This window comes from Flavobacterium sp. 28YEA47A (genome assembly GCF_041262125.1).
Classification (GTDB): domain Bacteria; phylum Bacteroidota; class Bacteroidia; order Flavobacteriales; family Flavobacteriaceae; genus Flavobacterium.
Genome location: NZ_JBGCCI010000001.1, coordinates 460633 through 518303, shown reverse-complemented (window position 1 = coordinate 518303; position 57671 = coordinate 460633). Strand labels below are relative to the sequence as shown.

Annotated in this window: 54 protein-coding genes and 2 tRNA genes (2 of these 56 only partly in view); 15 read left to right on the top strand and 41 right to left on the bottom strand. The window is 36.9% G+C overall.

Features of this window, described 5'->3' with window-relative positions; all coding sequences use genetic code 11:
* Positions 1-394: the 3' end of a M23 family metallopeptidase gene (locus ABH942_RS02500; protein WP_370029418.1), read on the top strand. 545 nt of this gene lie to the left of the window's left edge; the window shows 394 of its 939 coding nt (coding positions 546-939); its start codon lies beyond the left edge, outside the window; the stop codon is at positions 392-394.
* Positions 395-443: 49 nt separating this feature from the next.
* On the opposite strand, the gene ABH942_RS02495 is transcribed toward ABH942_RS02500, so the two are convergent.
* Together ABH942_RS02495 and ABH942_RS02490 are read right to left on the bottom strand one after the other, a co-directional pair.
* The gene (locus tag ABH942_RS02495) at positions 444-1940 is read right to left on the bottom strand and encodes an OmpP1/FadL family transporter (protein WP_370029417.1); all 1497 of its coding nucleotides are present in this window, start codon (positions 1938-1940) and stop codon (positions 444-446) included.
* A gap of 91 nt (positions 1941-2031) precedes the next feature.
* Entirely contained in the window at positions 2032-3024 is a 993-nt protein-coding gene (locus tag ABH942_RS02490; protein ID WP_370029416.1) for a hypothetical protein, read from the bottom strand.
* Positions 3025-3137: 113 nt separating this feature from the next.
* Here ABH942_RS02490 and proS point away from each other — a divergent pair, with 113 nt between their 5' ends.
* The 4 genes from proS to rpsT all read left to right on the top strand — a co-directional run bounded on the left by proS (position 3138) and on the right by rpsT (position 5169).
* Positions 3138-4616 (top strand): proline--tRNA ligase, encoded by a 1479-nt coding sequence (gene proS / locus ABH942_RS02485; protein ID WP_370029415.1) that lies wholly within the window; start codon positions 3138-3140, stop codon positions 4614-4616.
* A gap of 78 nt (positions 4617-4694) precedes the next feature.
* Positions 4695-4766: transfer RNA gene (locus tag ABH942_RS02480), tRNA-Glu, on the top strand.
* 45 nt (positions 4767-4811) lie between these two features.
* Positions 4812-4883: transfer RNA gene (locus tag ABH942_RS02475), tRNA-Glu, on the top strand.
* A gap of 34 nt (positions 4884-4917) precedes the next feature.
* Positions 4918-5169, top strand: a complete 252-nt coding sequence (gene rpsT / locus ABH942_RS02470) for a 30S ribosomal protein S20 (RefSeq protein WP_140001015.1) — start codon at positions 4918-4920, stop codon at positions 5167-5169.
* Positions 5170-5307: 138 nt separating this feature from the next.
* Here the strand turns inward: rpsT and ABH942_RS02465 are convergent, their stop codons facing one another.
* From ABH942_RS02465 to ABH942_RS02450, 4 genes are read right to left on the bottom strand one after another with little or no spacing between them, the layout of a single operon-like run.
* Positions 5308-5706, bottom strand: coding sequence for a response regulator (locus ABH942_RS02465; RefSeq protein WP_370029414.1), 399 nt, complete (start codon positions 5704-5706; stop codon positions 5308-5310).
* Position 5707: 1 nt separating this feature from the next.
* Complete coding sequence (locus tag ABH942_RS02460) at positions 5708-9205, bottom strand: PAS domain S-box protein (protein ID WP_370029413.1); 3498 nt, start codon at positions 9203-9205, stop codon at positions 5708-5710.
* 6 nt (positions 9206-9211) lie between these two features.
* On the bottom strand, positions 9212-9640 hold the full coding sequence (locus ABH942_RS02455) for a response regulator (protein ID WP_370029412.1): 429 nt from the start codon (positions 9638-9640) through the stop codon (positions 9212-9214).
* Positions 9641-9683: 43 nt separating this feature from the next.
* Positions 9684-11027: an ATP-binding protein gene (locus ABH942_RS02450; protein ID WP_370029411.1), complete on the bottom strand. Its 1344-nt coding sequence runs from the start codon at positions 11025-11027 to the stop codon at positions 9684-9686.
* A 189-nt stretch (positions 11028-11216) separates the two neighbouring features.
* On the opposite strand from ABH942_RS02450, the gene typA reads away from it, so the two are divergent.
* Complete coding sequence (gene typA / locus ABH942_RS02445) at positions 11217-13013, top strand: translational GTPase TypA (RefSeq protein WP_370029410.1); 1797 nt, start codon at positions 11217-11219, stop codon at positions 13011-13013.
* Between the two features lie 75 nt (positions 13014-13088).
* Here the strand turns inward: typA and ABH942_RS02440 are convergent, their stop codons facing one another.
* The 10 genes from ABH942_RS02440 to ABH942_RS02395 all read right to left on the bottom strand — a co-directional run bounded on the left by ABH942_RS02440 (position 13089) and on the right by ABH942_RS02395 (position 20486).
* Positions 13089-13634, bottom strand: coding sequence for a dihydrofolate reductase family protein (locus ABH942_RS02440; protein WP_370029409.1), 546 nt, complete (start codon positions 13632-13634; stop codon positions 13089-13091).
* Positions 13635-14003: 369 nt separating this feature from the next.
* Positions 14004-14390, bottom strand: a complete 387-nt coding sequence (locus ABH942_RS02435; RefSeq protein ID WP_370029408.1) for a VOC family protein — start codon at positions 14388-14390, stop codon at positions 14004-14006.
* Positions 14391-14633: 243 nt separating this feature from the next.
* Positions 14634-14996 (bottom strand): rhodanese-like domain-containing protein, encoded by a 363-nt coding sequence (locus ABH942_RS02430; RefSeq protein WP_370029407.1) that lies wholly within the window; start codon positions 14994-14996, stop codon positions 14634-14636.
* On the bottom strand, positions 14993-15295 hold the full coding sequence (locus tag ABH942_RS02425) for a DUF3817 domain-containing protein (protein ID WP_370029406.1): 303 nt from the start codon (positions 15293-15295) through the stop codon (positions 14993-14995). The genes ABH942_RS02430 and ABH942_RS02425 overlap by 4 nt, the downstream gene beginning before the upstream one ends.
* 1 nt (position 15296) lies before the next feature.
* Positions 15297-15755 carry a hypothetical protein gene (locus tag ABH942_RS02420; RefSeq protein WP_370029405.1) on the bottom strand — a complete coding sequence of 153 codons (459 nt, stop codon included), beginning with the start codon at positions 15753-15755 and terminating at the stop codon, positions 15297-15299.
* A gap of 78 nt (positions 15756-15833) precedes the next feature.
* Positions 15834-16424: a TetR/AcrR family transcriptional regulator gene (locus ABH942_RS02415; protein WP_370029404.1), complete on the bottom strand. Its 591-nt coding sequence runs from the start codon at positions 16422-16424 to the stop codon at positions 15834-15836.
* Between the two features lie 210 nt (positions 16425-16634).
* A complete protein-coding gene (locus ABH942_RS02410) occupies positions 16635-17762 on the bottom strand; it encodes an agmatine/peptidylarginine deiminase (RefSeq protein ID WP_370029403.1) in 1128 nt (375 codons plus the stop codon).
* 127 nt (positions 17763-17889) lie between these two features.
* The gene (locus ABH942_RS02405; RefSeq protein WP_370029402.1) at positions 17890-18384 is read right to left on the bottom strand and encodes a hypothetical protein; all 495 of its coding nucleotides are present in this window, start codon (positions 18382-18384) and stop codon (positions 17890-17892) included.
* A 177-nt stretch (positions 18385-18561) separates the two neighbouring features.
* Positions 18562-19086 carry an N-acetyltransferase family protein gene (locus ABH942_RS02400; RefSeq protein WP_370029401.1) on the bottom strand — a complete coding sequence of 175 codons (525 nt, stop codon included), beginning with the start codon at positions 19084-19086 and terminating at the stop codon, positions 18562-18564.
* A gap of 2 nt (positions 19087-19088) precedes the next feature.
* Positions 19089-20486, bottom strand: coding sequence for a hypothetical protein (locus tag ABH942_RS02395; protein ID WP_370029400.1), 1398 nt, complete (start codon positions 20484-20486; stop codon positions 19089-19091).
* A 348-nt stretch (positions 20487-20834) separates the two neighbouring features.
* Here ABH942_RS02395 and ABH942_RS02390 point away from each other — a divergent pair, with 348 nt between their 5' ends.
* Positions 20835-21368: a GNAT family N-acetyltransferase gene (locus tag ABH942_RS02390; RefSeq protein WP_370029435.1), complete on the top strand. Its 534-nt coding sequence runs from the start codon at positions 20835-20837 to the stop codon at positions 21366-21368.
* Between the two features lie 32 nt (positions 21369-21400).
* Here ABH942_RS02390 and ABH942_RS02385 read toward each other — a convergent pair whose 3' ends face one another.
* From ABH942_RS02385 to ABH942_RS02320, 14 genes are all read right to left on the bottom strand, one after another.
* The gene (locus tag ABH942_RS02385; RefSeq protein ID WP_370029399.1) at positions 21401-22279 is read right to left on the bottom strand and encodes a tetratricopeptide repeat protein; all 879 of its coding nucleotides are present in this window, start codon (positions 22277-22279) and stop codon (positions 21401-21403) included.
* A 177-nt stretch (positions 22280-22456) separates the two neighbouring features.
* Positions 22457-24064 carry a S41 family peptidase gene (locus ABH942_RS02380; RefSeq protein ID WP_370029398.1) on the bottom strand — a complete coding sequence of 536 codons (1608 nt, stop codon included), beginning with the start codon at positions 24062-24064 and terminating at the stop codon, positions 22457-22459.
* A 58-nt stretch (positions 24065-24122) separates the two neighbouring features.
* The gene (locus ABH942_RS02375; RefSeq protein ID WP_370029397.1) at positions 24123-24974 is read right to left on the bottom strand and encodes a helix-turn-helix domain-containing protein; all 852 of its coding nucleotides are present in this window, start codon (positions 24972-24974) and stop codon (positions 24123-24125) included.
* A gap of 34 nt (positions 24975-25008) precedes the next feature.
* The gene (locus ABH942_RS02370; RefSeq protein WP_370029396.1) at positions 25009-27420 is read right to left on the bottom strand and encodes a T9SS type B sorting domain-containing protein; all 2412 of its coding nucleotides are present in this window, start codon (positions 27418-27420) and stop codon (positions 25009-25011) included.
* A 47-nt stretch (positions 27421-27467) separates the two neighbouring features.
* Positions 27468-30245, bottom strand: coding sequence for a T9SS type B sorting domain-containing protein (locus tag ABH942_RS02365; protein ID WP_370029395.1), 2778 nt, complete (start codon positions 30243-30245; stop codon positions 27468-27470).
* 31 nt (positions 30246-30276) lie between these two features.
* The gene (locus ABH942_RS02360; RefSeq protein WP_370029394.1) at positions 30277-32583 is read right to left on the bottom strand and encodes a choice-of-anchor L domain-containing protein; all 2307 of its coding nucleotides are present in this window, start codon (positions 32581-32583) and stop codon (positions 30277-30279) included.
* A gap of 16 nt (positions 32584-32599) precedes the next feature.
* The gene (locus tag ABH942_RS02355) at positions 32600-33439 is read right to left on the bottom strand and encodes an ABC transporter permease (RefSeq protein WP_370029393.1); all 840 of its coding nucleotides are present in this window, start codon (positions 33437-33439) and stop codon (positions 32600-32602) included.
* Between the two features lie 61 nt (positions 33440-33500).
* Entirely contained in the window at positions 33501-34397 is an 897-nt protein-coding gene (locus ABH942_RS02350; protein ID WP_370029392.1) for an ABC transporter ATP-binding protein, read from the bottom strand.
* A 90-nt stretch (positions 34398-34487) separates the two neighbouring features.
* A complete protein-coding gene (locus tag ABH942_RS02345) occupies positions 34488-34727 on the bottom strand; it encodes a hypothetical protein (RefSeq protein ID WP_370029391.1) in 240 nt (79 codons plus the stop codon).
* A 202-nt stretch (positions 34728-34929) separates the two neighbouring features.
* Complete coding sequence (locus ABH942_RS02340) at positions 34930-35988, bottom strand: nucleoid-associated protein (protein ID WP_370029390.1); 1059 nt, start codon at positions 35986-35988, stop codon at positions 34930-34932.
* A gap of 44 nt (positions 35989-36032) precedes the next feature.
* A complete protein-coding gene (locus tag ABH942_RS02335) occupies positions 36033-36392 on the bottom strand; it encodes a four helix bundle protein (protein WP_370029389.1) in 360 nt (119 codons plus the stop codon).
* A gap of 85 nt (positions 36393-36477) precedes the next feature.
* Positions 36478-37014 carry a hypothetical protein gene (locus ABH942_RS02330; RefSeq protein ID WP_370029388.1) on the bottom strand — a complete coding sequence of 179 codons (537 nt, stop codon included), beginning with the start codon at positions 37012-37014 and terminating at the stop codon, positions 36478-36480.
* Between the two features lie 105 nt (positions 37015-37119).
* The gene (locus ABH942_RS02325) at positions 37120-37509 is read right to left on the bottom strand and encodes a VOC family protein (RefSeq protein WP_370029387.1); all 390 of its coding nucleotides are present in this window, start codon (positions 37507-37509) and stop codon (positions 37120-37122) included.
* A gap of 5 nt (positions 37510-37514) precedes the next feature.
* Entirely contained in the window at positions 37515-37892 is a 378-nt protein-coding gene (locus ABH942_RS02320) for a VOC family protein (protein WP_370029386.1), read from the bottom strand.
* Between the two features lie 166 nt (positions 37893-38058).
* Between ABH942_RS02320 and ABH942_RS02315 the strand changes: the two genes are divergently transcribed.
* The 6 genes from ABH942_RS02315 to ABH942_RS02290 all read left to right on the top strand — a co-directional run bounded on the left by ABH942_RS02315 (position 38059) and on the right by ABH942_RS02290 (position 44157).
* Positions 38059-40212, top strand: coding sequence for a TonB-dependent receptor domain-containing protein (locus ABH942_RS02315; protein WP_370029385.1), 2154 nt, complete (start codon positions 38059-38061; stop codon positions 40210-40212).
* 485 nt (positions 40213-40697) lie between these two features.
* Complete coding sequence (locus tag ABH942_RS02310) at positions 40698-41327, top strand: tetratricopeptide repeat protein (protein WP_370029384.1); 630 nt, start codon at positions 40698-40700, stop codon at positions 41325-41327.
* An 18-nt stretch (positions 41328-41345) separates the two neighbouring features.
* The gene (locus ABH942_RS02305) at positions 41346-42701 is read left to right on the top strand and encodes a 2TM domain-containing protein (RefSeq protein ID WP_370029383.1); all 1356 of its coding nucleotides are present in this window, start codon (positions 41346-41348) and stop codon (positions 42699-42701) included.
* Positions 42692-43036, top strand: a complete 345-nt coding sequence (locus ABH942_RS02300; RefSeq protein WP_370029382.1) for a 2TM domain-containing protein — start codon at positions 42692-42694, stop codon at positions 43034-43036. Before ABH942_RS02305 ends, ABH942_RS02300 begins: the two co-directional genes overlap by 10 nt.
* Positions 43037-43040: 4 nt before the next feature.
* Positions 43041-43358, top strand: coding sequence for a 2TM domain-containing protein (locus ABH942_RS02295; RefSeq protein ID WP_370029381.1), 318 nt, complete (start codon positions 43041-43043; stop codon positions 43356-43358).
* A gap of 43 nt (positions 43359-43401) precedes the next feature.
* Entirely contained in the window at positions 43402-44157 is a 756-nt protein-coding gene (locus tag ABH942_RS02290) for a LytR/AlgR family response regulator transcription factor (RefSeq protein WP_370029380.1), read from the top strand.
* Positions 44158-44424: 267 nt separating this feature from the next.
* Here ABH942_RS02290 and ABH942_RS02285 read toward each other — a convergent pair whose 3' ends face one another.
* From ABH942_RS02285 to ABH942_RS02245, 9 genes are all read right to left on the bottom strand, one after another.
* Positions 44425-46122: a S41 family peptidase gene (locus tag ABH942_RS02285; RefSeq protein ID WP_370029379.1), complete on the bottom strand. Its 1698-nt coding sequence runs from the start codon at positions 46120-46122 to the stop codon at positions 44425-44427.
* Positions 46123-46127: 5 nt separating this feature from the next.
* Positions 46128-47153: a heme A synthase gene (locus tag ABH942_RS02280; RefSeq protein WP_370029378.1), complete on the bottom strand. Its 1026-nt coding sequence runs from the start codon at positions 47151-47153 to the stop codon at positions 46128-46130.
* Positions 47154-47189: 36 nt separating this feature from the next.
* Positions 47190-48623 (bottom strand): CCA tRNA nucleotidyltransferase, encoded by a 1434-nt coding sequence (locus tag ABH942_RS02275; RefSeq protein WP_370029377.1) that lies wholly within the window; start codon positions 48621-48623, stop codon positions 47190-47192.
* 37 nt (positions 48624-48660) lie between these two features.
* Complete coding sequence (locus tag ABH942_RS02270; protein WP_370029376.1) at positions 48661-49221, bottom strand: L-threonylcarbamoyladenylate synthase; 561 nt, start codon at positions 49219-49221, stop codon at positions 48661-48663.
* A complete protein-coding gene (locus ABH942_RS02265; RefSeq protein WP_370029375.1) occupies positions 49218-49850 on the bottom strand; it encodes an acetyltransferase in 633 nt (210 codons plus the stop codon). The genes ABH942_RS02270 and ABH942_RS02265 overlap by 4 nt, the downstream gene beginning before the upstream one ends.
* The gene (locus ABH942_RS02260; protein WP_370029374.1) at positions 49847-50920 is read right to left on the bottom strand and encodes a DegT/DnrJ/EryC1/StrS family aminotransferase; all 1074 of its coding nucleotides are present in this window, start codon (positions 50918-50920) and stop codon (positions 49847-49849) included. Before ABH942_RS02260 ends, ABH942_RS02265 begins: the two co-directional genes overlap by 4 nt.
* A 5-nt stretch (positions 50921-50925) precedes the next feature.
* The gene (locus ABH942_RS02255) at positions 50926-52062 is read right to left on the bottom strand and encodes a hypothetical protein (protein WP_370029373.1); all 1137 of its coding nucleotides are present in this window, start codon (positions 52060-52062) and stop codon (positions 50926-50928) included.
* A 10-nt stretch (positions 52063-52072) separates the two neighbouring features.
* Positions 52073-53026, bottom strand: coding sequence for a hypothetical protein (locus ABH942_RS02250; RefSeq protein WP_370029372.1), 954 nt, complete (start codon positions 53024-53026; stop codon positions 52073-52075).
* Positions 53027-53423: 397 nt separating this feature from the next.
* Positions 53424-54275, bottom strand: a complete 852-nt coding sequence (locus ABH942_RS02245; RefSeq protein WP_370029371.1) for a glycosyltransferase — start codon at positions 54273-54275, stop codon at positions 53424-53426.
* A gap of 110 nt (positions 54276-54385) precedes the next feature.
* Here ABH942_RS02245 and ABH942_RS02240 point away from each other — a divergent pair, with 110 nt between their 5' ends.
* Both ABH942_RS02240 and ABH942_RS02235 read left to right on the top strand, forming a co-directional pair.
* On the top strand, positions 54386-55144 hold the full coding sequence (locus ABH942_RS02240) for a lipopolysaccharide kinase InaA family protein (protein ID WP_370029370.1): 759 nt from the start codon (positions 54386-54388) through the stop codon (positions 55142-55144).
* Positions 55145-55166: 22 nt separating this feature from the next.
* Positions 55167-55979, top strand: a complete 813-nt coding sequence (locus ABH942_RS02235; RefSeq protein ID WP_370029369.1) for a glycosyltransferase family 2 protein — start codon at positions 55167-55169, stop codon at positions 55977-55979.
* Here the strand turns inward: ABH942_RS02235 and ABH942_RS02230 are convergent.
* Together ABH942_RS02230 and ABH942_RS02225 are read right to left on the bottom strand one after the other, a co-directional pair.
* Positions 55976-57037, bottom strand: a complete 1062-nt coding sequence (locus ABH942_RS02230) for a glycosyltransferase family 9 protein (RefSeq protein WP_370029368.1) — start codon at positions 57035-57037, stop codon at positions 55976-55978. The two genes, ABH942_RS02235 and ABH942_RS02230, sit on opposite strands and share 4 nt — an antisense overlap.
* A 113-nt stretch (positions 57038-57150) precedes the next feature.
* On the bottom strand, positions 57151-57671 hold the 3' portion of the coding sequence (locus tag ABH942_RS02225; protein ID WP_370029367.1) for a 2,3,4,5-tetrahydropyridine-2,6-dicarboxylate N-succinyltransferase. 295 nt of this gene lie beyond the right edge of the window; 521 of the gene's 816 nt are visible here — the last part of the coding sequence; the start codon falls outside the window, past its right edge; the stop codon is at positions 57151-57153.

The following is a 57671-nucleotide window of genomic DNA, read 5'->3' as shown; positions in this document are numbered from 1 at the left end:
TTTTGTAATGCCAATCGGTACGGAGATCATGGCTGTCAGAGAAGGTATTGTTGTTGATGTACAAGACAGTAATACCGAAACATGTATGACTAAAAACTGTGCTGAGTTCAATAATTATATTGTGATTTATCATGAGGATGGAACGCTGGCAGAATATACACATATTGATACTGACGGTTCTTTTGTCAAAAAAGGGGATGTCGTTAAAAAAGGAGATAAGATTGGACTTAGCGGTAATATTGGTTGGTCGTCAGGGCCGCATCTGCATTTTTTTAGTTTTGTTTCGGATATAGAAAAAGGCAGGAGATCGATCCGAACCAAATTCAGAACAGAAGGAAACAGGCTGGAATTCTTGCAGGAAAAGAAATCGTATAAAAAAGATTATGAGTTTTAATAAAAAAGCCTCTGCATTGCAGAGGCTTTTTTTGTATGAAAAGTAGATATTATAAGTCAAGTAATAATGTAAGTGTTACGTTGTTGCTGACAGATTTGACAGTTGTTGCGTCAACAAGTCCTTGCGAGAAAAAAGTCTGCTGCATGTCTCTTTTAGCATAAGAATAAGCTGCATCTAATCTTGTTCCGCCAAAGTTGTAACCAAGACCCGCTGAAAATCCTTGTAGATCTCCAATTGTTTTTCCGTTTTTATAAGGGCTTTGCTCAAAACGGTAACCGCCCCTGAAACTCCATTGTTTTGCTTTCGCTTCAGCACCTATGCGCACCTCAGAAGTTACGTCAAGAAGTGATTCTAGTTGTGCATTCGTTTGACGGTAATCGTTACTTGGTCTGAAACGCATATTGCTGTAATCTTTCATGGCATAATCAATGCTGATTAGTCCGTATTTTCCGAAAACATAGGCTAAGCTCCCTGTATATTTTCCAGGGGTTTGTAATCTATAAGACGGATAAATCATGGTTAGGTTCGGATCAACAACAACAGGATTACGTGTCCCGCAATCTGGGCAGTCTACAATTAAACTCTGGCGCAATTCTTCATTCAGACGGAACCATGTAGGTGATTCGTAAGCAACACCAACACGTAACTCAGGCGTCACTTTTGCAATAGCTCCAACCTGGAAAGAAAATCCGTTTCCGTAAGTATATAATTCATTTCGGAAACGCAGTCCCTGAGGTCCTGAGTTTGGATTGTTCCCCGGAGTATCCATATAATCTTCATAGAAGTTGGAGACACGCGTATAGTCTGTGAAATGTGAATTCAGGTTAAGTCCGAAATAAAATCGGTCTGTGAATTGTACACCTCCGTTAAAGGAAAGTTTCCCATTATATCCTGTGGATTCAATAAAGTTTTCCTGGTAATAATTACCACCCGCAGGTGTGTTTGAGGTGTAAACTATATTGTTGTTGCTGTTTGTGGAAGGGTTAATGAGGTAGCCATTATAACCAAAATAGGCCTGTTGCTCTCTGTATGTCATTGAACCAAAGGGAATATTTGTGATATCGCCTAGAGGAATTCCGTTGGCATAACTTGAAAAATAGTTAGATACGGAATTTGTTGGATTAAATCCGCTGGCGTGGAACTGGTTGTCGAAATTGGAAACGTTCTCATAATTTGCGGCAACTGTAAATTTTTTCCAATTGCTTGAAGCGTCTTGGTTTTCAAAAACCCAGATAGCTCCCAGCTGGTTCAGGTCAAAACTATTGTCGTTTTCTTTTGTAGTTGTGCCAAAATAACGTGATTTATTACTAGTGCTATAGTTGCTAAGTGTTATGGCAATCTGGTTGGTCGTAAAAACTGCACTTCCGGCCGGATTGACACCGATTGCCGAAAAATCGCCTCCAAGAGCGCCAAAGGCACCACTCATCCCTCTAAAGCGGGCCGTGCCTGTCAGGTTGTCCTGAGCATATCTCATGGCATCGGAAACTTCTTGTGCCTGTGCACTTAAAGCAAATCCCGCAATCATAAATAAAAAATACTTTTTCATAGGATTAATTTTTTCATAGGGGTTCAAAAAAATACCTATGCTATAGTTTTTACGCTTAGACATAGGCATTCTGTATCATTAAATTTAAGTATTATCCTCTTCGTCCGCCGCCACCGCCGCCAGATCTTCCGCCGCCGCCATAAGAACCTCCACCAGATGATCTTCCGCCGCCACTTGAGCTTGGGCTGCTGTATGATGGTCTTGAAGGTGCTACGTTTTGGCTTCTTGTAGAATTGCTTCGGCTTGGAGTGCTATAATTGTTGTTGTTGCTGCTGTTTCTTGTGGTGTTATAACTGTTTCTTGTCGTGTTATAATCACTTCTTGTAGCATTGGTATTATAATCTCTTGTGCCAGTACTGCGATTTCCGCTTGTATTGTATCTTGTTGAGTTTCGGTTGGAATAATAAGTTCCTTCACCTCTCCTTGAAGTATTATAGGCATTATCACTTCTGTAGCTTCTTGTTGCAGAGTTGCTTCTGTAATAATTGTTTCTTCCGAAGTTGTTGTTAGCATAGTAGCTTCTTCTTCCATTAGCATAAGCGTAATTATTGTAGTAGTTACCGCCATGCCAGTGGTTCCAGCCGTAGTTTGGATAATACCAATTGTTCCAGCCCCAGCCCCAGCCGAGTCCCCAACTTGGTCCGTACCAGCTATTCCAGCCCCAGCCGCCATACCAGCCGCCCCAGCCAAGACCCAAGCCCCAACCTGGTCCGTACCAGTTGTTCCAGCCCCAACTATTGTCGTAAACATTTACAGTTACATTGTCGGAGTTGCTGCCCCAGGCAGGATACGATGCAGCATTGGCTACATAAGTAGTGTCGTTATAAGCAGGTGAAGCATAACTGTTGGAATCTGTGAAAATTTCGGGGTCGTCTTGAAGCGATCTGAAATATTCTCTATATCCATTACTGTTTTGCTCATTGCTAGCAGTAGTGTTCGATCTTCTTTCGTTATTGTTATAAACTCCGTCGGAGTCATAGTAAGATGAATTCTGGTATGACCCACAGGAAGTCATAAGAATTGCCAACAGCCCAACCAATGAATAGAGGGATGCTGATTTCGGGGAAATGTAATAAGTTTTCATATCTAGAAGCAATTTTATTGTTGGACAATACAAAAGACAATACAAAAATAATTAGTTTTGCTGAATTATCTAGTTAAATAAAGTTAAACAATATTTGTGCCAAACTATTCAATATGAGTAAGAACCTTACAAAAAGATCAGAAGATTATTCCAAATGGTATAATGAACTGGTAGTAAAAGCAGATTTAGCCGAAAATTCTGGAGTTAGAGGCTGTATGGTTATCAAGCCATACGGTTATGCTATCTGGGAAAAGATGCAGGCAGAGTTAGACAGGATGTTCAAAGAGACAGGACATCAGAATGCCTATTTCCCGCTGTTTGTGCCCAAGAGTATGTTTGAAGCTGAGGAAAAAAATGCCGAAGGTTTTGCTAAAGAATGCGCAATCGTTACTCATTATAGATTAAAGAATGATCCGGACAAGCCTGGAAAATTAATGGTAGATCCTAATGCTAAGCTCGAAGAGGAACTTATTGTTCGTCCAACGAGTGAAGCTATTATCTGGTCTACTTATAAAGGATGGGTGCAATCTTATAGAGATTTGCCGCTTTTGATTAACCAATGGGCGAATGTCGTGCGTTGGGAAATGAGAACCCGTTTGTTTTTGAGAACCGCTGAATTTTTATGGCAGGAAGGGCACACGGCGCATGCTACACAAAGTGAAGCAATAGCTGAATCAGTACAAATGATGAATGTATATGCTGATTTTGCACAGAATTTTATGGCTATTCCGGTAATTAAAGGAGTGAAGACAGAAACGGAGCGTTTTGCAGGAGCTGTAGAAACCTATTGTATTGAAGCCTTAATGCAAGACGGAAAAGCACTACAGGCAGGTACGTCTCACTTTTTAGGGCAGAATTTTGCCAAAGCTTTTGATGTTAAGTTTGCCAATGCAGAAGGAAAACAAGAACACGTTTGGGGGACTTCATGGGGCGTTTCAACACGCTTGATGGGAGCTTTGGTTATGACGCATTCTGATGATAACGGATTGGTTTTGCCTCCAAATTTGGCACCTATCCAGGTGGTTATTGTTCCTATCTATAAAACAGATGAAGAATTTGCTGCCATATCTGAAGCAGCGAATACTTTAGTGTCGCAATTGCGAAAACTAAAAATATCTGTGAAATTTGACGATAGGACGACTCAAAAGCCAGGATTTAAATTTGCTGAATGGGAATTAAAAGGTGTTCCGGTTCGTGTTGCAATTGGTCCGAAGGATTTGGAGAACGGAACTTTTGAAGTGGCAAGAAGAGATACATTGTCTAAAGAAGTCGTTTTAAAAGACGCTATTGTGAATCATATTAATGGACTGTTAGAAGAAATTCAAGATAGTTTGTTTAATAAAGCATTGGAATACAGAGATACACATATAACCGAAGTGAATTCTTTTGATGAGTTTAAAGATGTTTTAGAGAACAAAGGAGGCTTTATTGCAGCACACTGGGATGGAACTCCTGAGACAGAAGAAAAAATCAAAGACCTGACTAAAGCAACAATCAGATGTATTGCCTTAGATAGAGTAGAAGAGGTTGGAAGCTGTGTGTTTACTGGAAAACCTTCTGTTGGAAGAGTGCTTTTTGCTAAGGCATATTAAAAAAAATAAAAAAAAATCAAGGTAGCTATTGTGCGAATAAAAAATAGTTGTATTTTTGCATCCGCATTAGAGAAGCAAGGCCCGTTCGTCTATCGGTTAGGACGCCAGGTTTTCATCCTGGTAAGGGGGGTTCGATTCCCCCACGGGCTACAAGTTCAGAGTTTATTGAAAGTAAACTAACTTAGAAGGATTCAAGGTCCGTTCGTCTAGGGGTTAGGACGCCAGGTTTTCATCCTGGTAACAGGGGTTCGATTCCCCTACGGACTACAAAAAAAACATTTAAAGAAAAAAAGGTAAGAAAATGGCAAATCATAAGTCAGCTCTAAAAAGAATCAGAAGTAACGAAAAAAGAAGAGTATTAAACAGATACCAACACAAAACTACTCGTAATGCGATCAAAGCTTTGCGTTTGGCTACTGATAAATCTGATGCTTCTGCAAAATTATCAAATGTTATCTCTATGATTGATAAATTGGCTAAGAAAAATATTATCCACAATAATAAAGCTTCCAATTTAAAATCTAAATTGACTAAACACGTTTCTGCTCTTTAATTTGAGTGTGAACCGCTAAAATATGGAAAGCCCTCACCAGAGGGCTTTTTTATTTTTTGTATTTCGAGTCACTAACGAAATATGATACCAAGTTTTAAAATTACCAAATAAAAAAGCTCTCGATTTCGAGAGCTTTTTTTATAATTTGTCTTTCAGGTCTTCGAGCATTTCTTTGGTGATGGGTTTCGATAAGAAATCAATCACAATAGGATAGGTTTTGGACTTTTCAATGTCTGTTGGGTCAATAGTCGATGAAAGCACGATTACTTTTGTCTTCGTATTGAATTCCTGATATTCCTTTTTTATAAAATTATCCAGAAATTCCCAACCACCCATGACCGGCATGTTGAGGTCTAAAAAGATAAGCTCAGGACAGCGGGTATCATTATCAGCTTTTAGCTTTTCATAATAGTCCATAGCTTCCTGCCCATTTTTTGCAGTAATTATTTCTTCTGTAAAAGATGCTTTGGCAATTACCATTTTGTAAAGCATTAGAGTAATTGGATCATCATCCACACATAAGATCTTATGTAGCATTTTATTCCTTTTTGAATGTTAATGTAAACTTAGTTCCTTTATTTACTTGGCTTTGAACATCAATTGTCCCTCCCATTGTTTCAACTTGTGATTTGACAAGGTATAAACCAAGTCCTTTGCTGTCCGGATAGTTATGGAATCGTTGGTAGAGACCGAAAATCTTGTCTCTATTTCGTTCAATATCGATTCCAATTCCGTTGTCTTCAAAGGTAAGAATTGTCTTATCAACTTTCTCCTTTGTAGCTATAGTTATTTTTAATTTTTTTGCAGGATCTCTATATTTTATGGCGTTTGTAAGCAAATTTAACATGATACTTTCCAGATAAGCCTTATTCATGTTTGAAAGGGAGTCGTTTTCAAGGTTGATTTTTAAAATCGGCTGATGCAGATTTATAAGATAACTCAGCTGGTCAAAAACAGTTTCAAATACTTCACTGAAAAGGACTTCTTCTTTTTGAATGGATGGATTGTCTTTGATGATGACAACTTTTACAAGGTCGTTTATAGTCTCATTTAGGAGATGGGTAGACTTTGTAAAACCATTCAATATCAGTTTGAGGTCGTCATTTTCAATAGGAATGTCTTCAATTAAGTTCAAAAGTCCAGTCAGATTCGATAGCGGAGCCCTGAGGTTATGAGATGTTATATAAGAGAATTGTTTTAAATCTTTGTTGTTTTGCGTTAATTCTCGAATGAGTTGTTCGCGTTCTTTTTCCTGTCTTTTCAGTAGGGTAATGTCTCTCTGTATGGAAATCCAGTGAGAAAGCTGCCCTTCCTTGTTTGTAATCGGAATCATTGAAAAGCTGACCCAATATTCTTCGCCATCTTTTTTGTAGCTGATGGTTTCAATCTGGGTTTCTTCTTCATTTTTAATGGCTGCAACGAGCTTTTTTAATTCGGATTCATCAGAATTTTTACCTCTAAATAGTAATGGTGATTTTCCAATAACTTCGGATGCTTTATAGCCGGACATTTCAGTAAAAGCCTGGTTGGCAAAAATGATTTTTGGGATAGAAGTTTCTGAAGTGTCGTTATCTGTAATTATTACCGCATCTTTGGCTTGCGTAATTACGGTTTCCAGAAGTTTTAGTCGCTGTTCTTCTTCTTTTTGTTTGGTTACATCTTGCATGGAACCGATCATTCGGATTGGTTTTCCATCGCTGTTTTTAATCAGGAAGCCCCGGTCAAAGACGTGCTTGTAGGTGCCGTCAACACATTTAAAACGGTATTCGTCTTGCCATTTTTCAACCTTTTTCTCAAGGAAATTATAGAGTTTTACCGATACTCTAAGGCTGTCTTCCGGATGGATTCTGTCAAACCACCATTTTGACGTATCGCCAACTTCTTCTTTTTTATATCCAAAAACACTTCGAATTCCCTTATTCCATTGGAAATCGTCTTCTTGTATTTTCCAATCCCATATGGTGTCGCTGGTTGCTTTCGCTACAATATCATAGCGATCAATAGCTTCTTTCAGTTCTTCGCCAGCTCTTCTGTTTTCAATCAATACTCCTACGAGGTTTGCAATCCTTTCGAGAAGATAAATCTCGTTTTGGCTTGGTACTCTATTGGTTTTGTAATAAGTGACAAAACTAGCCAGACTTGATCCATCCGTCTTTCTGATTGGAATAGACCAGCAGGATTTTAAGCCGTTAGCTATAGCAGCCGGAGCAAAATTTTTACAAAGCGGTTCTTTTTCGATGTTGGAAATAAAAGCATTTTCATTTTTGAAAATACTTCTTTTTGAATCGAGGTCATTTATGGAATCGATATAGCCCTTTGGAAGCGAATTGCCTACAAAGTGTTTTATCTTATGGTTTTTGATTTCTATGATAGAGCATAGGGCATCCGGCATCAAAATCTCGATGTTTTGGATCACTTTTTCCAAAACTTCTTTTAGCGATTTATTAGGTTCGGCATTGAGCTTATAAGTGTCTTTCTCAAATGCGAGTATAGTTTCCTGGAATTTACGTGTCGTAATGTCCTGTAAGGCGCCTATTTTTTTAACTTGTTTCCCGTCTTCCCAAATCAGGTCAAAACGGTCTAAAACATGTGCATAAGTATCGTCCTGCTTTCGGAAACGATATTCAATTTCGTGATGCGATCCGGAAGAGTTTTCTTGTATGGCTGCAATTTTTTCCCTTACATCATCCCTTTCCTCAGGATGAAGCCGTGATACCCAAAAATCCAAATCCAGATATTGCTGATCCTTAAAATCAAACCCAAATAGCTTTTGGTAATTAGAACCTGCAATGTATATTTTTTTTGTTTCGGCATCAAATTCATAAATCGCATCGCTTGTTGCTTTGGCAATAGCTTCATACCGAAGATCGCTTTCTTTGATTTTTAGCTCATTTTCAATTCTTTCGGTTACGTCGCGGGCATTGAGCACAATTCCGTTAACTGCCGCATTGTCTCTCATGTCGATGACATTGGCTTCAAGCCATCGCCATTCGTTATTTATTTCGATATACCGGAAAGGGCGGGTGGCAAGGCGTTTTTCGCTTTTCAATCGGGAAAATTCCTGCCTAAAGTCTTCCATTTCTTCGGGATGGAGCTGGTCAAAGGCATTAACTCCGATATAATCGTCAGGATTTATTCCGTAATTGGTCTGGACATTTGGACTGATATAAGTGAATACGCCATCGGTGTCGAGAATAGCAATCAATTCTGAACCGTCTTGAACCAAGGCTTTGAAACGCTGTTCCGTCAATTCGTTTTCTTTTTCAGTTTTCAGCCTTTGGGTGACATCGGTCACTAAAACAAGGCGGGCTCTTTTTCCATTGAAATTGATTTCATTCCCTTGAGTGATGACATCAATTATTACTCCGTTTTTTGTGATGTGTTTGAAAGACATTTCCATGAACTTTCCTTCTTCTCTCAGCGATTTGACTAAGGCTAATGCTTTTTCAGAATCGTCTTTGGCAACAACAGAGTAGGCCTCCAGGTTTAGAAACTCTTCTTTGGTATAGCCGTATTTTCTCATCGCTGCATCATTGGCATCCAAAAAACGAAGCGTTTCAATATCATAGACTAATTTTGGCAGCGGACTGTATTGGAAAATATCCTTGTATTTCTTTTCGGAATCGCTGAGCTTTTGCGCTATTTTCTTGCGCTCGATATTGTAGAGTATCGTTTTGAAAAGCAAAGAAGCATTCAGATCTTCTTTCTGCAGATAGTCTGAAACTCCATACGAAAGCGATTTGATGCTAAATTCCTTGTCCGAAAAGCCCGTCAGAATAATAATCGGAATATCTCGGGATATCGGAATGATCTCATTAAAAAGCCTTTCGCCTTCTGCATCGGGAAGAATGAGGTCTAAAAAAATAATATCTATTTTTTCTTCCGTATTCAGAAATTTCTTGGCTTCTTTGAGATTCCGCGCCTCATAAAAAACAGGATTGCGAAATTCCTCTTTTATATAATCTTTAATCAGCACCAGATCGCCCTGATTGTCTTCGATTATTAAAAAGTGAATACCTTCTTTTTGAAACGTCATCGGTTACTATTTTTTAGGCAATTGAACCATAGATAACCAGAATTCTTCAATTGCGGTTATCATTTCCAGAAAATTATGGGCTTCGATAGGTTTTGTTATAAAGCAATTTACGTGGTTTTGATAACTCTTGAGTATGTTGCTTTCAGATGACGATGTCGTTAGCATAATTACAGGTATATGTTGAATTTGGGGATTCGATTTTATTCTGGACGAAACTTCATGACCGTTTAATTTAGGGAGGTTTATATCCAGAAGTATGAGGTCTGGTAGTATTGCATTTTTATAAACTCCCTTTTTTTCTAAAAACTGTATGGCTTCCCATCCGTCTTTTACTACTGAAACTTCTTTTCCTATACTGCCATGGCTGAGCGCTTCTCTTATGAGCAGAATATCGCCTTCATTGTCTTCAATCAATAAAATAACAATTGATTCCATGGGGCACAGATTAGAATTTAACAAATATAATAAAACTATTCACTTATTTACTTACTGTAAAATAAAATGTGCTTCCCTGAGCTTCTTCTGATTCTACCCAGATTTTGCCGCCTTGGGCCTCGATAATTTTTTTACAGATTGCCAACCCAATTCCTGTTCCTGAATACTCGTGTTTGGCATGGAGTCTTTGGAAAATAACAAATATTTTTTCGCTAAACATCGGGTCTATACCAATACCGTTGTCCTTAACTAAAAATAACCAATGGTCTCCCAAATCCTGATGTGCTATTTCAATTTCCGGTGGTTCAGATGGACTGTGATATTTCAGCGCATTGCTGATTAGATTCTGGAAAACCAGCTGGATAGGAGTTTTGCGATTTTGGATGGTTGGCAGATGGCTCCATTTTATGACTGCGTTACTTTCTTTTATAAAAACTTCATGATAGTTGGTCACTTCTTCTATCAGGATATTAAGGTCGATTGTTTCGATGGTCTGGTCAAATTTTCCAACTCTGGAATATTCCAAAAGGTCGAGAATGAGATTGCGCATTCTGTGAGCGCCATCTACAGCATAATGAATGTATTCTTTGCCTTTATCGTCAAGATTGTCGCTGTATTTTCTTTGAATTTCTGACAAAAATCGCGTTATCATTCGCAAGGGTTCCTGAAGATCGTGAGAAGCTATATAGGCAAATTGTTCCAGCTCAGCATTGGAAACAGCGAGTTCTTCCATTCTTTTGTTGATTTGAAGATTGAGTTCTTTGAGCTGTTCTTCATTGATTTTTCTTTCGGAAATGTCTTCCAGAGAACCTATCATGCGGATGGGTTTTCCTTTTTTGTTGAATAAAATATATCCTCTATCGTAAATATGGCGGATACTACCAGATTCTGTAATAATGCGGTATTCGTCTGACCATTTCTCCTTGTTAGAGGTTTCTACGAACTTATTGAACTTTTGTAGAACACGTTCCTTGTCCTCAGGATGGATTTTGTCAGTCCACCAGGTGTTGTGGTTTTCAAGATTTGGATAACCAAAGATTTTGGTAAGAGATTCGCCCCAGCTGACTTTGTCTTTTTTAAAATCCCAATCCCAGATAATATTGTTGGTCGCTTTGGTTACCACGGTATATCTTTTATTGGAAAGAGTAAGTTCTTCTGTAATGTTTTTTAGTCTGCTCAGGTACTTTTGATTTTTGTTTTCGTATTTCCGGAGCATAACCCAGAAGATAATTCCTGAAGCAATAATAAACCCGATACCTTTGAGTGTCTGGAATAGGACGCTATCACCATTAAAGCCAAAATAGGCAAATGAACGGTCGCTGATTAAAATCCATACGATTCCAATCACAAGATAGATTGAGATTATTTTATTAGAAGGTTTATACATGGGGTAGTGTTCTTCTTTGTAAAGATAAAGAAAACTCTTTTTGTTCAGATTATTTATGTTAAAAAATCAAGATATGTTCTAATTCTGGAACTTTAAGTTACTAGCTTATTATGAATAAGTTAAGTCCTTTGAAAAAAACATTTTTTATGTCAAAATAATGTGTAAATTTGCACCTTGAAAAAAAATCAGATGGAATCTATCAGAAACATTGCAATTATTGCCCACGTCGATCACGGTAAGACTACTTTGGTTGATAAAATTATGTACCATTGTCAGCTTTTCCGCGAAAATGAAAATACGGGAGACCTAATTCTTGATAATAACGATTTGGAGCGTGAGAGAGGTATTACTATTACTTCTAAAAACGTTTCTGTTGTTTATAAAGGAACAAAAATCAATATTATCGATACTCCAGGTCACGCGGATTTTGGAGGCGAAGTAGAGCGTGTCTTGAATATGGCCGATGGAGTTTGCCTTTTGGTAGATGCTTTTGAAGGACCTATGCCGCAAACTCGTTTCGTATTGCAAAAAGCAATCGATCTTGGATTGAAGCCTTGCGTGGTAATCAATAAAGTAGACAAGGAAAACTGTACACCTGAAGAGGTTCACGAAAAAGTTTTTGACTTGATGTTTGAACTTGGCGCTACTGAAGAGCAATTGGATTTCCCAACTGTTTATGGTTCTGCGAAAAACAACTGGATGTCTGACGACTGGAAAAACCAGACGGAGAACATCGAGCCACTATTGGATATGGTTATCAAAAACGTACCAGCTCCAAAAGTTTCTGAAGGAACACCACAAATGTTGATTACATCTTTAGATTTCTCTTCTTTTACAGGTCGTATTGCTATTGGTCGTTTGGAAAGAGGTGTATTGAAAGAAGGAATGCCTATTTCTTTGGTAAAAAGAGATGGTAAGATTATAAAATCACGTATCAAGGAACTTCATACATTTGAAGGACTAGGACGTAAAAAAGTAGAAACAGTAATTGCAGGAGATATCTGTGCAATTGTAGGAATCGAAGGATTTGAAATTGGTGATACTGTTGCCGATTTTGAAAACCCGGAAGCATTGCAGACTATTGCAATCGATGAGCCTACAATGAGTATGTTGTTCACAATCAACGATTCTCCTTTCTTTGGAAAAGAAGGAAAATTTGTTACATCTCGACACATCAGAGATCGTCTGACAAAAGAGTTGGAGAAAAACTTAGCCATGAAAGTGGGTGAAACAGATTCTGCTGATAAGTTCATGGTTTTCGGACGTGGTGTACTACACTTGTCTGTTCTTATCGAAACGATGAGAAGAGAAGGTTATGAATTACAAATTGGTCAGCCGCAAGTTATCATCAAAGAAATTGATGGTGTGAAATGTGAGCCGATTGAGGAATTGACAATTGACCTTCCAGAGAATCTTTCAGGAAGAGCAGTTGAATTCGTATCAGTACGTAAAGGTGAAATGCTTTCTATGGAAGGAAAAGGAGAAAGAATGGTAGTGAAATTCAATATTCCTTCTCGTGGAATCATTGGATTGAGAAACCAATTATTGACTGCTACTGCTGGTGAGGCTATCATGGCACACCGTTTCATAGGATATGAGCCATACAAAGGAGAAATTCCTGGAAGAAATAACGGTTCATTAATTTCTATGGAAAATGGTAAAGCAATTCCTTATTCTATCGATAAATTACAAGACCGTGGTAAATTCTTCGTTGATCCAAACGAGGATATCTACGAAGGACAAGTTATTGGTGAAAACACACGTAGCGATGATATGACTGTGAACGTAACCAAGACTAAAAAACTTTCTAACGTACGTTCTTCCGGAGCTGATGACAAGGCAAGAATTATTCCTGCGATCAAGTTTTCATTGGAAGAAGCTCTTGAATACATCCAGAAAGATGAGTATGTTGAGGTAACGCCAAAATCGTTGCGTTTGAGAAAGATTTATTTATCTGAAACAGACAGAAAGCGTTTTAAATTCTAATTCGTATTTCTTTATATACAAAAAAGCCATTCTGAAAAGAATGGCTTTTTTTATTATGAGATTGTGGTTTTTATTTCATTGGGCCGGTTCGTAGATTAGTTGCACGACACCAGAACGAAAAGTGTTGGTTTTGATAAGTTTTAATTGTACTCGTTCTTCAAGGTATTCAAATAAGGGTTTTCCACTGCCTAAGGCTACCGGATGTACGGATATTCTATACGTGTCAATAAGTTTTAATCGGATAAAACTTTTAATGAGCCCCGCACCGCCATACAACCAGATATCTTTACCGCTTTGTTGTTTGATCTCGGCTACTTTTTTGGCTATATCAGAACTTATAAAGGTAGCATTTGGATCTTGTCGCTCCTGACTAGAGAATACAAACTTATTTTTTGAATGAACATCTTCCCATAGTTTTTGCTCTATAGCACTGGCTTTGGTTTCCGGCTGATAATTGCCCCAGGCATCATAGCTAGTCCGGCCGTAGAATATGGTGTCTATATTGGCAAGAAAGCCGTCAAAGTCCATATCGTCATCCATAATACACCAGTCGATTTCTCCATTTGGGCCTTCAATAAACCCATCAAGTGTTACCGCCAGATCTAAAATTACTTTTTTCATTGATTGTTTGTTTTGATTGAAGTTACTGGCAAACAGATAGCTTTCTCAGCTATTATATCTGTACGCCTCATTTTTTCATAGCCAAACAAACATACTAAAACAAAGCAAAAGGAGTGAAGGTTATTTAGGACAAATTGTTTTCGAAGGCGATATTTACATTGATTGAGCAGCCTATCTTAATTGTCGTTGAATGGCTATTGTGAAGTTTGTATCAAATGATAGATAAAGATAGGCTTAGAAAATCTCTCTAAGACTTTTTTGCGCCTCTGCGTCTTTGCGTGAAAATAATTGCTCGCAAAGGCGCAGAGGCGCAAAGAATAAACTTATTGAAATGGATTTTAGTGTAAAGATTCTGGCGTCCAATGATTTTTACATATAAAATACATTGAATTTATGTCCATCAGGATCTGAAAAAACAAAACCATAATATCCTTCACCAAATTCTTCTGCTTGGGAAATAATGGCCCCTCCTGCTTTTTTAACTTCTTCCTGCCACTGATTGACTTCTTCTTTACTTTCTGCAGAAAGCGTGAATATTATTTCATTCCCCGATTTTGGATCGGTTAGCTCTATTTTAGTATTGGATTTAAGAATCTCTTTTAAAAAGAAATGAATTATAAAGTTGTCATCGCCAACCCTAAAGCTGGTAAGTTCTTTAGAAGCTCCATTAGGTTTAAAACCTAATTGGGTATAAAACTTGGTCGTACGTTCTAAATCTTCTACACCCAGATTTGCCCAGATTTTTCTTGTTTTCATAAAACGTTGTGTTTAATTTACAGATAGTGTATAACAAATTTACAGTAATGGATTGAATTTTATATTGTTATAACCCGATATAACTACAGTAGCGGATTTTATTTTGCCACAGATTAGAAAGATTACACGAATTCAAGAAGCCGCCCTACCTCTAAAAATAATACGAAAAGAATGTTTTATCTGCTGTCACTTTTAAAATAAACACACAGGCTTAGAACCTCAAAACCTTAGTATCTTAGCACCTTAGTGCCTTAAAAAAACACTTTCCTGCAAATCGTTCCAGGCTCCTCCATTGTATACTTTTTTAAATCCTTTTTCTTTCAGGATATTTTCGGCTTTGACACTGCGAAGACCATGAGAGCATACGGTTATATAGGTTTTTGAGGTATCAAGCTCGACGTATCGATTACGGATTTCTCCTAATGATATATTAAGCGAGCCTTCTATATGGCCCATATCGAATTCGTTTTGGGTGCGTACGTCAAGAATAATGGCTCCTTCAGATAAAAGCTGGTCCAGACCTTTATCTAAAGTATAAATCCTGTAGATACGGTATCCGATATAAATCAATACTAATACTCGAATAATGATGATGATCCGTTTCATATTTTGCTTAGTATTTTACGATCTATATAAAATGTGCCGAAAGGAATAATACAGGCCAGCATGACTTTGTAGGTAGTTTTCCTGAACTTCCATTGCTGCTCAACTCCAACACTCACGGTATTGACAATAAAAAGCAGAAACAAAGCACCGTGGATTGGGCCCATTATTTTTGAAAGTGAAGGATTTTCGGCTGCATATTTTAAAGGCACGGCTATAAAAAGAAGAATGAGTAGGGAAAGGCCTTCAATATATCCGAGAAGTCGGAGGCGTCCGATTGGAGTTTTTAGTAATGTTTGCATATTATCTGAAATAAGGTCTGTTTGCAAAAGGAGAAAATGGCCAGGGTATAGCGATAAGAATTAGGAGTAAAGCCAGGCCATACCAGATGAGTATAGTCTTGAATTTTTCGTTATCCACAGTTTTTCTTTTTGCCATGGCAGAACCAATGGTAATGACGATTACTGCAATTAGCATGAGTGTGCTGTGAATCAATCCGAAAAATAGCAAATCGAAATTTTCTTTGGCAGTGCTGAAATTTTTAAGAAAGTATTTGATAATCGGACTCTGGAAGTATAAGGTTATTCCAACCATAAGTTGGAGATGGGCTATAGTGGCTGTCCAGTGCCGAATGGCATTGTCTGTTTTTGTAAAGGCTGTTTTTTGTGAATATCCTCGATATGCTTTGTAAAGGGAAATAATCAGGCTGATTAAGACAAACCAACGCAAGGTAGAATGCAGAAAAGTAAGGGTTTGGTACATAGTATAAAAGACTATTTGTTTGGCAGAAACAAAAGTAAATAAAAAACATACTAATTAGTATGTTTTTGGATAAAAAAATTATCTCAAACTTTCGAGGTAATCTTTGAGCTGTTTTAGATAGACAAGATAAACAGATTTGCTATTGCTAAGTTTGCCGATATTTCGGATGCCCCAATAGCCGGACATGATAAAAATAGCGACCTGGTCTGCTTTTACATCTGAACGGATGTTTCCGTCTTTCTTTCCGTTTTCAATACAGTTAATGATAGCCTCTTTCCATTCTGATGACAGGTCGTTTAGTGCTTTAGTAAATTCAGTATTCCAGGGAGCCATTTCCTGAGTAAGATTAGAAGCAGGACAACCATATTCTACTTTAAGGATTTCATTGTCCATCAGTATTTCATACATCATATCATAGATGGTCTGAATCGAATCCCCGTCAGATGTCAACGGTTTTAGGAATGTATTTTCAAACGAAGGCTTTAATAATTCGTTGATAATGGCAATACCCATTTCATCTTTGTTTTTAAAATGGTAATAAAAAGCTCCTTTTGTAACAGCGGTTGTAGCCAGAATCTCATCGATACTGGTCGTTAGATAGCCTTTTTCGTAAATCAGCTCAAAGGCTTTTTGGAGGATATTCAGCCGTGTGATTGCCGCTTTTTTCATGTTTGGAGTTCTGTTCTTTTAAACAAAGTAAGAGATTATTTGGAGTTTGTGCAATTTCAGCAGAATTTTAATAATATTCGTAAGGTGTTGGTTAGATTTAGTGTGAGCAGGAATAGGAGTAGGAATAGGAGGTTTTTCATAAAGTCATAAAGGAATGGTAATGAAATACATTTTCTTATCAATGAGTTTAAAAATCAGAATATTGACTATTTAATCCACAGGCTGTTGTTGCGTTACACAATGTACCATTCCTCCATTCTCATAAAGATTCCTCACGTCAATTCCTACAACGGTTCTCGTTGGATAAAGTGATTGGATAATGCTATTTGCAACTGTATCGTTTGGGTCGTTGTAATTGGGCACTAATACCTTATTGTTAGCAATATAGTAATTGATATAGGAGCCTTTGTAACCTAAGCTGGTTCCGTCTGTTTTTTTGACATTATTTTGGGTTAAGGGTACTTTTACAAACGTATAAGGAGTGCCGTTCTTGTTTTTGGCGGCATAGAGCTTGGTAATGTCGCTTTGCTTTACATCATAATCTAACAGGTCGTTTTGCTGCATGGTGACTATAGTAGATGCATTTCCAAATCGGGCAAATCCGTCAATGTGTTGGTCGGTAAGATCAAGCCCGGCCTGACCATCAAGCCAGATAAAATTTGTTACACCAATATATTTCTTAAAAATAGTTTCGGCTTGTGCTTGTGTCATATTCGGATTTCGATTGGCGTTGAGTATTGAACTTTTACAAGCCATCAAAGTACCGTTTCCATCAATTTCGATACTGCCACCTTCATTTATCATAAGCGAATTTATATCTACATAGGGCTTGCCTTGATCTGAAGCAATTTTAGAAGGTATGACATTGCAGTTTGCAAATTGAATAGGCAATCCGGATGTTTCGTCTGTTTTTTGTCCCCAGCCATTAAAGCCCCAATCCTGTATTACCAACTTTCCGCTTTTGTCACGGGCATAAATTGGCCCGTTGTCTCTTACCCAAACATCATCTGTTTTATAAATCCTGAAATCTATGTTGGCTAGCGGAATTCCTGCATTGTTCAATAGATTGGTAATCCTGTTTTTCTCTGTTTCGTTGTAAGCAATGATATGTACTTTTTCGCTTGTTACCAACGCCTGAGTCATAGCCACCCAGGTTGGATCTAAGCTATTTCTATAAGCAACGCCATATTGATAATGATGCGGCCATTGAAGCCAGGTACCTTCATGCGGTTCACTTTCTTCAGGCATAGTATAGAGTGTCTCAGTTTCCTGGGGATTTTGTTCGTCGTTGCTATTGCAAGAACTAAAAGCGGCTATTATCATAAGTAAAGTCAGCATTTTATTCATAGGTTTATAGTGGACAGCTTATAATGGATAGTTTATAGTGGATAGTTTATAGTGAACATTACTAAGATTATATAAGATGGTTTTATTTTATTGATATAATTCATAATAGGTTTAAAATTTAAAAAGGTTCATCACGCTCAAGAAGCCACGCAGTAGTGTCTTTTATTCCTTTGATTCTTTCTTCTGAGAATGGTATTATTTCTTTGTCAAAGCAAGAAATCAGCGCATAGATTGTGGCATTTTCAAATGGTCTTTTCATTGTAGACGTTATATCAAATGCGATATCGTTAATCTCAAAAGTGAGATACATTGATTCGCCTTTGAGTGCCGACATATATTTGATAAAGGAGGACAAGGCATCCTGGATTTCCAACTTATAATTTATAGTTTCTATAGCGATAGGATAGTCAGGGATATTCCAGATTACTTCATTTTCGCTATACTCGTTTTGTTTGTTAAAGTACATTTTTAGCTCTAAATAGCCAATGCTATGATGCTTGCTGTATAGTGCTTTGCCAACCAATGGTTCTAAATCCCATTCTAGTATTTTTGCATTTACTTTGTGAAGCAGGCTATAGGTAAATGGATTTATTCGTAAAGATGTTACTTTCATTTTTAATTGTTTTTGGTGACAGGAAAGCTATATCAAAAGATGTTCCAAAACCGTATGCAATTTTTGCTTTGCGACTTAGCGCCTTTGCGAGCAATTTTCACGCAAAGGTGCTAAGTCGCAAAATTTTGTTGGAAAAACAATTAAAAATAAACATTTTTTACCTATTCTTTTATTCCGCTAATTTTTTAGTTGTAGCTTCATCATTATATCTGTCTGCTCCTCATCGCCTAATCTAAAAATATGCTTGTCAAACTCTACAAAGCCGTTCTTTTTATAGAAAGCAATGGCCCGGGGATTTTCTTCCCATACGCCTAGCCAAACATAATTGGCTTTTGTTTTTGTTGCTATCTGTATGGCTTTATCGTAAAGTAATTGGCCGACTTTCTTTCCATGGAATTCTTTAAGTACATAAATCCTTTCAATTTCAAGCGCCTTGTCGTCTTTTAATTCGGTTTGCGATTCTCCGAAGTTAAGTTTCAGGTATCCGATTACGGTATCTTCTTCCAACGCAAAATAAAATTCCGAGTTGGTATTGCTGAGTTCTGAATGTAGTTTTTCTGTTGAAAATCCGTTGTCCAGATACTCTTTCATATTTTCTTCGGTATTACTTTCGGCGAATGTCTCGAAAAAGGTCTGCCGTCCAATTTTTTGCAATTGGTCGATATCGCTTAAGGTTACTTTTCTTAATAGAATGTTTTCCATGTTTATTGAATGAGTTTGTTTGGGAAACGCTTATTCATCATTTCTTCAACTGTTGATTTATGACGATTGATGATAAATAGTTTGGTATTGTCCGGAAGGTTAAAGATTTCGATAAATTCTGCCTTTGGGTTTAGTTTTTTGTTTTTGAGTACTTCAAAATTGTTTTTTAGCAGGTTGAGTTTTTGTTCGTGGTCTTGCGAAACGACAAATACTTTTGTTATAGGCATGTCTGCTGCTTTTTCAATTTCTATCGCATTGACGGGAGCGCCCATTCTGTTATTTGAATATTTACGAAAGTTTCTCCTGAAATAAGACCAGTCATTAGGAGTGTCGGCTATAATGTATCGGTAAGCAAATAGGTTTAAAAGTTCATTATTCCATTGCGGAAATTGAGTGTCGTAAGTGTTTACATAAGCCTTTACGAATGCTTCGTCCATTGGTTTTTTATCTTCGATATATTTTTTTAGTACCGGATAAATTGCCTTTGCCATTTCAGATACATATTTATTGGCATACCATTCGCCTCCGTCTGCTTTTTTATTGATTTGTTCAATCACATATCCATTGCCTAATGCGGTTGCCAATACCTCGTTCATCAGCAATAGGGCGTATTGGCTGTTAGGTGATTTTGTATCGTTAAACCATTTTTGCACATTTGTTTTCATCTGGAGCGATTGGTTGTCATAAACGATATGGTATATTTCGTGGATGGCAACGCTAAAGAATGAAACATGGTCTTTAAGATCTAATGAGGCTTCGCAGACAGCAACATTGATAAAAGCTCTAGCTCCCAAATTGCCTCTATCTAACGAAGGTAAAAGGTTGAGTTCGAATGGAATGTTTTTATCCCAGGTGGTATTATAGAATGTAAGCCCGGTCTGGAAAAAGTTGGCAAACTGCTTGTTTTTTACATAGTTCTGTAAGTTGTTCTTCTGGACTTCAAGAGCTGCTTTGTTGGGTTCGAAAATGAGTTCGCGGTATATGGGCAGGAAATTTTCCAGGATTTCAGAAAATGGAGATAAATATTCGTTTGGGATAAGACCTATGGATTTATTCCTGAAGTCTGTAACCGTTTGACTTATGGCCAGATTTCTTTCCATCATATCACGCGACATCATTCCTATTTTTAGAGGCGATGGATATTGAGTAAAAGCATAGGTATAATCAATTGGCAGCTGTTCAAAATCTGAAATCTGTTTTTTGAATGCTTCGGTATTGTATTTTGATTTTGAAAAAATGGATTTTAATTCATTATCAGGATAGTTGTCTGATATTTTTGTGATGAAATCATAGACGGCATAAGGTTCTGAATAGTTCAACTTAAATTCTACGGGTTGTTGAGCGAAAAGGGTGAGGGTGCTTGTTGCAAAAACAAAAAGCAATGTGAGCATTTTTTTCATTCGATATGTTTTTTGATTGTTGATGATACGCCATTATAATAGCGCTTTTGCTAAGATAAAAGTTTTTTCAGATGAAAATAGTTGAGGTTGAAAAATTAAGAGAAGATTAGGTCTTTTTTAGATAGTATAGCACCGAGAAGGTTCTTATCTTTACAAGATGATTATTTCTGCTACTATATCCGCATAATGCACGGCCTTCGACCTGGTGTCGGGAGTTGTGCTTGTTACTTATAATCGGGCAAATTCTTGCTCGATGTTTTTCGTATTTATCTATATTTATTAAAAAGTTTGACAATGGCTATGGTTTTATACCACAGGCTGGCAGTCAGAAATTATACATCTATGACAATGAACATCACTATAAGAAAAGAAGAGAAAAAGGATTTTAAAACAGTTTTTAACCTGGTTGAAAGAGCTTTTGAAAAGGAATTGATGAGCGATCATAAAGAACAGGAACTGGTAGAGCGTTTGAGAAATTCGGAAGCATTTGTACCGGAACTGTCTTTGGTTGCTGAAATTGGAAAGCAGATTGTGGGTTATGTATTGCTTACAAAAATTCAAATCGTGAATGAAACTTTTGAAACGGAATCGTTAGCGATGGCTCCTGTAGCCGTTTTGCCAGAATTCCAAGGAAAAGGAGTTGGTGCACGGTTGATTGAATCGGCTCATAAAAAAGCTAAGGAGCTAGGTTTTGGTTCTGTAGTTTTATTAGGGCATGAAGGTTATTATCCACGGTTTGGCTATGAAATGGCAAAAGACTACGGAATACGCCTGCCTTTTGAAGTTCCTGATGAAAACTGTATGGTCATCGAACTGGTTCAAGGTACGTTGAAGTATGCTAACGGCACAGTGAGATATCCAAAAGAGTTTGGAATTGAATAGCAAAAAGCCTGTCCAATTTGGACAGGCTTTTTTTATTTGTTTTCGCTTATTATTTTTTTTGCAGTGCCGTTTTCAGGATTCAGTGCCAGTGACTTTTTATAGGCTTTTATAGCTTTTTCTTTTTGGCCCAGTTTCATCAGGCATTCGCCATAACTGTCATACGTGTTATAACCTTTAGGATAAAGTTCTGTGTTTAGCTTAAAGATTTTCAGGGCTTCTTCGTTTTTGTTTTGGTTGAGCAGATTATAACCGAACTCGTTGACTCCTTCTTCAGAAATATCATATTCTGATTTTGTACCTTTTTTGAATTCCTGTTTTATTAATTCAATTGTCTTGTCTGCAGAATTATTGGAAGCGTAATAGGAGGAAATGGATTTTAAATTCATTTGCCTTTCTTTTTCGATTTGCTGCTCCAAGGTTTCTACACTATAGTATTGACGTTCTTTGTCGGTTACTTTTTTGGTATCGATTTTATAACGCGCCCATTTGTCGTTTGTGGATTTGTTTTTTATAAACTGCGTTCCGTAAATCTGCGGTTCTCCTTTTCTCATAAGATCTCTGTCTACGGCTGCGGCATACCACCATCTGTTGAGAGAAGGATCAAGTTCTAAGGCTTTTTTGAAAGTTTTTACTGCCATGCCCGAAGAAATGGTGTCATTTCCATGTTGAAAAACGACTCCTGAATTGAAGTAATCTTTGGCAGTTTGTACTTTTTTTTCTTTGAATAATTCAAAAACCCGAACACGTCTTAAGCTGTCTTCTTTGTTCAAAATAATCCAGTTGATATCAGATTTCATTCTTGAATTCTGGTCGTCGTCTGCCATTTTCTGTAATTCAACATTGTCAGTTTGCGAAAAAGCATTGACGGAGCAAAGCATCAGGAGTAAGGCCTGAAAGATTGTTTTTTTCATGTGATTTGATTTGATTTGATTGATGATGATACTGATTCCAAATTTTTGATTTTTGATTTTTGATTTCAGAAGGGTAAAGTTACTTATAAAAAGAATGGAGAAATTGTATAATTGGAACATGCCTGGAAATATTTAACATATTCCAGGCATGTTTATTGATCTTATGCGAGATTGGTGTTATTGGTCTTGTTTACGCAGTTTTTCAAGCTCTACTGCTTTTTGAAACATGGGATCGCTGTTTAATAAAAACGGTTTGCCAAATATGTCTTCTTTTGTTGTAATGCGTGAATAGAGTTCTTTTATGGAATAGCTTACAGGATATTCGACATTATTCTGAAAGATATCTTTTGGCGTTTTACAATCCGTAAAATCAATTTGTGATTCTATCCGGAATATGATCTTGCTATGCGGCAATTGCAATACTGTCGGGTTTGTTTGAAGACCGCCAAGCAAATCAGGTGTTTCTCCGATACTGATTAGCTGATCGTTATTTTTTGCCAGATTAGACAAATTGCTGGCAGAGGAATAAATAAACCGATCTTGCAATACATAAATTTTTCCTTCAAAAGAATAATTTAAAGAATCAGGAACAACGAATTTAAAATTAGGATAGACGATATAATACATTTTCGGTTTTTTTAAAGTGGCCGCATCTATCTTAAAGGTATGTGTAGTCCTGTTTTCTACCGAATCTTTATTGATATTAAAATAGTTCTGATTGTAAGGACTGAAATTGCGGCCAACCATTACGTTTTGTCCTAATGTGTCTTTGACTACTTTTTTTAGAAAGTTGCTATAAGTATTATCACTTCCGCCTGGATTTCCTCTTATGTCGAGTACAATAGCATTTACTTTATTTTTTGAGATTATTGGTTTTAAACGTTCGCTAAGAGTATCGCCATAGGCTTCAACCATCATTGGGAGTTTGGCATAGAAGATTTTCTCTTTTTCAAAATAGTGCGTAATTATTGGAGATTTTTCATTATTGTAACCGTATACCGAGTTCTTATCCTGTAAAAAAGTGACCGTGTCATTCTTTTTGATATGGAGCTTATGTTTTTTATTATCCTTGTCTAAAAAGACAAGTTTGAGCAATCCTTTTTTATAATTGTCTGACGGTTTGTAGAATTTTTCATGATAGGCTCTGTCATTCGCTCTATCCCATCGCAATGGAGAAGAATGTTCAATACGGGTTTTTACATAGTCATGAATATCGGTTCCATTGCAACTTATTAGTTTCATTGAAGCAGGATAGGTTTTGCCAGCATAGGAAAAAGGCAATAGATTGTAATATTGTCCAGAGGTATAGACCAGATCTAAATTTAGTTTTGTGTAAAATTGTTTGTTGAGATAATCGACATATTTATATCCGTATTGAATAGAACTGGTATCGATTCCTTTTACAAATCCGTTAGGTATCCAATTGTTTTTTAGGATATCGAGATGCCAGCTGCCTAACATATTTGAGTGTCCGTCTTGAGCAGAATTAAGTGTTTTTTCTACAATTTGCAGGTATTCCGAAATTGTGGTCTGAGGCTGGATTTGTTTTCTTAGCTCTATTGCATGACGGTTAAAATCGATTCCTCTTACTTCTTCATTGAAATAGACAATAGGACTTACCTGATTGATATAAGATACTAATGAATCGTGGTCTTCCAACAGTTGCTCATAGGTTAGTATTGGTGCACCTTCGATAGCATATATAGGCTTTTGTGAGTTGTTATTTTTGGTTGTTGAGCAAGCTACGCAAAGGCAGATTAGAAAAATGGACAGGATTTGTTTCATGATTATGCAAATTTGAGACACAAAGAAAAAAAACAGCGGTCTTCAAAAATTGTAAAAATCATTCACGGTTATTTTTATCATAAATCCAGGCCAGGTCGTTTTGTTGTACGGAAACTTTATCGATGAGATGTTTTGGTGAATAACCCGAAAAGGTTTTAAAATCATTGATAAAATGAGCCTGGTCGTAGTATTGGTTGAAATGGGCAACTGCTGTCAGTGTGTTTTGAAGGTTGAGGATTTCGTCTAATGTGTTCCTGAATCGTATGGTTTTCAGGTAAGATTTTGTGTTTTGTCCTAAATGGTTTTTGAATAACCGGAATAGGGTGGTGTCACTTATCTCAAGTTTTTTGGAAAGTGTTTCTATGTTGAGGTTTTCGCTGTGAGAGTGTCTTGCTATATGGTACAATGCTTCTCTCAATTTTTCGGGAAGTTCATTTTTTAAATTTTTGAGAAGCAATAATTCTATTTTTTCAGCCCTTTTCGTTAGATTGTTTTCTTCAAAAATCTGTTCTAAAAAGAAAGCGTCTTTGTCGGCAAAAACTTCTTCAAATACAGTATCTGAGCTCATTAGGTCTGCATAAGATTCATTAGTAAAAGCTCTTAATGCCGACGGATAAAAAATAATACAAATTTGGTCGAGACTGGAGTCTATATTGACTTGGAATGGCATTTTATGGAATCCATAGAATCTACTTGTAAAGTTTTTATTGCCTTCTGTTATGCTACAACTGTTTGTGTCAGAATTATTAATGTATTTGATGGCATTATGCCTGTAAATAGCCAGACATAAATTGCTGTTTGGAAAAGTTGTATAGTTTAGGGTATGGTTATCCGTCTTTTTAAAAAACAGAAAATACTGAATATGTTTTTTCAGCAATTCGTTTTTTGGTTTTATAATAACCGACTTCATCTCTATTCACTTAAAATTAGAAAGTTTATTGTTGTTATCGCAACAAGCTAAAATGTCCGCGTATGGTTCTGCCCGTTTCCAGTTTTACCACATACCAGTAGTCATTGGCAGGCAATGGATGTCCGTTGTAATTCCCGTCCCAACCAGCACCTTTTGGGTCAACATCAGCCAGAAGTTTTCCAAAGCGATCAAAAATATAGATTTTGGAACTGGCAAAGAAGTTCGGGCTAATACCTATAATATCCCAGGTGTCATTAGTACCGTCTGCATTAGGCGTAAAAAAAGCAGGGATTTTCAACACAGAAATTTTCTTCGAAACGGTGCCACAGCCGTGAGTGTCGTATACATATACCATATGTACGCCTGGAACAACATTTTCAAAATAGTTAGAATCCTGGAAAGGTCCGTTAGGAAGGTCAAGACTGTATTGGTAGCTTCCAATGCTTGCCGGATCCAAAAGTACGGTTACGGTGTTGTTCTGAACCAAGTCTACTATTACTACATCTGCGATAGTCGCATTGTTTGAAAGCTCAACTTCTATAGTTCTGGTCTTGGAACAGTTGTTGCCATTTGTGACTTTAACAGTATAGGTACCTACTTCATTAACCCGTATAGTTGATGTGGTTTGTATTGGCGTTGTTGACCATTCATAGGTGAAATCTGCAGGATTTCCTTGTAATAATCCGGCATCTAAAGTGATATAGCGATTTGGCAAATTACTACAAACATAGCCCGTGTCTTGTGTTTCAATCTGTGGCAGACGGTATACTGTTAATTGAATAGGCGAGATTCCTGAACAGCTGTTGGCATCTTCTATACGCACGTAAATTATCGCATTATATGGAGTAGCATTAGGATAGCTGCTCGTATTTGTAATTTCGTTCTGTTCTAATAATGCATCGTTTAGATTGGTATAGAAATGAGCTGTTTCTGTTGGAGTGAGTGCAAGAGTTGCTGTATTGAGATCAAAAGGGATGATACCTGTTTCTGCCAGGTCACATTGTGGATCTATAGTGACTGTTCTATTGATTACATTTACGTTCAGATCCAAGGTTCCCCAACTGGAGCATCCTGTTGTAAGATTGGTGATTTTTACATCCAGGGTTTCCGGATTGGTAGAATTGTTATATGCGATTGGCAAAGGTGTTAATGAACCTGTCTTGAAGAATTCTGCGCGAAGGTTTGGATCATTTCCAGTAAGAGAAGGAATAGCTTCATTAAGGTTGAATAACGTCAGCCCGTCTGGACTTAGCCCTGTGTCGCATTGAACCAAAGTCCCGCTTACTTTTGCAGGCAGCGGATTTACAATAAGCTTGATTTCCTCAATTCTGAAACAGCCATTTGGATTGGTGACTTTAATAAATACGGGTTCTTCGTTTGGGATCGTATTATAATAGGTCGGCCCATAAGCTCCGGTATTGGCCATGGCATTAGCAAAACTAGAATAATAATCTACTGTAGTTCCTGCAGGATTTGTATTGGAAAGTATACCATTAGTAACATCACTCATAGTAAAGGTCGCTTGCCCGTTCTGGTCATCACCATCAAGATTGTCGTCACAAATAGCAAACCGGTCGTTTGGAATAACGACTGAATTGATTACTTCTATAGAAAATTGTGTTGTAGAAAAACACCCGGTTACAGTATTGGTGATTCTTGCAAAAATAGGTTGAGGATTTACCGTATTTCTAAAATCATTGGATGGAGTTATGGGGCTTTCCCCAGTTAATACATCGTTAGAATTGACATGATAAGTAACAGCTACAGAGGTTTGAGTTCCAATAATTGTACTTGTGTTTAGATCGAGATTGAAAGAGGTAGAATTATCAAGAACACCGTCATTGTCACAATTTTCGATATCAAGGGCAACACCCGTTGGTACTTGGAATGTTGGAGGTTGGTTAAATGTAGCCGTTCCCGTCCATGTTAATGAAAAATTACTTGAACCTACAGGGCGATCAATAACCAGAAAATAGCTTTCGCCATTATTAACCGTTAAAGATTGTACAAAACTGTTTCCAAGTGCACCCGGCCCTTCAGAAGTGTCAGTTTCTTCATCACGTAGCCCGGTAAGATTATCCGTTGCATTGGCAGCAGCAGGGTTTGTGGTTGAACAGCGAATTGCCTGACCTAAACTGCCACAGCTGACATTGGGACCAAATATGAAAAAATCGAAATCAACACCAATATTAGTATTTTCCGGAGTAAGAATAAAACCGAGCGTGCCACCTGTATCAATAGATAATCTTAACCATATACTATTGTTTTCCTCACTGCTGCAACTATTATTGGAATTTAATTCTTGAATGCCGACTCCTGTTGCACTAAGACCTTGAAATCCGGTATTTCCGCATACGACGATAGCATCAACACAGTCATTCTGGGAAAAGGTTTTGGTAATTGTAAAAAAGAATAGCAGAGCAAGGAGGTGTTTTTTAAGCATCATTCGTTAAGGATATTTGCCCAAATTTATTATATTTTTTTAACAGATTGTTATCTTTTTAAAGAAAAATGACCTCTGACAGTTCTTTCTTTGTTTAAAATAACAAGATACCAATAATCAGTTGACAAGACGGGATGGCTATTGTAGTTTCCGTCCCAGCCAGCACCTTTTGGATCAACATCTGCCAGAAGTTTGCCATAGCGATCGAAGATATAAATTTTAGCGGTAGAATAAAATAGGGAATTTATTCCAATGATATTCCAAGTGTCGTTATAGCCGTCTCCATTAGGCGTAAAATAATTTGGTATATAAAGCACGGAAATATCCTTTTTGACGATTCCGCACCCTCGGGTATCATAAACATAAACGGTATGGAATCCCGGTGCTACATTCTCAAAATGGTTAGAATCTTGGAATGGGCCGTCAGGTTGGTCAAGGCTGTATACGTAGTTGCCAATACTTTCTGGTGATAACAGTACGGTTACGGTATTGTTTTGCACCAGATCTACTATTACTACATCGGCAATAGTCGCATTATTTGAAGGCAAAACGGTTATAGTTCTTGTCTTGGAACAGCCTTTGGCAGTTGTGACTTTGACAGTATAAGTTCCTGCCTGATTGACACGTATAGTAGGTGTGTTTTGTATCGGTGTTGTTGACCATTCATAAGTGTAATCACTGATTGTACCTTGTAATAGTCCAGGATTTAAGGTAATGTAGCGGTTAGGCAGGTTGGTACAAACATAATCCGTGGCTTCAGTTTGGAGTTGCGGTAACGGATTTACAACAAGAGTAATAGGAAAGATACCATCGCATTGATTGTTATCTTCTACACGAGCATAAATTGTTTGCCTGTCACGAATCGTATTTCTAAATGCAGTAGGCAATGGGTTTTGTTCCAATAGCGCATCATCAATACTGGCATAGTATAGAGTTGTGGCTGTAGCAGGAATTCCGGGAATAGGTGTGTCAGTAAGTGTGAAATCAGAAATTCCATCTTCACTGCTTAGCTCATCGCATTTTTCAATCAACAAAGGGGCGTGTACCATAGCATTTACGGATAAGTCCAGTGTCGTGGTTACAAAGCAACTGGTGGTATTGTCTGTTACCCGCGCAAAAATTCGCTGCGGATTTGAAATGTTTGGATAGTTGTTTGGTAACGGATTGATATTGTCGATGGCTTCTAGTTCAGAAAGGAAAAAAGAAACACTTAAATTTGAGCTGCCACCGATAATATTTTGTTGGGCTTCTGAAAGTTTAAAAAAGATATTTGTAACCGCGGCCGTTGGACTGCATTGTACCAGAGTGGAAGGGAATGCTACAGGAAGAGGATTAATCTGCACATTTTTTGTACTTCGAACAGTTGCTCCTTCAACTATAGCAGTTGCCGTAACGGTATAATTTCCCGGCCCAGGAAAAATATGGGAAGGTTCAACGGCATTACTAAAGACACTACCGTCGCCAAAATCCCATACGGCACTTTGAACAAAACCATTGGCGCTTATCTCAAACAAGGTAGTCTGACCGGCACAAAGATTTTTAGCAAGAATGTTTGTGTTGAATACGGAAGTAATGAATGGCGGCAGCCCAAATCGGGATGTTCCTTGTTGCAGATTAATAGCAGCGTTTTGGTAATTGCAGGCTATTCCATCTTCTTCGGGACTGTTGATGACGTCCAGGAAAGAATCTTCATTTCCGGTATTGATATTTGCCTTGTAAATTTTTTTGTCGGGACCCAATTGAAGTGACGAATAGCTTCTTCTCGATATAAATTGCCCTGAATTTGGAATGGAAGCAGCTTCAAGATTGAACTGCAATACTCCACTTTCTGCGGAAACATAAAGTTTTTTGGTTTCGGCAGAAAATTCAACTCCATAACAGCCACTGTTAGTGACTATAGCCTGTCCGTTAGAAACTATTCCGGTACTGTTGTCAAAATCATAAAGATAAAGAGCACCACCAGATGAAGAGCCTCCTGTTACTTCACCTATCTGTACGTGAGCAATGGCAATTTTTTTTCCGTTTGGAGAAACCTTAATCTGCCCGATTGCGTTTCTCCTGTAACCGGAAATAGGAACAACAGGGTTCAGCTGTGAAATCACTGGCGTGGTAGCAACACCGCCCGGATCAATTTTAAAGGCATAAAATTTATCTATAAACTGCGTTATGACCCAATAGCCGCCCCCGTTTCGTATTCGGACAGCTGTTATTTTTTCGGAACATTTATATTTGATTTCTTCACCTGAAGGGTCTGGATTATAGGTAACTAAATGAATATTTCTAGTCGTTACATCGCCAATACTTCCGTTAGCTCCTGTAATAGACATATCAACAACTGAGTAATTAAGTCCATTGTTAAAACCATCATCTGCCCCTGGAATTGTTCCGCCTCCATTTTCATATATTCCTGTAAACTGATTGGGATAAACTGCTGCATTTTGATGGTGCGGTTCATCGACAGTAAAAATGTAATAAAGATTCGGATTGGTCGGATTGGGTATGATAATACCTGATTGGGTACTGGAAGGATCACCTAGCAGTCCTGTGCCTGCACTGTAATCACCATTTGGCATGATGATATGGTTACGGTCCCAAACTGTTCTTCCGTCTGTATATAGCAATAAGTTACCGTTGGAGTCTGAAAAAGAACTGCAACCTTCGTCAGTTACAATCCTAATCGGATTTGGTAAAGTGGAAAGCGTCGTTACCGTATTGTCGCTATTAAACCGGATACCTGCTCTGTTACCAAAAAACCAGTTGGCTGCTTCACCTTGGGAGAAACAACTTATGGATAGGAACAGAAATAATACCAGTAATTTTAGTCTCATAGCGAGCTAATTAGCGCTCAAAGATAGAAAATTATCTCAAAAGTGAGAAGTGTCCTCGTATTTCTCTATTGTCTTGCAAAGTTATCTTAAACCAATAGTCGGTTGCAGGTAAATCACGGCCATTCAGCTTGCCATCCCAGCCTGGTTGTCCGCCTTTGAAAAAGTAAATGAGTTTGCCATAGCGGTCAAAAATCGCAACAGTAGCATTGGGTTGGAATTGCAGGTAAGGAATTCTCCAAATATCATTAGTTCCGTCATTATTCGGAGTAAAGAATTTAGGGTAGTCCATGATATAAAATTCACGGGTAATAGTACCGCAATTAGCTTCTCTTATAATAACATTGTAACGACCGGGCGCGAGATTGTTAAACGTTGGTGAATCCTGGAAAGTAAATCCATCAAGTGAGTATTCGTAAGTTCCTATACTATCAGATGTAAGTACAACGGTTGCGGTATTGTTGCCACCTTGAAAATCTCTTATTCTGATAGTTTCTACTGTAGCTATGCTTGAAGCTGTGACGATAAACTTTTTTGTGCCTTCGCAACCATCAGCATTTGTAACAGTAACCGTATAGGTTCCGGCTGCATTAATTCTTATGGTTTGAGTTGTTTCGTGATTTGGAGTGTTCCAGCTATAGCTTGAAAAACCACTTCCTGCATTTAACAGTATACTGCTGCCTCTGCAAATAGTAACCTGGACATCATCTAAACTATTTCCAAAAAAGTTGACACGCACATTGAATTCGGCAATTCCGTAACAATCGATACCGGAGCTTAGTTTTGCATAAATACGCTGTGTGAATGGAGTTGTATTAGCAAATGTTTCCGGAGTTGGAATAGGATTGAGTCCTGATAAGGCATCTGCATACGACGTATAATAATTGACGTTCCCTGATGGCAGGTTGACTAATATGTCTGCTTCTCTTTCACGCAGGTTAAAAATAGACTTCCCGTCTAAAGGATTAGCATCGGTATCACATTTTTTAAGGTCTTGCGGATCGGCAATATTGTTATTAGAAACGTTTAGTGTTACTTCAGAAATGGCATAACAACCGTATTGGTTTGCTACACGGGCATAGACTTTTGGCTGAATGTTTTCGAAATTAGTAACATTGGTTATCGGATTAGTGTTTGAAGCCGCTTCAGCATTAGTCCTGAAATAAACAGGATTGGTCAATGTTGGATCAGCCGCTATAACCTGAGCGTTTGCCTGATTGAGGTTGAACAAAGCAAGACCATCATTGTCTTCATCACATTGAACTAAAACAGCATTCGTTGCTGTCGGTACCGGTGAATATTCAACCTTAATTTTTCCTGTTGAAATACAGCCTCCGGTAAGTTCAACCTTAACCGAGTAGTTAGCAGCTTCTACTACTGTATATGTAGGAGTGGTTTCGGGCTGTAATATATTGTCTTTATACCATTCGTATCGTATGGCGTTGGCATTGGTTGCATTTAATGTCAAGTTTTCGTCCTTACATAATGGATTTCCGGTAGCCAACAGTCGGTCTTTACCCAGGTCGGTTTCGATCTTAAAACTTCCGCCTCCTAAAAAAATAGCAGAGTCATATCGGTAATTACCTTCATCAGCCACGACTAATTTTATATGATAAAGAACACCCGGTGTTACATCCGATTGTGCTGTCATAACAACGGTTTGTCCGTTAAAATTGGTAGGATGCTCATATCCGTTGAATCCGCCAAAATATTCTTCGTTTTGGGCATCACAGCCTCCGTTTCCGCCAATTGCAGGATGTACGGATGTTACTTTAACAGGTATTGTAGTACCAGGAATTACCGCCAGGTTTTTATAACCTCCAGTACCTCCAACTTCCTTAAGTAGAAATGCAAAACCATCGGAATAGCGACATGGCGCATTATCATGATATTCTTCCGATGAAAGGATGTAGTCAAAACTGATTTTATTGCCAAGCGGAACGAAATCAAATTCAAGTACGGTAGCATCAACGGAATTGTTTATTTCAAGGGCAGCCTCTAAGTCGGCATCACCCGGCCAGTCCATTCCTCGTCCATCATCTAAAAGACTGCTGTTAGGACCTTGTGCGGCTACAGCTCGTCCTGTACTTAATATGATTCCGTCAGCAAAAGGAAAAGTGCTGGTTCCGGCATTAAAATAACCGTAGCTTTGTTCGCCTGTGGCAAAATTTCCACCCAGAACTGAAATATTTGAAACGCTGGCGCAGGTATTATTGATGAGGACATCTCTAACCAGCTGTTCTTTTGTATATGTATCGTTAACTGTTATGTATTGCGCCTTAGCCAAAAAAGGAACGCAAATTGCCAAAAAGAAAAAAATGTGGGCTTTCGTCATTTTCATAGTACCGGCAAAGATACTATAAATCTCGTTTTTGAAGAATTTTATACGACATTAACATAAAAATAACCGTCCAAACGACAACTATTACGATTTCATACCAATGCACGCTGTAGTCTTTTACGGACACATTACCCGAAACCTGACTTTCAATGACTTTGTAGGCTTTGAAACGTGTGAAAGGTTCTTTTATAAGATTTGACATCGATTCCAATGGAAGAAAAGCCGTTACTTTTTGTACTTGCTCTGTGCTAGTAAATACAAGCCATCTCAAAAGTCCAAAAATGATTGATTCTATAAAAAACCATACGAGCAAGAAACCTAAGGCAAAAGCGGAACGTTTTACCAATATTCCCAAGAAAAGACAGAACGAGAAAAATGCTGTTAGTTTTATGAAATAGGCCAAAAGATATTCCAGATCAGAAAAGATAATGCCGGCTTCGTCATAAGAAGAAAAGCACATTCCCAGTATCAATGACATGATAAAGATAAAAATTGTCGAGCCCAACGCAAAAAGTACGACAGTAATCAATTTGGATTGTATAAATTCTTTTTTACTCAGTCCATCAATAAGATTCTGTTTGAGTGTTCCGTAGGTATATTCATTAGCCATCATCGAGACAATCACTACAGCCAGGAAGAATTTAAGGATTGCAGCAATATAGGTATTGAAATGCCAGATATAAGGGAAGTTGAAAATTCCCTGATCTGCAATACGGAAGTTGATCCCTAAAAAGCTAAAATTGATGGAAGCAATCAGGGCAATGAAGGAAAGCAGAATGAAATAGGTAAGCGTCAATACTCTGCTTGCCTTGTTCTGCCATATTTTTTGGAGCTCTATAGATAGTAATCGTTTCATGGGTTGCGTATTTTGTCCTGGATGTCCTTATCGGACCCGGTTTGGATTTGTTTCAGGAATGTTAGTTGTTGTTCGTCAGTTCAAGGAATTGTTCTTCCAGGCTATGCTTGCGTTTTACAAGATGGCTTAGGGTTATATTCCTTTCAAAGAGAAATTTGTTCAGTTCAGATGCATCAAGCTGGCTTTTTGGATAGGCGATAATACGTCCCTCTTCTTCCTCAATTTTTTCAATCGAAGGATGCTGTTCCAATGCCCTTTTTAATTCCTGAAGGTCGTCTGCTAGCAGTTCAAAGAATCCATCGTGTGAATTCATGCCGTCAACAGTTCCTGAATATAAGATTTCTCCTTTTCGTAAGACCAGTACATGGCTGCATACTTTTTCGACTTCATCTAAAAGGTGAGAAGCAAGAAGTATGGTGGTTCCCTGAGCAGCAATTACTTTGATAATATCTCTGATCTGGCGGATTCCTTGTGGATCGAGTCCATTGGTGGGTTCGTCCAAAATCAGGATTTCCGGGTCATTAAGTAAAGCAGAAGCAATAGCCAGCCTTTGTTTCATCCCTAACGAAAAGGTTCTGAATTTGCTGTCTTTTCTATCAAGTAGCCCAACAACTTCTAACTTTTCAGTTATTTTAGAATAGTCGGTTCCCTTGATCTTGCAAACCAACTGTAGGTTTTGCTCAGCGGTCATATAAGGATAAAAATTAGGCCTTTCGATAATGGCGCCTACTTTTTTCAGAGCTTCGTGTGTTTCCATTTGTCCGCCAAACCAGCTGTAGCTTCCAGAGGTTTTGTTGACAACATTGAGTACGATTCCAAGAGTGGTTGATTTTCCGCTTCCGTTTGGTCCTAATATGCCATAAACATTTCCTCTTTTGATTTCCAGAGAAACGTTTTTAACGGCTTTGACATGCCCGAAATTTTTATAAAGACTTTCAATTTTAAGTATGGTTTCCAAAATAGTATATGGTTTGGTTTATAGTAAGACGATCCTGGTAACAATTTGTTACAAGAAAATTAAAACTCTTTTCGGGCTTTTTTTAGTTATTTACAAGGCAACCTGTCTTCTTTCGTAAAGCTGATTTAGCGCTTTGTTGATATCCTTCATTTCTTCTGAAAGATGAATTTTGTTACCTAATATATCATTGGTTGCACAGCGGTGGCATACTTTGCATTCAAATTCTTTGAAATGGTCGGTAATTTTTCGGGTGGTCTTAAACTTATGACCAAAAAACCGACAAAAGGCTTTTTCAAAAAGCACATTGTGGCGGGTGGAGTTTGGATTCATGTAGTAGGTTATGTTTGTTAGGGGCCATAAACATACTAATTTATCCGATTAAAGGCAAAAATAATCGATGAAATGCATAGTGTAATTATTTTGTAAACAAGATGTTACCATAAGGTGAACTAAACAGTTGCTTTAAATCCATATAAAATAAAAAATCCCCGATTGCTATGTAATCGGGGATTTTTGAATATTTTGGATAGGCTTAGGATTTCTGCTCTTTGTTGAAATATACTAAGTAATAGTACATCTGCTTCTCTTCATCCCATCCTTTTTCTACAAATTTTTCAGCACTTTCAGGGTTGATGAAATCCAATTTGATTTGAATATTCGTGTCAAGATTGATTACGTTCTTGATTTTTTTTCGTGCATCCGAAACCGCTGCATTTGCGATAGGAAAGTTAGTCACATCTTCAATGCTGTATTTTTCTCCTTTGTCGACCTTATAGTTTTTAAATTCCGACATCAGATCCGGATTGTCGATTACTTCGTTCAGGAAGTTTTGCTCTACGAAATCGTCATTTTTTGCAAAATAGTTCACAGAACGGTTCATGAACATTACCTCTTCTTTTTTATCTTCAGCAGGCAATACAACGTCTTTTGCGAAGTCCTGACAGAACTTTAAATATTTTTTAGTGATAAAGTTTTCGTCCTGGAAAGCATCTACAGAAAGGAAGTGCTCTAACCAGTAGCGTGCATCATATCGGTTGCTGTCTACTGTAAGGATTTTATATCCTTCTTCTTTTTTATGGTTGAAAATAAGACATCCTTTGTCTAGCTTGTTCAGGTTGATTCCATGTTGTAAGATCATTTCAAGATTGCTTTCTTTTTCTTCGAACTGTAGGAAGTCAGATTGCAATTCGCTTTTGAATACTCCAACGGCATCTACCACATTGTTGTCAATGCTCAGATTGGTAAGATAAGCAACATAAACCTCACCGTTTTTGATGTGCGGATGGTTGGATTGCTCAAAAAGATGTTTTGTTATCTTTTTTGAAACCTCATGAACACTACCAGGATTGTTGAAAATCTCGCTGGCAAAGTTGTACATTTCATTGTATTCCAAATCTACATCATGAGCAAACTGGAAATAATTTTCTTCCTTTTCTCTAAATGACTTGAAGAAAAATTCTTTTAGCAAAGGCATGATCTCATCGTTCAGCCCATAAGGCGATTCAGACAAAAAGAAGGCTTCGTTACGGCTTTTGTTTCCTACTCTATGAACGGAAAGAGTTTCGATGTGGGTGTTAAATAAGTTGATCATTTTTTTAAAAGTTGCTAAGGTAAAAAGGTACTAAGGCGCTAAGGTTATTTACGTTCTTTTATTTTGTTTATAAAAGCGATAAGCATTCTCTCAACCTCCCGGCTGCCTTTGTATTGTTTGTTAAATTGTTCTGTTGTAAAATAGCTGATATTTTTAGCTATTTCTAATTGTGTTTGCAGTTCAAAAAGTGAACTAATTGAAATGTTTAGAAAACGGAGATAGTCTTTATTGCTTTCTCTGCCAAATCCTTCGGCAATATTGCTTGGAATTGAGATGGCACATCTTCTAATTTGTGATGTGAGGCCAAACACTTCTTCTTTTGGAAATGTTTTGGTAGAATTATAAATGCCGGTTACTAAAGCCATTGACTTCTGCCAAATAAGTAAGTTTCTAAAATTGTTCATGGCGTATATTTTAAGATTTCCTCAAATATAGTCCAATCTTCGAACAAAACCTCAGAACCTTAGCAACTTAGCCCCTAAAAAAAAACTAATTCCAATTCTCCTCAAATCCGTAATCCTCAAAATTATCACCTCCGTCCAACATATCAAGATCGTCTTCGTCAAAGTCGTCCTCATCATAATCGAAATCATTTACGGCAGAGTCGCTAAAATCTTTGTCAGGTGCTTCAAGAGGTACTATTCCATGAGAGAATAATACATCCGGATAAATTTGTCCCGGAACATGCTCTTCAATGGCAGCCAATTCTACAAAGAAAGTCCACATATTGATAAAGTCATAAACATAAATGATTTTTGTTCTTTCTTCATCTAAAACTTCAGAAAGCTCAAAATCAGACATTACTTTTTGCTCACCCGGTATATCTCCTGTGTCAAACATAGGGATTTCTTCGTCCTGATTCCACTGGTCGTCACTGGTGTAAAATGAAGCTACTTCCATACCGTCAAAGCCAAAAGCATTGACAATAGCGTTATGCAGGTCTTCTAAAGTGTCGTTGTCCTGAATGGCAATATCTCTGAAAACATCTTCTTCCGCATCGAGTATTACCCTGAATTTATAAACCATAATCTAAATGTATTTTTGAAACGCCAAAGGTAAAATTTAAATTCTGATTTTTAGATTTTGCATTCTTGGAATTTTTGATATACGGTCGAAATCGGCAATCGATTTTTAGGCTTCATAAAATTCAATCGGCAGATTATCAGGGTCTGCTATGAATGTAAAACGTTTGTTTGTAAATTCATCAGTTCGTAACGGTTCCGGATTCAAATTGTTTTCGACTAAATAGTGTCGTGTCTTTTGTATATCATCAACCTCAAAAGCCAAATGCCGCAATCCACAGGCTTCCGGGCGGGAAACACGGCTAGGCGGATTTGGAAATGAAAAAAGTTCTATAGAATAATTTCCATTCAGCGCCAAATCCAGCTTATAAGAATCTCTTTCGCTGCGGTAGGTTTCAGCCAGGATTTCGAAACCTAAAATTTTTGTGTAAAAATGTTTTGATACTTCATAATCCGAACAGATTATGGCTATATGGTGTACTTTGTTGAGCTTTAGCATATATATTATTCTCTTAAGGGTTCAGTAATCCACCATTGATTCCCAAAAGGATCTTCAAATCCTGCAGTATAACCGTATTCTTCCTGTCCTGGATTTTTAAGGGTTTTCGAACCTTTTTGTATGGCGAGATTGAAAACATCATCTATTCTTTCAATAAATAAGAACATACCACAGTTTTTTTGGTGCCAGTTGTCATTGGCTTGCGCAAACATCACTACGGCATCCTTAATCCTGATTTCTCCATGCATTATCGAGTTGTTTTTCCCAGGAACAATAAGCTGTTCTTTGGCTCCCAATACTGTTTTGGAAAACTCTAAAAAATCATTGGCCTTATTCAATATAAGATAGGGCATGACGGGAAGGTACTGCTGCGGAATTTTCATAGTAATACAGTGTTAATTCACATTAAAAGTATAAAAACAAAACCAGATGCGGAAGGTTTTTATGATTTGCATTGCAATTCATCCTCGAAAAAATACAATTCGGTAATCTTTATTATGAAAGTAGACTTTCCAAATGCAACTTTGCTTCATCAAAAACACCAAACCAATGAAAAATATTTTTACACTATTATTTCTTACTTTCTCCATCGCAACTTTTGCACAGCAAACGATTTCCGGAAAAGTCGTTGACGAAAAAGGACGCCCTATCGCTGGAGCCAATGTTTTTATTGAAGGAACTTATGATGGTGATTCTTCAAATGAGCAAGGAAATTTCAGTTTTCAGACTACAGTAACCGGAAAACAAAAACTGGTGGTTACTTTTTTGACTTATGAAACTTTGAATCAGGAAATAACAGTTGAAGATTTTAAGAACAAGACGGTCAAGATGAAAGAATCCGTTAACACGCTTGATGCGGTTGTCATTACTGCCGGAACTTTTGAATCAGGCGATAAAGCAAGAGTTTCCGTCCTAAAACCGTTGGATATTGTTACGACTGCCGGATCTGCCGGTAATATTATAGGAGCATTGCTTACTCTGCCAGGTACACAAAATGTTGGCGAAGATGGCCGTCTTTTTGTAAGAGGTGGCGAGGCAGATGAGACTCAAACCTATGTCGATGGGCTTCGCGTTTCACAACCTTATGGCGCAACTGCAAACAACTTGCCAACACGAGGACGTTTTTCACCTTTTCTTTTTAGTGGCATTGCCTTTTCAACGGGAGGCTATAGTGCAGAATATGGAGAAGCATTGTCGAGCGTTTTATTATTAAACACAATTGAAGACCCAGATCAGAATAAAACAGATATTTCGTTAATGACTGTTGGTTTAGGAGTAGGAAATACGCAGAAATGGGAAAAAAGCTCCCTAAGTGTAAATGCTTCTTACGTGAATCTGGCTCCCTACCAGGTGGCGGTTCCTCAGGCTGTAGATTGGAACAGAGCTTATCAGTCTATATCAGGAGAGATGGTTTACCGCTATCATTTTAATAATGGAACACTTAAGACTTACATGGCTTTTGATGCGGCAGATTTTGACCTGAACCAGGAAGATATTAACCAGCCGGAAAAAATTAGAATTGATATGCGAAATAATAACTTCTATCTAAATTCTTCTTATAAGGGTTATTTCGGGAGTAATTACCAATTGACAACGGGAGTTAGTTACGGCTATTCGCAGAACAAGATGGGAATAGCATTGGATAACTTGAAAAATGCCGAGCATGCTACCCATATGAAGATAAAAATTGGTAAAAATATTACCGAAAGAATAAAATTGACAGCTGGAGCTGATTATTTCACGACTAAATTTGACGAAGATTTTACAGAAAACGCAGGAAGTACTTTTTCTTCCGGATACGATAACAATATCGCAGCAACGTATGCAGAAGCAAATATTTTCTTTTCGAAAAGATTTGCAGCCAAAGCAGGTTTCCGTTTTTCGTATACGGATTTGCTACAGGAATCTAACCTTACACCACGATTTTCTTTAGGATATAAGATAAGTGATAACGGGCAATTGTCTTTTGCCTATGGAGATTTTGTGCAATCTCCAAGACAAGAATACCTAAAATATTCTAATCATTTTGAAAGTGAGAAAACAGCACACTATATATTAAATTACGAATACAACAAGTCAGGAAGAACATTCCGTGCTGAGGCATACCTCAAACAATACAGAGACTTGGTAAAGTATGATACAGAAACAGTGCAGTTTGATTCCCAATTCAATAATAACGGAAAAGGTTTTGCTAAAGGAATTGACCTGTACTGGAGAGATAATACGACATTTAAGAATCTGGAATATTGGTTTTCCTACTCTTATATAAACACAGAAAGAGATTTTAAAAACTATCCGAAAGAAGTTACGCCTAGCTTTGTGGCTGACCATTCGCTGTCTCTTGTTACAAAGTACTGGGTAAACAGCCTGAGATCTCAAATTGGATTAACTCATAGCTTTAACTCAGGAAGACCTTATAACAATCCGAATGACACCAATTTTATGAATGGAAAGACAAAGGCTTATAATAACTTGAGCTTTAGCTGGGCGTATCTGGTTTCGCAACAAAAAATACTTTATTTCTCCGTTTCAAATGTTTTGGGAACAGACAATGTCTTCGGATACCAATATGCTAACAATCCGGATACTAGCGGACAGTTTCAGCGTCGTGCTATCGGACAGCCAGCCGACCGTTTTTTCTTCGTAGGCTTTTTCTGGACGATAAGTGACAATAAGAAAGATAATCAGTTGAAAAATTTATAAAGGTGCTAAGGTGCTGAGGTTTGTTTTGGGAATGTAGATGTTAGTGCTTTTGAAAAAGAGTAGTTTAAAAGATGCTAAGGTTCTAAGGCGCTAAGGTTTGTTTTGGGAGGTTAGATGTTAGTGCTTTGAAAAAGGATTGTTTAAAAGGCGCTGAGGTGCTGAGGCTCTAAGGTTTGTTTTGAGAGTTTAGATGTTAGTACTTTGAAAGAAGATAATTAAGAAAGGTAGTAAGGAACTAAGTTATTAAATTCCTGAGCAAAAGAACAAAACATTTACCTCCACATCTCAAAACCTTAGTACCTCAGTACCTTAGAACCTTAGCACCTCAAAAAAACCTTAGCACCTCAAAAAAAACATTTCATCCCTAAAATTCAACAACTCAGTCAGTCTCTTTTTTAAAAGATAAAATTCCGAAGCAAATTTGTATCAGAATAATAAATGTTTCAATCATCATAAAACCAATACCAACCTAAAAATTTTCGATTATGACAAAATGTATCATTACCCTAGTTTTTTTTGTGACCTCTTTGGTAGGTGCACAGACACAGTATGAACAAGGAATGCAGAAAGGCTTTGCACTTTGGGGCGAAGGAAAAACGGCAGAAGCATCGGCTTTATTTGAAAGAATAGCTTCGGCAGAAAAAAACAACTGGCTTCCAAATTATTATGTAGCGATGGTTAATACTACAGCGGCTTTCCAAACAAAAGACAAAGACAAGGTAGCTGCGTTGTTAGGCAAAGCCCAGGAAACATTGAACATAGAACTGGATAAAAATCCGGAAAACCCGGAACTGTTAGTATTACAGGCAATGATTAATACAGCCTGGATAGTGTCTGATCCAATGACAAACGGAATGAAGCTATCTGCCAAAACGATAGCACTTTATGATAAGGCATTAGCGATTGCTCCGGAAAATCCAAGAGCATTATTTTCGAAAGCAGAATTTGAAATAGGAGGAGCACGTTACTTCGGGAATGACACAAAACCAATGTGCGCGCAGATTGACAAAGCAATTGAACTTTTTGCTAAATTTAAACCGGAAACACCTTTTCATCCAAACTGGGGACTTGACAGAGCCTTAGAGGCTCAGAAAGAGTGCAATAAAAAGAAATAATAACAATTACCATCTTCCATGCAAAAAGCAATCAAATATATCTTTAAGACAATCATAACAGGTTTTGTTGTTAGCTGTGCCATTATAGCAATAATGTTTGTGCTTGAAGCCATGTTTGGAAGAAATTTTTCTTGGGATGCTTCTTTGTTTGAAGAGATGGGACATTATTGTTTATATGGTATTGTCCTAACTGCTATCAACTCTACCTATTTTGATTTTCTGAATAATAGAATGGTGTGGAAGAAATACAAAAGATATAGACTGACCCTCAGTATTCTTGGAAGTGTTGTTCTTACGGTTATTGGGATTTTTATCATAAGATTATTCATCGCATTAGTCTTAGAAAAAAAGAGTTATTCAGAATTTATAACAAAGGAAAACTATAGATTCTATGTTGTCTGCCTGATGATAACTATGGTGGTAACTCTGGTTTTCCATTTAATTTATTTTTACAAAAAATCTCAGGAAAATAAAGTCAAGGAACAGAAGATTATTGCGGGAACGGCTTCTGCAAAGTTCGAGACATTAAAAAATCAGATAGACCCGCATTTCCTTTTTAATAGCTTAAACGTATTAACATCGCTTATTGAAGAAAATCCGGATAATGCACAGCGGTTTACAACATCGCTTTCCAAAATATACCGTTATGTTTTGGAACAAAAAGATAAGGAATTGGTAAGCGTTGAAGAAGAGCTTTCATTTGCAAAGACCTATATGAATCTGCTAAAAATGAGGTTTGAAAACAGCGTGTTTTATGAATTGCCTGCATCGGTTAAAAATCCTGGTGCAAAAGTAGTTCCGCTCTCGTTACAGCTTCTTCTGGAAAATACTGTAAAGCATAACATTGCAAGCGAAATGAAACCTTTACATATCAGGATTTATGAAAAAGGGGATTATCTGGTTATCGAAAACGATTATCAGAAAAAAGAAGTCTTGCAAGACAGGAAAGGAGTAGGATTACAGAATATTATAGACCGCTATGCGATTATAACTAATAGAAAAGTAAAAATTGAGCAGACAGAAAAACATTTCAGAGTTGAACTGCCAATGCTCACCAAACAAATAGCAATTATGGAAACTGATTATAACACACAAGAAAGCATATATCGTAAGGCCCAGAAAAAAGTAGAAGATATCAAAGGGTTTTATGGTAACCTGACCTCCTATATCGTTGTAAATATTGGATTATTAGCGTTGAATTTGATAACCTCTCCGGCCCATTTGTGGTTTCTTTATCCTGCAATTGGATGGGGAATAGGAGTAGCGATCCACGGCATGAGTGTTTTTAATTATATGCCTTTTTTGGGCAATGATTGGGAAGAAAAGAAAATCAGGCAACTGATGGAAAAAGACAAGCACGATAAATGGCAATAGTAATAACTCAAATGGTCATGGAAGATTTTAATTCTGAAAAAATGGCTTACGAAAAAGCCAAAAAAAGAGCAAAGGAAATCAGGGGATTTTATTATAACCTTATGATGTATTGTACCATCATACCGATATTAATTACAATCAATCTGGTTTTTACACCTGAATTTTATTGGTTTTGGTTTTCAATGCTAGGCTGGGGAACAGGACTTTTATGTCATGGAATGGCCGCATTTGGATATAATCCTTTCCTTGGAAAAAACTGGGAAGAGAAAAAAATAAACGAACTTATCGAAAAAGAAACAAGAAAACAGAATTATTACCATCAAAATATTAAATAAGAAAATGGAAAATCTGACTGAACGAGAACAACAAAAATTTGAACGCGCACAGAAACGTGTGAAATCAATTTCAGGATTCTATAAGCATTTGATAGCCTATATACTTGTAAATTTATTTCTTATTTCGCGACACTACTTCGATCTTAAGCCAGGAGAAGAGTTTTTTAAATTTTCTACATTTTCGGTAGCCTTCTTTTGGGGATTCGGATTAGCGGTTCACGCTGCCTCGGTTTTTGGAAAGAACATTTTCTTAGGGGGAGATTGGGAAGAAAGGAAAATTAACGAGATTATGAAAAGAGAGAAAACTTCTAAATGGGAGTAGCAGCTTTTAATCAAAAAAAAATAAATTAACTATCATTAAGAATATGACCACTATAATTATCGAAGACGAAAAACCATCAGCAAGATTACTTCAAAGAAAGCTACAAAAACTGGATATAGAAACCAGCACTATGCTACATTCTGTAGAAGAAGCAATCAATTGGTTTCAGGACAATCCGCATCCGGATCTGATTTTTTTAGATATCCAGCTTTCTGACGGACTTTCATTTGAAATTTTTGATGCTATTGATATAAAAAGTGCCATTATTTTTACGACTGCTTATGATGAATATGCCTTACGGGCATTCAAACTAAATAGTATTGATTATCTGCTCAAACCTATTGATGAAGATGATTTGGAAGCGGCTGTAAATAAATTTAAATCCCGACAGCCAAAATCGGAATCCATGTCGCTGGATTTGGAAATGATAAAAAAAATGCTCGTCAGTCCGGATGCCAAAAACTACAAGAAACGTTTTACGATCAAAACCGGGCAATATTTAAAAATGATTAATATTGAAGAAGTCGAATGTTTTTATAGCGAAAACAAAGGAACCTATCTTCATACGCTTGATAATCGCAGTTATCTTTTAGAAGGAACATTAGAACAGCTTGAAACCGAATTAGATCCGAAAGACTTTTTTCGAGTAAGCCGTAAGTTTATCGTTCCAATGAAAACAATCAAAGACATTGTGGTATATAGCAACTCCCGACTGAAATTAATTCTTCCAACCTATAAAGAAGATGAGGTAATAGTGAGCAGGGAACGGGTCAATGACTTTAAGAACTGGATAGGCTAAAAAAAAACTGTTTCAAAAGCTATCAAATTGATAAGCTAATGAAACAGTCCTTGAATGCATTTTTTCGTCTTATTACTGTAATGGTAAATTTGTTTATTTTGAATTCATTTCATTGAATTTTTCCAAATTATTCCCGATTACTGCAGATGAGAAAAATGGACTCAAAATCAAATAAAGATTTGATTCTTTTTGTGCGATTTCTGTATTGTAAAGTTACCATGATAACACTGAAAAAATGTTATATCATTTCAGGAATTAGTTATATAATTATTTTTTGAGTATCACTTCAAACCCTTTTTCAATAAGCGCATCTCTCTTGTTTTGAAGATCAGAAATGGTAGGCTTTACTACAACATCAGGAATAATTCCTATTCGTTGGGTTTCTTTTTTGTCCGGATAAAAAATTCCTACACCAGAAAAAATCATTTTTTCGCCATTTACCAAAGGAAGAGTAGTCTCGTTACCGTCTGCTCCGGCAGTTTGCCTTCCTACAACAGTAATATTTGGAGCGGTTTTGAAAATCATTGACCACATTTCAAAAAGGCTTTGTGTATTTTCATCGATTAAGATAACGACATGCCCCTTATAATAATCCGGATTAGCCTTACCAATGTATTTATAATCTTCCCTAATAATGTAATCCTGCCAGCAGAATCTACCAGGTTTGCCAAAATCAGGTTTGGTCAGAATACCAAACCATTTTGGTTCCGGAAAAAGATAGTTAAAAGTTTTTACAACGCCACCATTTGTACTGTATCCTCTCAGGTCAAACACTATTCCTTTTGTGTTTTTCATAGCCTTCATAATGCTGTCAACTTCAGAAGTTTCAAAGAATGAAAAGTCAATATAACCTATATTGTTTTTAGTAATAGTCGAGTAGATTATTTTTTTAGCACCTTCATCGTAGCGTACTAAATTGTTGTCAGGAAGTCCATTTTGAAACCATACTGCACTGGACCTGTCAATTCTGTCAATCTTTTTTTCAAATGGCTTTTTGTTTTTATCGTAACCTTTAATCGTAAAACTTCCTTTTTCGCCATAGAACATATAATTATAGGAATCCCTGATTTTTACAGAAGCATTGGAAGCTGAAATGTATTTTGAATTTCTTTGAATAATCTTGTCAATAGATTCACCATTTACAGTTTCGATTACATCACCATATTCAATGCCTAAAGCCTTACATATTTCAATATCTACCGGTTTTGTAACTACAATCTTATTTTCGGCAATCTGATAGGTAAAAGGAGCGCCGTAATTCCCAAAAATCTCCCTGTAATTTACCGGTTCGATTCTTGAATGCGTGTCTTCAATTGAGCCCGAAAAAAGCATCATTGTCTTTTTATAAGAAAGCGCATCAGTTGCATTTTTAACCAATGGTATAAATTCTTTCAGGACATCATCCCACTTTTTTGAAATACCATATTTATACGGATAAAAATATTCAATAACATTCCAGGCCCTAAATAAGTTCAGAAGACGGTAGTTCTCTTCTAATGCTTTCTCTTTGTTCGTTTTTTCGTTATCGCCATTGTAACGGATAAAATCTGTTTTTTGGCAATAATAACCGCCCGGTATCTGATTGGATGAAATCAGTCCGGAAAGGTGTTTTTTTTGTACAGCGTTGAGATTTTTATCTTTTTGAATCCATGCTGTCGATACATTTCTATTGTCTTGATCTTTACAGGATACAACCTCAGATGTTTTAGGAACTGTTTTGGTTTTCAGGAAATCAATCCAGGCCGGTATCGTTTTTTCAGCAGGAAGTTTTTGGTCTAAAGCCGAAACCAATAAAGAGTCAGCATCTATTTTTCCACTTGAAAGAACAGGATCATAGTACTTCAACAGTCCCCAGGTTTTGCAGATTGTTATCAGGTCTTTATCTGGGATTGAATTTTTGTTTTGACCTAAAGCAAGTGTTGTTACCAAAAAACAACTACAAATAACTAAAAAGGGCTGTTTCATATATGTTATTTTATTTCTCTGTTTTTACTTTCTAAAATTAGGTAAAACTGTGTTCCAAACAAAAGCGATGCGACTACAAGATGTATGGTTTGCGAACCAAATGGGAAATCGTACCAATACATTACAATTCCCGAAAGAATTTCAATACCCAGAAGCCACATGACCCAATTGATTTTTTTGAAACCTAATTGGAGCTTGTTGTTTCGGGTAATCAGGATTACATTGATTAACAATACCACAAATGAAAAAGTCCTGTGGAAATAAAACCCGATAATAGGATCTTCAAGAATTTTGTGCATGGTGTCATAACCATAGATCTTAACCTGTTCATCAACAAATTGCCGCACCTGCGTTCCTAAGATGATCTGGGTCAATGTCAGGATCAGGGAAATAATCAGGACACTGTCAAAAACTTTGTCAAATTTTAAAGACGTAGACGGTTTTGGCTTGGCCAGATTTAGGATATACAAAATAATACATACGATGAAGAGTGCCATAACCATATGGATTGTAATCTTTACCGGATTCAATACCGAGTAAACAACCGTTGCTCCCAACCATGCCTGAAAACCCATTAAAAAGACAACCAACCATGAAAGCAAGGTTATTTTTTTGCTTTGTTTCCATAGGCTGAACGAAAATACAGCCATGATAAAGCAGGCCAGTCCAGCCAATGCTCCAAACAGACGATTGATGTATTCTACCCATGTATGGGTTGGATTAAACGAAGCGTAATCATGTTTTGTATACACCTGCCAGTGATTTTCTTCAAATTCGCTGCCAGATTTGAAATCTTCTTGGGCAACGAGCAGTTTTTCTCCTCTAATGATTACCTGTCCTTTTTTGAATTCACGTTCAGGCGACCAGGTAAGTTCAGAAATATCTGTTGGAGGAATATAATAGCCGAAACATTTTGGCCAGTCAGGACAGCCCATTCCAGAACCGGTCATTCGAACCAGGGCACCGGCAATGATTACCAAATAAACTAAGATTAGAGCTGTTTTGGTAATAGAGGGAAAATATTTTTTCATTTTTAGTTAGTTTGAATTCGAATTGAGCGGTGATGCCTATTTTGCTGTTTTCTGCAACCCTAATTTTTCTGCTCTCTTAAGCATGAAATCATAGGCGGGCTGATATTCGTTAGGAATTTCACCCTCAAGGATAGCTTCCTTGATAGCTTCTTTCAAGATGCCGATTTCTCTGCCGGGTTTTAATCCAAATGTTTCCATGATTTCTTCTCCGGAAATTGGAGGCTGGAATTTTCTCACATGGTCGCGTTCTTCCACTTCCACGATCTTTTGGCGTACAATCTTGAAATTATTATGGTATTTTTTGAATTTGTTCGGGTTTTTTGTCGTGATGTCGGCCTCACATAAAACCATCAGGTCTTCAATATCTTCACCAGCATCAAAAATAAGCCTTCTTACGGCGGAGTCGGTTACAATATCTTGCGACAATACGATTGGGCGCGAGCTCATCATTACCATTTTAGAAACGTATTTCATCTTATGGTTTAATGGCATGTGTAGCCTTTCGAATAGTTTTTTAACCATTTTTCCGCCAACAAACTCATGTCCATGAAACGACCATCCGTTTCTTTTATGATGGCGTTTCGTAGGCGCTTTTCCAATATCATGGAGCAGGGCAGACCATCGGAGCCATACATCGTCTGTATTTGGGGCAATATTATCCACAACTTCCAGCGTATGGTAAAAGTTGTCTTTATGAGTTTGTCCTTCCGACTCGTCAACACCTTCAAGTGCTGTCAGTTCAGGAAGTATGATATGCAGTAGTTTGGTTTGGTGCAATAACAGGAAGCCAATAGAAGGCTTGTCTGTCATCAGGATTTTATTTAACTCGTCAACAATACGTTCGCCTGAAATAATGTTGATTCTTTCCCTGTTTCGTTCGATTGCTTTGAGCGATTCCTCTTCAATATCAAAATTCAATTGTGCTGCAAAGCGGATGGCACGCATCATACGAAGCGGATCGTCAGAAAAAGTAATATCAGGATCGAGCGGTGTTTTTATGATTTTGAGTTCCAGGTCGGATAATCCGTTGAAAGGATCGACAAGTTCTCCAAAATTGGCTTCATTGAGCGAAATCGCCAAAGCGTTTATGGTAAAATCCCTGCGGTTTTGGTCGTCTTCCAGCGTTCCGTTTTCTACTACCGGATTTCTGCTTTCAAAATGATAGGACTCTTTTCGCGCACCTACAAATTCGATTTCGGTATCTTCAAAGCGAAGCATTGCAGTTCCATAGGTCTTAAAAACCTGAACTTTTGGTTTTTTTGGAAGTAATTCAGAAACCTTCAAAGCCAACTCGATGCCGCTACCAACAGCAACAATGTCAATGTCTTTTTTAAATTTTCTTTTTAAAAGCAAATCCCGCACAAATCCTCCAATAACATAACTGTCAATGGTAAGCTCTTTTGAAGCTTGTGCGATTACGTGGAATATTTTACTATTTACTGCTTCTTTATATGAAGTTTTGTCTTTCATTAATTATGCTTAAAGTTCTGAGAACTGTAGCCAATAGCTATTTTCGGATTATTTTCACCTGACTGTCAGAAGTCAGTTTGATAATAGCAGAAGGCTTTCCTGTCATCTTTTCTTGCTGCAAATTTACGATATAGTCAACGCCCTTTAAAATCTCTGGGCTAATTTCTTTGTAATTTATAGGAGTAGGCATTCCGGATATGTTGGCCGAAGTCGAAACCAATGGCTTTTTCATACGTTCCAACAGCTTAAAACAGAAAGGTTCTTTTACGATCCTCATGCCTAATGTATTGTCTGGAGCGATCAGATTCTTGGCAATATTTCTGGGATTGTCCAAAATAAGTGTAGTTGGTTTTTCTGAAAGATCTAAAATTTGCCAGGCCACTTCGGGAATGTCTTTAAAGACATTGTATACCATTCTTTCGCCATTCATCAACACAATCATCGATTTTGATTCTTCTCTTTGTTTCAGGGCATAAATTTTTGCTACGGCATCAGGATTGGTTGCATCACAACCAATTCCCCAGACTGTTTCCGTAGGATAGAGAATAATACCGCCTTCTTTGATGACTTCGTATGCTTTGTGAACTTCTTCGTTCATATTTTTGAATCGTTATATTTAATTATTTTCCCAGGAACTCCAACAACAACAGCGTTGTCTTCAATATCTTTTGTTACAACAGCACCGGCTCCTATGGTTACATTTTTCCCGATTTTTAATTTTGGCAAAATTGTAGCATTGGCACCAATTGTTGTAAAAGCACCAATCTCACAATTACCTAAAACTTTTGCTCCAGGCGATACTTCTACAAATTCGCCAATTTTGCAGTCATGATGAATGCTGGCATAGGCATTTATAAGCGAACCGTTTCCAATCAGGGTGTCGGCAGATATAAATGAAAATGGCATGATGTTGAGCCCATTTCCCAAAACAGCACTTTTGCTAATGACAGCATTTTGTGCTATTGCTGAAGCTGGATTGCCATTATATCCTAAAAATAAGTTATACACTTTATTTCTGCTGAAAACATTTCCCAGTCCTAAGATGAAATCGGGATTTTTTTCAAGTATAGATTGGGCTTCTTCAGTGGTTTTTAAAATAGGATAAGAAAATAAAGAGTCTTCAAGGTCTGTACTAATGTTATCAAAAAAATAAAAAGAATTTGGTTTATCGATAGTTACAATATCGAAAACTTCTTTAGCATGACCTTTGGCTCCAATAATTATCATATGTTTTGATTGATTATAGAAGTAATTTTTTCTAAATCTTCTGTTTCTAGTCCCACATATAAAGGAAGACACATAATCCTTTTTGCAATCGATTCTGAAATAGGCATTTCAGTATTTTTTATAAAATTAACCGTATTTAGAGAAGGATAAAAATATCTTCTTGGGAAAATTTTATTTTCGTTTAATGCCTTTTGTACTCTTAATAGCGTTTCTTCAGAATCCAAAATGATCGGATAATAGCTATAGTTCCATTTTGTATGTTCACGAACCTTTAAAGTTTGCAGGTTTGAAAAATTTAAATTGTCGGTATAAAAATCCACAACTTTTTTTCGTTCTGCAAGAATAGTGTCGATATATGGTAAAACGGCCAATCCCATAGCAGATTGTAGCTCTGAAATCTTTGCATTGATTCCTAAGCCATGAAAATCCAATGGCCCGTTATGTCCAAAATTATGGCTGTAATATAACTTATGGAAAAGATCTTTGTCGTTACAAAAAAGCGCACCACCTTCGCCGGTATGGAATAATTTTGTTGCATGGAAGCTACAAGTACTTACATCACCAAAGTTAAAAACAGACTGGTTCTTATATTCTATGCCAAAAGAATGGGCGGCATCATAAATGACTTTTAAATTGTGTTTTTTAGCAATCGCTTCAATTGCTTCAACATGACAAGGATTGCCAAAAACATGTGTAGCCAGTATAGCCGTAGTTCTTGGAGTTATAGCAGCTTCTATTTTAGTTTCGTCTATGGTCAGGTATTCCGGATCGATATCCACAAAAACAGGTTCGCAATTTTCCCAGACAATTGCCGAAGTGGTGGCTACATAAGAGAAAGGCGTCGTGATGATTTCGCCTCCTTTGCCTAAAAGTTTTAAGGCAATTTGTAATGGAACGGTACCGTTATTGGTGATTAAAATGGAATCAATATTCAGCCTTTCTTTTAGCTTGTTTTCCAATTCTAAGGTCAGTTCGCCTCTGTTTGTAAGCCACTTACTATCCCAAGCTCTTTTAACCAGGTTGTTATATTCGCCTTGTGGTGGTAGAAATGTCTGTGTTACGTTTATCATTTGGATTATTTAAAATCAAAGTTATGCAAATAATACTGCTTTATGTTATTTTCAAGCATGTTAAAACTGTATAATTTGTTAACAATAATATCCAGTTTATCCTGATACTCTTTAAACGTTTCAGGATTGTCATACTGTTTGATAGCGCCTGCAATTTTTTCATTCATTTCATCAAATGATGCATATAATGTTGGCAGGTTTTTAAAATCCTCAGTAAAGAAAATTTCATTATAAACGGCAAATGAAATGCCTCCGGAGAAGATGGTTTCTATAAGATACCCGTCTAATCCTTCACCAAAAGTAATGACGAATTTAGCTCTTGAAGCATAATCTTTATAAGTGTCGTACTTCATGTTTGTTATTTCGACAAAAGTATAATGGGGAAGTTTGGCTTTTAGGTTTGCCAAGATTTCCTCTTTTGTCAGAGTGCTGGAGTTGGGAACCCATTGAATTTTATCAGGAGAATAGATAACTAAATTTTCTTTCTCACTAAAAACCTTTCTGTTGTATGGAGTAGGGCTCAGCCATGCTGAAAAAAGATGAAGTGGAACTCCGTAATAATTTCTTTTTTCAAGGGTAGCATAACGCTTGTGAGCCATTGTCATAGTCGTATTTGGAAACATTTTCTTGACGTTGTCGATTTTTTCAATCGGCGGCATAAAAAGATCATTCTGGTTTAGCAGATTGATTTTGATACTTTTTATTTTTTCTGCCCATCTGAAAAAAGGAACCATTCGTTTATTTCCTTTATTGAAAGCCGAAATCATAACATCCGGAATATGGATTTCTGCAAAATCAAGAGCGCCAAAATAGTGCTCAATTTCTTTGAAAGTATAAATGATCATCTCATTTGAAAACTTTCTGTATTGATAGTCGGTTTCACTTTTTCCCGGCAAAAAACTAGCAACTACATCACATCCATGGATGTCTTTCAATTTCTTGACAATATTATAAATAGTACATATTGACAAAATACCGCCATTAATCCTGTCAGTTCCAGCAGGAACAAAAAAGAGAATCAGTTTTTTTGTATCGGAATAGTGCTGTTTGAAATATTTTTTTTTGAAGGATTTATGATGGCCCTGTGAAACAAAGCTTTTAAGCTGATGTTTGAATTTCAGGAAGTCTTTTTTTAGCGACATAACTTTTTATCTATTTGTGGAATAAAACATTTTGAACCCAACCTTTTATAGTATATTTCTGGTAGATTTCTTCCGGAAGCTTTTCATAATTGCTTTCAAAAAATGAAACGGGGATTTCCGGATTTTTTTCATCTATGACCAGGATATTATTGGGATTGTAAAAATCATAATTTACAATATCAGGATTCGTGGTTATTAGTTTCTTTTCTAACCCGATACTTTCAAAAATCCTGAAAGTTAATCCATATTGACCATCTCTTTTGATATCTAAGAGGGATTTTGATTTTTCAATATATTTTGAGATTTCTTCTAATGAAATTCTTTCAAAGAAAAATTCGATTTCACTTTTAGAACACTTATCACCTGTGCTAAAAACAATAATCTTGTGCTTTATTTGTTTCGCTTTTAACTCAGTAATAATTCTTGAAAGGATAGGTAGTCTTTTGTCCTTCGAACAGACATTGAAAACTTTAAATTCAAAAGGCCCGTTGCTGCTATTCTTGTTCTCTACATAAATCCAGTTGGGAGCAAATGTCAGACCTAATTTTTCACAGTCCTCTTTTTCAAAAGAAAAGGCTTGGTCAAATGCAGATGCAACTTTCTTTATTTTGGGACAACGGGTTGCACTGTCATTAAAAAAACCAATGGATTTTTTCGTATGATTTTTTATTTTCTTTAGGTATTTTCTATCAATAAAGTCTCCTTTGATGGTCAGGATTAAATCCTGCTTTTCACCAATTTGCTCTAGACGCATGATAATTTCTTTCCCGTAATAGATGTTTTTGATGTTTTTTTTAAAAAAAACTTTCAGGAAAGAATTATAAATTTTGTAATAGAAATTAGGGTATTTGTATATAAAGTTGTGAAAATCAATATGGTGCACAGTGTGTCCATCTTGTTTTAAGACTTTTGCAATTCCTTCATTCAATCCCCAATTATCAAAACTAATCAACGCAATTTTCATCTCTCTTTTTATAGCGGTTTACAATGAGAAAATGTTTTTTTCTCACTTCTTAATTGCAAACCCTGTTTTGCCTATCGTTTTTGTCTTTTGCTGAAATGTTGGCTGCTTCAATTCTCAATATCGCTTGCAAAATGTATAAAAATTTGATTTTTTTCGCAAAGATAAGTCTTTTTAGATTTAAGAAACAAGATGTTTGGAGGATGTGTTAAAAAAATCTTAATTATATTGGATTTCAATAGTTTGATGGATTTTTAAGACATTTTTTGATATTAAAACTTAATTCTAGTAGTAAAAAACAATATTTTCTTCTACAAAATTAGATTCTAATAAAGTAGGATTTTTCAGATATAGAACAATTTTTTTGGAGGAAGTAACCGTATGAGAATCTTAACCAATATTATTTTATTTTATAAACACCCAATGCTTTTTTAATTTTTTTGCTTAACAAAACCAACTTTACATATAATCGGTTTTTTAAGCTCAAGAACATCCAGTTTTTATATGGAATAAGTTCTTTTTCTATTAGGCTGTTCATTTTTTCCGAAACTATAAAATCTTTATTGATGTCGCTCCATTTTACATTGTCGTAGCCGTCAAATTCATTCACTTTGTTTTTTTCATGAATGATTGACATCCATAAGCGTTTGTCAGTAATCTGTGTGATACGGGTTTCTTTTTTCCAAAGCGTATGATCATTAAACCAAACAGTTTTTGGGTTCTCATTTTTTTCAATCAGGCTTATGAACGGATTGAAAATATGCTCTTTTTTGCCCAAAATATAACGTGGCTCTACCTGAAGCGAATAGCCTTCGATAATATCGACCGCCTGATATTCCTGAGATTTGAATTTGCTCTGTACCTCGTTGATAAAGTTTTTGTGGATGCAGTCGTCATTGTCGATTCTGGAGGTAATCAAATAAGGAACATCCTGTGAATCTTTAGAGATAAATTGCTGGATGGCCGGATAGAATTCAGGCATTCCATTGATATAAAAAGCCTTGATATTTACTTTATCTGAAATCAGGTCTGTAATGGCCTTTTTATATTTTTCAGGTGTTGAAGTGTCAAAAAATATAAGCCAGTTAAAATCCTTGTTAGTCTGTGCAGCTACAGATGGGAAACAAAAACTCTCGAAGAGCCACATTCTGTCTTCCATCCATTCGTCTGTCAGTAAGGTTTCGTTATTTTTAGTAACGTTCCAATCAGGATTTTTTAGATTAAACCTAGTAATCAGATAGTGTTTAAACATTTATCAGGTGCTAATTAACCTTTCGGCAATTTTTTTGTAAAATTAAATTAATTATTTGAACTCTAAAATCGAAAATGGTTACTTTTGTGAACAAAATAAGAAAACCATAAATGCACGAAGTTTACAATCCAAAATTCTTACACCAGAAAGAAGCAATAAAAGAGTGTATTGCTAACTTTGAGGCTAAAGGTATTTTGTTTGTTGATGGAAAGCGCAACAAAATTAGGCTCTTTGAACTAGATGGGATTACACTGAATGTCAAATCTTTTAAGATTCCTAATTTTATCAATCAGGTAGCTTATAAATTTTTTAGGCGTTCAAAAGCCAGACGTTCTTTTGAGTTTGCCAACATTCTATTGGAAAAAGGAATAGGTACACCACAACCGATTGCTTATTTTGAAAATTTTAAAAATGTTCTTTACGACAGTTATTACATCAGCGAACAGCTGAATGCAGATTTGACGTTTAGAGAACTGACGACCGACTTGAATTATCCCGATCATGAGGCTATCCTGCGCCAGTTTATTCAGTTTTCATTTAACTTACATGAAAATGGTATTGAATTTCTGGACCATACTCCCGGAAATACGCTGATCAAAAAAAAGGGTGAAGGAAAATATGATTTCTTTTTGGTTGACCTGAACAGAATGCAGTTTCATAAATCGATGACGTTGAAGCAGCGTATTGTCAATTTATCCAAGCTAACGCCAAAAAGAGAATTGGTGGAAGTAATGAGTGATGAATATGCAAAACTTTACGGCAAGCCATATGAGGAAATCTTGAAAATGATGATTGTAGAAACAGAATCTTTCAGAAACAGATTCCATAGGAAGAAACGCCTCAAGAAAAAACTGTTCTTCTGGAAATAATTTTTTGCATTTAAAGTAGATTATGAAAGCATCCGTAATAATGAGCACCTATAATTCTGAGGAATGGCTTGAAAAAGTTATATGGGGATTTAGTGTGCAAACTGAACTTAACTTTGAAATTATTATTGCTGATGATGGGTCGAAACCCAAAACAAAAGAACTGCTTGATACTTTAAGATCGCAAATTTCGATGCCGCTGATTCACGTATGGCAGGAAGATAACGGTTTCCAAAAATCACAAATACTAAATAAGGCAATTGTTGCTTCGAGTACTGATTATCTTATTTTTACTGATGGGGATTGCATTCCGAGAAAGGATTTTATAGAAACACATCTTCACTATCGTGAAAGAGGTTATTTTCTTTCCGGCGGTTATTTTATGCTTCCTATGAACATTTCTCAGGCTATTACCAAAAATGATATCCTGCATCAAAATTGTTTTGATGTGAAATGGCTGGTTAATAGAGGCTTGAAAAAATCATTTAAAAATACAAAACTGTCTGCTTCTGGTGGATGGGCAAAGTTTTTGAACTTTATTACGCCAACAAAAGCTACCTGGAACGGGCATAATGCTTCCGGTTGGAAAGACGATTTGGTTGCCATTAATGGTTTTAATCAGGAAATGCAATATGGCGGACAGGACAGGGAACTAGGCGAGAGGCTTTTTAACAAAGGACTGAAATCAAAACAGATCCGTTATAGCGCTATTGTAGTTCATTTGGATCACGCAAGAGGCTATGTAAACGAAGCCACCTGGAAAAAGAATTTTGCCATTCGTGAAAACACCCGAAAAAATAAAGTGATCAAGACACCAATCGGAATAGATTCCAATTAGTTTTTCTCTAAATAGTTATTGAGTTCCGGAAGAATAAGTTCCGGTGTAAAGGACTCGTACAATTTCAAGGCCTGGTTTTTCATTTCTTTTGCCGATTTTTCGCCATACAATTCCGGCTTAAAATCTTTGAGATGTACTGAAGTGTGATGGATCCCATCTTCAAAGGCATTCCATGCTTCTTTTTTTATCCAAGTAGAAAATATCGTAAATGTTGGCCTGAATAAAGCTTTGGCCATATTTACAGCACCACCTTCATTACCAATCAGAGCATTGCAATGATGTGTTATAGACAAGAATTCCCGAATACTTCCGGGGATTATATCAATCTTAATGTTCTTTTGGGTTTCCGGCAGACACAATCCGAATATTTTTTTTGCTTCTTCAGATTGCGAAGGAATATAATTGAATAGGAGTGTAGCATTCGTTTTAGCGACTATTGCGTCCAGTAACTTTGCCATATAAGAAAAAGGATAGGTTTTGTTATGGCCGCTTCCCAATACGCCTATCATATAGATTTTGTTCGAAAAATCAATATTGTTTCGGACTAAGATATCTTTTCCGTTTTTGATTTCTTCTTCTGTCAAGAATATTTTGGGCCTATTGTCAAGCGAAGCTCCTGAGGAAAATGGCTGTAACAGCAACATCCTGTTTTCAATAGCCAGACCTGCTGAAGTTTTTGGCTTAGAAAGTTCTTTGAATGTATCGGTATATAAAAAGTTGGTATACGACTTGTGAAATCCTATTTTCTTTTTTGCACCAGACATTCCCACTACAAGATTGCTTTCGAGCTTTCCATAGGCATCAACAACGGCATCGTATTTTTCTTTTCGGATGGAAACCAGAAAACGGAGCAGTGCTTTTTTGCTTTTACGAAATTCATCCTTGAAAAGTACCAGATGGTCAATGTTCGGATTGTTTTCTACTACCGGTTTTGTAAAAGGGTAGATCAGATAATCAATCTGCGCATCAGGATAGATAGTCCTTAAGTTGTTGCAAAGAATAGAACTGGCCAAAACATCACCAATCATTTTCTGCTGTATTACAAGTATCTTTTTCATGAAAATCGTATGAATTGCGAATTACGAATTACGAATTACAAATTAGGAATTACGAATTGAGGGTGATCTGCTTGGCAAAACTCGTAATTCCTAATTTTTAATTCCTAATTAAATTATACTGCTACATCGTATTCTCTCAGTGCGTTGTTTAAGGAAGTCTTCAAATCTGTAGAAGGTTTTCTTTTTCCGATAATCAAAGCACAAGGAACCTGAAACTCTCCTGCAGCAAATTTTTTAGTATAACTGCCGGGAATCACAACTGAACGTGCAGGTACAACGCCTTTCATTTCTACAGGTTCGTCGCCGGTCACATCTATAATTTTTGTAGATGCCGTCAAGCATACATTCGCACCAAGAACAGCTTCGGTTTCAACACGAACACCTTCTACAACTATACATCTTGAACCAATAAAAGCACCATCTTCAATGATTACCGGAGCTGCTTGCAATGGTTCTAAAACACCACCAATTCCTACGCCGCCACTCAAATGTACATTCTTACCAATCTGTGCACAGCTGCCTACAGTAGCCCATGTATCCACCATCGTACCTTCATCTACATAAGCACCAATATTAACATAGCTTGGCATTAAAATAACACCGCTTGAAATATAAGCTCCATGGCGAGCCACAG

Excerpts from the sequence above, each read along its gene's own strand:
- ABH942_RS02305 (WP_370029383.1), top strand. The coding sequence starts at position 41,346 with ATGCAAAAAGCAATCAAATATATCTTTAAGACAATCATAACAGGTTTT.
- ABH942_RS02400 (WP_370029401.1), bottom strand. The coding sequence starts at position 19,086 with ATGGAAAACATTCTATTAAGAAAAGTAACCTTAAGCGATATCGACCAA.
- ABH942_RS02295 (WP_370029381.1), top strand. The coding sequence starts at position 43,041 with ATGGAAAATCTGACTGAACGAGAACAACAAAAATTTGAACGCGCACAG.
- ABH942_RS02280 (WP_370029378.1), bottom strand. The coding sequence starts at position 47,153 with ATGAAAAAATATTTTCCCTCTATTACCAAAACAGCTCTAATCTTAGTT.
- ABH942_RS02340 (WP_370029390.1), bottom strand. The coding sequence starts at position 35,988 with ATGATCAACTTATTTAACACCCACATCGAAACTCTTTCCGTTCATAGA.
- rpsT (WP_140001015.1), top strand. The coding sequence starts at position 4,918 with ATGGCAAATCATAAGTCAGCTCTAAAAAGAATCAGAAGTAACGAAAAA.
- ABH942_RS02465 (WP_370029414.1), bottom strand. The coding sequence starts at position 5,706 with ATGCTACATAAGATCTTATGTGTGGATGATGATCCAATTACTCTAATG.
- ABH942_RS02355 (WP_370029393.1), bottom strand. The coding sequence starts at position 33,439 with ATGAAACGATTACTATCTATAGAGCTCCAAAAAATATGGCAGAACAAG.
- ABH942_RS02420 (WP_370029405.1), bottom strand. The coding sequence starts at position 15,755 with ATGTACCAAACCCTTACTTTTCTGCATTCTACCTTGCGTTGGTTTGTC.
- ABH942_RS02390 (WP_370029435.1), top strand. The coding sequence starts at position 20,835 with ATGAACATCACTATAAGAAAAGAAGAGAAAAAGGATTTTAAAACAGTT.
- ABH942_RS02245 (WP_370029371.1), bottom strand. The coding sequence starts at position 54,275 with ATGTTTAAACACTATCTGATTACTAGGTTTAATCTAAAAAATCCTGAT.
- ABH942_RS02240 (WP_370029370.1), top strand. The coding sequence starts at position 54,386 with ATGCACGAAGTTTACAATCCAAAATTCTTACACCAGAAAGAAGCAATA.
- ABH942_RS02495 (WP_370029417.1), bottom strand. The coding sequence starts at position 1,940 with ATGAAAAAGTATTTTTTATTTATGATTGCGGGATTTGCTTTAAGTGCA.
- ABH942_RS02360 (WP_370029394.1), bottom strand. The coding sequence starts at position 32,583 with ATGAAAATGACGAAAGCCCACATTTTTTTCTTTTTGGCAATTTGCGTT.
- ABH942_RS02345 (WP_370029391.1), bottom strand. The coding sequence starts at position 34,727 with ATGAATCCAAACTCCACCCGCCACAATGTGCTTTTTGAAAAAGCCTTT.
- ABH942_RS02310 (WP_370029384.1), top strand. The coding sequence starts at position 40,698 with ATGACAAAATGTATCATTACCCTAGTTTTTTTTGTGACCTCTTTGGTA.
- ABH942_RS02455 (WP_370029412.1), bottom strand. The coding sequence starts at position 9,640 with ATGGAATCAATTGTTATTTTATTGATTGAAGACAATGAAGGCGATATT.
- ABH942_RS02440 (WP_370029409.1), bottom strand. The coding sequence starts at position 13,634 with ATGAAAAAAGTAATTTTAGATCTGGCGGTAACACTTGATGGGTTTATT.
- ABH942_RS02430 (WP_370029407.1), bottom strand. The coding sequence starts at position 14,996 with ATGAAACGGATCATCATCATTATTCGAGTATTAGTATTGATTTATATC.
- ABH942_RS02365 (WP_370029395.1), bottom strand. The coding sequence starts at position 30,245 with ATGAGACTAAAATTACTGGTATTATTTCTGTTCCTATCCATAAGTTGT.
- ABH942_RS02460 (WP_370029413.1), bottom strand. The coding sequence starts at position 9,205 with ATGACGTTTCAAAAAGAAGGTATTCACTTTTTAATAATCGAAGACAAT.
- ABH942_RS02270 (WP_370029376.1), bottom strand. The coding sequence starts at position 49,221 with ATGAACGAAGAAGTTCACAAAGCATACGAAGTCATCAAAGAAGGCGGT.
- ABH942_RS02275 (WP_370029377.1), bottom strand. The coding sequence starts at position 48,623 with ATGAAAGACAAAACTTCATATAAAGAAGCAGTAAATAGTAAAATATTC.
- ABH942_RS02290 (WP_370029380.1), top strand. The coding sequence starts at position 43,402 with ATGACCACTATAATTATCGAAGACGAAAAACCATCAGCAAGATTACTT.
- ABH942_RS02285 (WP_370029379.1), bottom strand. The coding sequence starts at position 46,122 with ATGAAACAGCCCTTTTTAGTTATTTGTAGTTGTTTTTTGGTAACAACA.
- ABH942_RS02375 (WP_370029397.1), bottom strand. The coding sequence starts at position 24,974 with ATGAAGTCGGTTATTATAAAACCAAAAAACGAATTGCTGAAAAAACAT.
- ABH942_RS02300 (WP_370029382.1), top strand. The coding sequence starts at position 42,692 with ATGGCAATAGTAATAACTCAAATGGTCATGGAAGATTTTAATTCTGAA.
- ABH942_RS02395 (WP_370029400.1), bottom strand. The coding sequence starts at position 20,486 with ATGAAAAAAATGCTCACATTGCTTTTTGTTTTTGCAACAAGCACCCTC.
- ABH942_RS02425 (WP_370029406.1), bottom strand. The coding sequence starts at position 15,295 with ATGCAAACATTACTAAAAACTCCAATCGGACGCCTCCGACTTCTCGGA.
- ABH942_RS02330 (WP_370029388.1), bottom strand. The coding sequence starts at position 37,014 with ATGGTTTATAAATTCAGGGTAATACTCGATGCGGAAGAAGATGTTTTC.
- ABH942_RS02385 (WP_370029399.1), bottom strand. The coding sequence starts at position 22,279 with ATGAAAAAAACAATCTTTCAGGCCTTACTCCTGATGCTTTGCTCCGTC.
- ABH942_RS02490 (WP_370029416.1), bottom strand. The coding sequence starts at position 3,024 with ATGAAAACTTATTACATTTCCCCGAAATCAGCATCCCTCTATTCATTG.
- ABH942_RS02325 (WP_370029387.1), bottom strand. The coding sequence starts at position 37,509 with ATGCTAAAGCTCAACAAAGTACACCATATAGCCATAATCTGTTCGGAT.
- ABH942_RS02405 (WP_370029402.1), bottom strand. The coding sequence starts at position 18,384 with ATGAAAGTAACATCTTTACGAATAAATCCATTTACCTATAGCCTGCTT.
- ABH942_RS02335 (WP_370029389.1), bottom strand. The coding sequence starts at position 36,392 with ATGAACAATTTTAGAAACTTACTTATTTGGCAGAAGTCAATGGCTTTA.
- ABH942_RS02435 (WP_370029408.1), bottom strand. The coding sequence starts at position 14,390 with ATGAAAACAAGAAAAATCTGGGCAAATCTGGGTGTAGAAGATTTAGAA.
- ABH942_RS02450 (WP_370029411.1), bottom strand. The coding sequence starts at position 11,027 with ATGTATAAACCTTCTAATAAAATAATCTCAATCTATCTTGTGATTGGA.
- proS (WP_370029415.1), top strand. The coding sequence starts at position 3,138 with ATGAGTAAGAACCTTACAAAAAGATCAGAAGATTATTCCAAATGGTAT.
- ABH942_RS02255 (WP_370029373.1), bottom strand. The coding sequence starts at position 52,062 with ATGTCGCTAAAAAAAGACTTCCTGAAATTCAAACATCAGCTTAAAAGC.
- ABH942_RS02370 (WP_370029396.1), bottom strand. The coding sequence starts at position 27,420 with ATGATGCTTAAAAAACACCTCCTTGCTCTGCTATTCTTTTTTACAATT.
- ABH942_RS02320 (WP_370029386.1), bottom strand. The coding sequence starts at position 37,892 with ATGAAAATTCCGCAGCAGTACCTTCCCGTCATGCCCTATCTTATATTG.
- ABH942_RS02380 (WP_370029398.1), bottom strand. The coding sequence starts at position 24,064 with ATGAAACAAATCCTGTCCATTTTTCTAATCTGCCTTTGCGTAGCTTGC.
- ABH942_RS02315 (WP_370029385.1), top strand. The coding sequence starts at position 38,059 with ATGAAAAATATTTTTACACTATTATTTCTTACTTTCTCCATCGCAACT.
- ABH942_RS02265 (WP_370029375.1), bottom strand. The coding sequence starts at position 49,850 with ATGATAATTATTGGAGCCAAAGGTCATGCTAAAGAAGTTTTCGATATT.
- ABH942_RS02230 (WP_370029368.1), bottom strand. The coding sequence starts at position 57,037 with ATGAAAAAGATACTTGTAATACAGCAGAAAATGATTGGTGATGTTTTG.
- ABH942_RS02260 (WP_370029374.1), bottom strand. The coding sequence starts at position 50,920 with ATGATAAACGTAACACAGACATTTCTACCACCACAAGGCGAATATAAC.
- typA (WP_370029410.1), top strand. The coding sequence starts at position 11,217 with ATGGAATCTATCAGAAACATTGCAATTATTGCCCACGTCGATCACGGT.
- ABH942_RS02235 (WP_370029369.1), top strand. The coding sequence starts at position 55,167 with ATGAAAGCATCCGTAATAATGAGCACCTATAATTCTGAGGAATGGCTT.
- ABH942_RS02250 (WP_370029372.1), bottom strand. The coding sequence starts at position 53,026 with ATGAAAATTGCGTTGATTAGTTTTGATAATTGGGGATTGAATGAAGGA.
- ABH942_RS02410 (WP_370029403.1), bottom strand. The coding sequence starts at position 17,762 with ATGCTGACTTTACTTATGATAATAGCCGCTTTTAGTTCTTGCAATAGC.
- ABH942_RS02415 (WP_370029404.1), bottom strand. The coding sequence starts at position 16,424 with ATGAAAAAAGCGGCAATCACACGGCTGAATATCCTCCAAAAAGCCTTT.